Genomic DNA, 57,274 nt, shown 5'->3' with positions numbered 1-57,274 from the left:
GCCCAGCGCGGGCAGCCGGTCCTGCACAAGGGAGCCGATCCGGTCGCTCTTGAGGAGCTTGCGGATGTCCGAGCGGAAACCCGCCGCCCGCAGACTCATCCGGCCGGCCAGGGCCAGCCCCTGGGCGATGGCCACCTCGGGCTCCAGTCCGATCAGCACCCGGTCCGCGCCGAACACCTCACGCGTCTGCTCCTGCACGAAGTGCATACGGGAGGCGCCACCAGTCAGGAGCACCGCGTCCGGCCGTTCAGGCAGGCGTTCGGAGACATCGTCCAGTGCGGCCCGGAACGCCTGCCGCCAGGAACGGCCCTGGAGGCTGGGCTGGGGAGTGTCCAGCACGGCGTCCATTTCCGTGGCGTTCAACTCGATCTCCAGGAAGAACGCCCTCTTGCCGATGTGGACCTTCTCGTACCCGCCGACCGTGGCATCCGGGTCGTCGGCGAACCTTCCCGGGTCGGTGCGGAAGAACCTTTCCTTCGCCTCCCGGCACCGCAGTTCCAGCCGCAGTCGCAACTGCCGGTCGTGGTGCAGCAGTTCCTCCAGGGCCTCGCTTTCCGGGTGCCCCCGCAGCTGGCGTTCGAGAATGGTCCGGTCGATGAGTCCGGCGCCGAGCTGAAGGCCGGAGTCGATGGGCGGTCCCGCGTGCCGCCTGAGGACATGGGTGAAGTCGGTGGTGGACGAACCCATGTCGACGACGAGCATGCTTCCCGCCAACTGGTCCCGGCTGACGGTCACTTTGTCGGACTCCCGGGCGTACAGCATGGCGGCCCGGGACTCCGAGACCACGTCCACATGCCGAAGCCCGGCGGACTTCAGCAGGGTCGTGTAGGCGCGGCGCAGCTCAGCGCTCCAGCCCGAAGGGGCACCGAACACCCACCGCACGGGGTACCTTCCGTCGAGTTCGCTGTCCCGGGCGATCGCGTCCGCGCTGACCTTGGCGACGAACGCGAGAATCGGGCGGCGCACCTCCTCCCGGTCGACCTCGGGCGACTTGAAGCCGAGATCGAACCACGTGACGCCGCGGGCGTCCGCTGCTTCTCGGCCCACCAGCACACCACGGGTGGGGTGCTCCGCCACCGCGGTGACGTGCTGCCGACCGCCTCCGGTGGAGCCGATGTCCATGACTTCGGGTTGTTTCGTGTTGTTGGTACGGGTCTTGGACAGGGCACTCTCTCCGTGCCCCAGATCGAAGCCCACCACCACAGTGGCGGTCCGGTCAGCCATCGTCGCTCCCCTTGCTCTCTTCGTCCGGTTCCCCGACAGCGTGCGGCGATGGCTTCGCGGCGGGCTCCCGGACCTCCCCTCGTTGCAGGACCCGGCCGTCCGCCGCCACCAGCGCTGGTCGCAGCGTCACCACGCGTTGCTCGTCCGGGTCCTGGTGGATGCCGAAGCTGAACAGCCCCTCGTTCGTGCCGTCGTAGTCCACGACCTTGATGCCGTGCAGCAGCGTGAGGTTCTTGCGCAGCCGGTCGATGTGGCGCAGCGCGAGCTCTCCGTCCCATTCGGCGTGAGCCGCCATCAAGTCCCGTATGAGAGCCAGGAGTTCGGAGTCCCTGTCCCAGGGACGGACGACCTCCTCGGGAGGCAGTGGCCGTGCATCCTCCAGCAGCCGGTCCGCGGCCTCCACAGCGGCCTGGACGTGGTCGAGCAACGAGAGGGTGTGGGCGGTGGGGCGCGGCGGAGTACGCCGTCGTCGTTCCTCCCGTGCCCGCCGCACCGCCTCCCGCTCGTCCTCCTCGTCCCTGCCGAACCCGAGGAACGACGTGAGCGACGGCAAGGAGCGGCGGTCGGGTGGCGGGCGATACGTGGGCGGCGGGACCACCGGGGCCCGTACGGCGGACAGCGCGCCGACGACGGCGGCCCGCAGCAGGTCGATGGCGGCGACGAGCTGCCTCTGTCCGGTGTCCTGAGGTGCGTGACCGGCGTTCTGGCCGGACGTGCGGCGCGCGGCCCCGCGGGCCTCCGCCTCGAGGCGTTCCAGTACGTCGCGCAGGGCGGCGGTCGCGGTGTCCATGCCGATGTGGTCTTCGAGGCGCATTTCGAGCCGGGGCCGCTGGCGCCGGAAGGCCGAGGTCAGAAATCCTTCACTCACGGCGCCCTCCTTTCGGGCTGGACGAGTGGGGGGGCGGGTGCGGCGCGGGTCAGGTTCCCGGCGACAGTGGCCAGGCCCGTACGAGACCGTCGCCGTCCGCGCTGAGCAGTTCGCCGAGCGTGTTGAAGGCCAGGCTCCGCACCGGGCGGGGGTGCACGCCGACGGCCCGGTCCCGGGACTCACCGCTCGCGGCGTCACGCACCCGGATGTGCCCGGTGTCGTCGGCGGCGGCCAGGGTCCCGCCCGGCCCGAAGGACAGCGCCCGCAACGGGCTCCCGCGGCCGGTCCACCGAAACAGGGCGGCGCGCTCGCGCAGGTCGTGTACGTGGATGCCGCCGTCCGCGCAGCCGATGGCCAGCAGCCGGTCGCCGACATCCAGTGCGAGCGCCGTGACGGCGCAGCCGGTGGCCACCGAGTCGACCTGGCCACCGGTCCACGCGTCCCACACGGTGGCCCTGTCGGAGCCGCCGGCCACGAGAGTCCTCGCATCGGACGTGACCGCCAGCCGAGCGGCGGCCGACCAGGTGACGCGCAGCGGGAACACGGTGGGCGCGGCTCTGCCGCCGGGTTCGCCGAACGGTGCGGATCTGCGGATCTGCCCGTCGTCGCCGAGGCTGAACACGAGGTTCGCCCTGATCCGTACGTCATCGACCCACCCTTGATGCCAGGTCAGCACCCGCTCCCGGCCCGACCCGCCGAACGACCAGAACCGAACGGCCCCGTCCTTGCCCCCGGTCACCACCGACCTGCCGTCGTCGGCGAGGTCGACAGCCGTCACCCGGCCCTGGTGCAGGGACTGGGCGGCGACCGGCTCGGGGGACCACAGCCGCCACACACGGACCGAGCCGTCGGAACCACCGCCCGCGAGCCGCACGGTGTCACCGTCGTGATGCCAGCCCGCGGCGGTGCACCCGTGGGGAAGCCGCAGCGTGCCCGGCGGTCCTGCTCCGCCCGGCAACCGTACGGACGGGGCTTCGGGCAGCCGCTCTTCCAGCAGGGCGACCAGGCGTTCGGGCTCCGTCCAGCCGGGCAGGCGGTTCACGAGAATGATCCGTCCCGCCGCGCCCTCGACTTCGACGGGTGGCACGAGCTGCGCCGCCGGGCGTCCGCCACCGCCTGCGAGCAGGAACAGCGCGGCGTTCCGGTCCTCGGGGAGTGCCGGCAGCAGTTCGTTCCAGCTCCAGACGCGGATCTCGGCCCGCTCGACGGGCGTGCCGTGCTCGCCCCGGCAGAACGTGGTGGCGGTGAGCCCCTCCGCCGTGATCTCGGCGACGACGGCCTCGGGCCCGCGGTCGAGGGTTCTGCCGACCAGCTCCTGGAGTCCGGGCAGAGGACTCTCGAACGCCCTCTGCTCCTCCTCCAGTTGCCGTAACACCTGGTCCCGCTCTCCGGGCCGCGGCGGCCCTTCCCGTACGAGAACCTGTAGCCGGGCAAGACGTTCGAGGTCGGTGTGGAGCGGCGCGCCGCAGGCGCGAGCGGCTGCCGTGAGGTCGATGCGGCGACGGGCCGCCGAGAGCTGCTCGTCGAAGGCGCGGCGTACGGTCGGGGTGAGGCGGCCGAGTCGGGGGGCGCCGCTCAGCGGCCAGCGGCAGTTGCGGCACTCGGCCGTGTCGCCGATCACGGCCGCGCAGACGGGACAGCCGTCCTCGACCGGGTGCGCGGCGCCGAAGTCAGTCGTCGTCATCGGGCACGTCCTTCGGGGCGAGGGAGAGCGGGCCCGAACCGGCCCCTTCCTCACCGTCGAGCCGACGGGCGAGGCGTGCCTCCATGCGGTCCAGCAGGACGCGCACGGTACGTCCGTTGCCGAAGTCCTTCGGGTGCGCGCGGCGTTGGCGTTCGAGCCAGAGCTGTGCCCGCAGGGCGGTGGGCGCCGGAAGGGCGTACCCCTGTTCCTGGGCCATCCGGCGCAGGATCTCGACCAGTTCGGGGCCGGAGTAGTGCGGGAACACGATCCGTACGGTGAACCGGGAGCGCAGTCCTTCGTTCTCGGCCAGGAAGCCGTCCATCGGTCCGGCGTAGCCGGCGGCGATGACGACCAGCCGCCCGTGCAGCTCCTCCATCTCGCGGTTCAGGGTGTTGATGGCCTCCTTGCCGAAATCCTGTCCGTTCCCGTCCGTGGAGAGGCTGTACGCCTCGTCGATGAACAGCACTCCGCCGAGAGCGGACCGTACCGCCTTCTGCGTCTTCGACGCCGTCTGCCCGACGTATCCCGCGACGAGTTCGGCCCGGGTCACCTCGACCATGTGCCCCCGCGTCAGCAGCCCCAGCTCCTTGAAGAGGCCACCGATGAGCCGCGCCACCGTGGTCTTCCCTGTCCCCGGCGGCCCGACGAACAGCAGATGGGGCGGCGCGAAGGACCCGGCGCCACGGCGTTGCCGCAGCCTCAGCCGCCCCACCAGGTCCCGGATGAGCCTCTTCACCGGGTCGAGCCCCACCAGGGCGTCCAGTGCGACGAGAAGCTCGTCGGCCCGGGGCACCGGCCCGCGCAGGTGCGCCCGGTATCCGTCGGGCAGGTCCACGGGCTCGACGGGTTCGCTGACCACGGCCCGTACGCGCCGCGCCCACCGTGTCTTCAGCTCGTCCGCGAGGTCCCGCATCGCACGACCGTTGCCGAAGCCCGTGTCGCGGGTGGCGTACAGGCCGTGCGTCACTTCACGGAGCTGTTCCTCCAGCTCCTCGGACCAGCGCAGACCCAGGGCACGCAGCCGCCCGAGCAGGATGGCGTGCAGTTCGTCCGGCTCGTAGTCGGGAAAGTGGATGACGTTGGCGCGGGGAACACGGCTGCGCAGCCCGGGGTTGGAGTCCAGGAACTCCTCCATCTTGTCGGGGTATCCGGCGAAGACGAGCAGGAATCGGCCGCGGTCGTTCTCCATCCGGCTGAGCAGGGTGTCGATGGCTTCCTGGCCGAATCCGCGGCCGCCCTGGTCGCTGAGCCGGTATGCCTCGTCGACCAGCAGGACCCCGTCGAGGGCACGGTCCACGGTGTCGTTGGTCCTGATCGCGGTCTGGCCGACCACCCCGGCCACCAGATCGGGCACCTCGGCTTCGACCAGGTGACCGCGGGCCAGCAGGCCCAAGTCCCGGTAGATCTCGCCGACCAGGCGCGCGACCGTGGTCTTGCCCGTGCCGGGGTTGCCCGTGAAGATCAGATGCGGTGAGCCTTCCTCGGCCGCGACGCCGAGCCCCTGGGCCCGCAGCGCGGTGTCCGTGGTCGCCCGCCAGCGCAGGTTCTCCAGGTGCTCCTTGACCGGGGTGAGCCCGACCATCCGGTCGATGCGGTCCGCGATGCTTCCGTCGTCCTCAGCGTTGCCACCGACCCACTGGCGACGCCGCAGTTCCGCCAGGTCGAGCGGCCGCTTCTCCTTGGCCAGGTGCCGTAGCCGGGCCTCCCAGTTCGAGGCCGGCAACGGCTCGGCGGCCATGGCCCGGGTGGTGCGCGCCAGCCCGCGCCAATCACCCACGCCCAGCCCTGCCTTGATCCGCACCAGATCGACGAGCCGTTCCAGCTCCGCCGCGTGCGGATGACCGACTGCCGCGGTCGCGCGCCCACTGGAACGCTGACTCTGGTCGTGCAGATAGCTCTCCAGCCGGGGGACGCAGCGCAGTTCGGCGACGAACCGCCGCACCTCCTCAAGGGTGTCCTTGCGGAAGATGAGGACGCAGAGGTTCCGGTCGTGGCCGTGCTCGGTCCATCGGGCGAGCGACGCGGCGAGGGTGCGCTCGGCCCGGTCGTAGCGCAACGACTCCTCGGCGTGGGTGAGGACGACCGCGGTGCGGTGCTCGGTCTGCCGCATGAAGTGGTCGAGCATCATCACCCGGTGCTGGTCGGTCAGCGTGGGGGGTGAGGGCACGGGCCCGGGGGCAGGGCTTCCCGCGGACCCCTCGGGCGTGGGGGCGGCCGCCGCCCCCGACAGGATTCTCCGCCCCAGCGGCCCGCTGAACTCGGGGCGCATCACCTTGCGGTCGGTGGTGCGTACCGGCATGCGGCGTCGGGAGAGGTCCCGTGACCGGGTGTCCCTGAAGTACAGCGGCCGGGAGAGCGTCGAGAAGACCACGCGCGCGAAGCCGGCCTCGTGCAGCACCTCCCACAGGAGTTCCTCGATGCCCCGGCCTCGGTAGTCACGACCGATGAAGACATCGTCCACGCCTCGGCCGTGCACGATGAACAGCGGGTCACCGATGGGCAGTCGAAACCCTTCGAGACGCTCGACGAGGGAGCGGGTGCCGCCGTACGAGGACATGGCAGGGGCCTTCCCGCTCAGCTCTCCGCGACGGCGTCCGGCAGCGCCTGGCCCTGGGCCTGCTGCCGGGTCTGCGCCTGCCCGAGGACTTCGAAATCGCGGTACGCCGGGTCGGGCTCCCCTTCTTCGGCCTGCGGTTCGCAGACCGGGACACCCTCCGCCCGCATCGCCCGGTAGATCACCCGGCCCCGGTCGTCGAGTTCGTCGCGGGCCGCGGTGTCGTAGTCGTACGAGAACACGCGCAGCACGCAGACCCCGGAGTCGTCGGCGGCGGGAGCGATCTCGATGACGATCTCGTTCTGGTTGCTGTGGACCAGCTTGGCGAAGTACGCCTCGCGCGCGTCACGGCCCAGATAGGTGACCTCGTCCAGCTCGTAGGCGGTCGCGTCCTCCAGGGTCCGCACGACGGATTCAGCCAGGTTGACCCGCTGTTGGGAGGAGACCAGTCGTTGGTTGGCCCGGCTGACGAGCTGGGACAGCCGCTGTTCGAAGGCGGGGGCCCTGTTCTCCAGGATGTCCCGGAGCTCATCGGCCTCCAGGGGGCGCTCCGTGTCCCGGATCCGCTCTTCGAGGGCGGCCGTCTCCGTCTGCAGTGCCGTCAGTTCGCCGTGCGTCCAGTAGTCGACATCGAGCTCCGCGCCGTCGAGCAACTCGCCCTCGGCACCGCGCACTTGCTGGCAGGCGTTGTCCCTGATCAGCAGCTGCACGATGCGGATCTGTTCATGGGCTCGCACCTGGAGGTACGACCACTCGCGGGCGCGATGCTCGAGCTCGACGCGGAGTTCGCCCAGTTCCCGATAGGCGGACTGGGCAGTGGCCAGGGCCGCGTCGAACCGGCCCTGCGCGATGTTGTCCTCGGCGCGATCGAGTTGCTGTTCAAGGCTCGCGAGACGTCCGTCGACCTGCTGGTCGTGGGGCAGTGACTCCCGCACCAACCCGTGCATGAGGCGCGCGTCGGACAGGACGTCACGGGCGAGCGCGGCAGCGTGTTCGCGGTCCTGGACCAGTTCGTCGAGCTCGGTGGAGAGGCGCCGTACGTCTTCCCGACGCTGCCGCCGCTCGTCCGCGATCTCGCACTGCAGTCTGCGCTCCTGCTCGGCGATCTCCTCGCGGGTCTCCTTGCGCAACTCCCCCGCGGTCGCCCTGAGTTCCTCGGACATGCGCAGCGCCTGTGCCCGCAGGCGCCGCTGCGTCTCGGTCTCCAGACGGCGCGTCTGCTCGCTGAACCCCTCCACCGCCTGTTCCACCGAGCGCTGCCGGTCCTCGATGACACCGAATACGCGCTCCAGGTCACCGTGCGTCTGCCGGCGGACCTCCTCGATCAGACGAGGCAGGTTCCGCTGGACGTCCTTGAGCCGGGAGGCCTGCCGCTGCAGGCGGTACCACTCCGTCTCCTCGACCTGGATGCGCTTGCGGCCGCTCATGGGCTTCCCCCAGCGGGATGGTGGTGTGATGCCTGCCGTGTCCGGTCGACAGCCGCATCGAAGACGGCGAGCAGCGCCGGTGGCGGTACGCCGACGAGCAGTGCGGCGGGGCCGTCGATCACGATCTCGGCGGTTCGGTGGCGGCCGGTGAAGTCGTAACCGCAGCCGCCGAGTTGTCCGGTGAGGTGATGCACTCTCTGGTTCGTACTGCCGCGCAGTCCGCGTCCGTCGTCGCGTGCCGCGACGTACAACCCGTCGACGAGCACATCCACTTCGGCGAGGAGCTCGGCCGTCCCGGGCGAGGGTGGCCGGGCGCGCAGCTGTTCCAGCCGGTATCCGGTGAAGCAGATCAGGTCCACGTCACGGATGTGGCGGGCGCACCTGGCCAGTTCCGCGAGGCCGGCCGCCTGCCGCATGGGCTCGCCACCGGAGAAGGTCAACCCGCCGACCTGGGGATCGGCCAGCAGCTCCGCGGCCAGCTCGGCCGGCGCAGCCGTGCGCGCGGGCGTCTCGGGAATCCAGTCCGGGGACATGCAGCCGGGGCAGCTGAAGGGGCAGCCCTGCACCCATACGACGGATCGCACTCCGGGGCCGAGCGCGGTGGTGCCCACACGGGTCTCGGCGACATTCAACGAGAAGTTCAGCACCACGCGTCCCCCTACCCACGAGTGCCGACCTCATCGTGATCCGGCGGCCTCATCGAGCTCACTCAGAATCCTCCGCTCCCGAAGTCGGGTCAAGGGGAGCGAAACGGAGCCAGGGCAGCGCTCAATTCACGATTCGAGCCGAGATGATTCGCGGCGACCGGCGACCTCTACGCCTGCGCGGGAAGGAGGAGGCACGAGGGGCATGTGTTGCACGGCATTCGGCACCGCCGTTCGCAGTGGCGGGAGGGAATTGAGGGAACCACCTTGTGCCGGTACCGGAAGCCATCGCATCCAAGCTCCCACGCCACGGCCGGCACTATCTCACACCCTGGCTCTGGCCGGACTCAGGGATCTCGCGCCGCAAAAGGGGCGCGTAGCCTCATGGGCCCTCACGCGGAGGACTCCGCGGTGGAAAGGGGGAATTCCGTGACGTGGTTGGGGTGGAAAAGCCTGGGAGGAACTCTGACGAACGGGCCTGCGGTCTCGTCCTGGGCTTCGGGTCGGCTGGACACGTTCGTACGGGGTACGGACTCCGCGTCATCGGAGAGGAACCCCATCCGATCGGCTCAGCAAGGGAACGATCCTCCGGGTGAACGCACCGCCGTTCGCCGCGGTGGTCCGGCTCAGGGCTGCCATCCTCAGGCCGACGCCCGACCCACGTCGATCCGACCCTTACAAGGAGTCCCCCATGCGTGTCCGACGCCTGACGACCCGTGCCCTTGCCTCCGCCGCCCTCGCCGTCACCTGCCTGGGCATGGTGACCACCACCGCGACGCCCGCGGCCGCCGACCCCTGCGGCTTCTACGAGACCGGCGCCGACGCCTTCTACAACCACTGCACGTCGGACGGCTCCAACGTCGTCATCAAGGTAGAGGTCGCGATGCAGGCCGACTATGAGAACTGCGTCGGCCCCGGCAGGACCTGGCTGGGCTCCGCGAGCAAGATCCAGGGCGCGCACTACACCGGCCGCACCTGCTGAGGACCGCGCCTCAGCAGGAACGAGGACCTTGGGGTGAGCTAACCTGCCCGCATGCGCGGACAGTTCACCGGCTGGCCGGAGCAGGCCATGGACGTGTTGTGGCAGCTCCAGGGCGAACCGACCCACGCGACCCGCGAGCGCTGTCGCGCGGACCGCGAACGCCTGGTCCGGCAGCCGATGATCGCCCTGCTCAACGCGATCGCGGACACCGACCCCCGGTACGAGGACTTCTCCGTCTGGCACTACCGCACCGACTCCTGGTGGTGGCAGCACCAGAGCGCGGTGATCCGGCTCGGCCGCAAGATCGAGATCGGTCTCCGATTCTCCCTGGACGGCCTGCGGATCCAGGGCGCCTGGTGGTACCCGGACCCCGGCCAGGTGAACATGTTCCGCAGAGCCGTGGCCTCCGAGGGGAGCGGCCGCGAACTGTCCGCCATCGTCGAGGACGTACGGAAGAAGGGGTACGACGTCTCCGGGGACGTGATGAAACGTCCCCCACGCGGCTATCCGGCGAACCACTCCCGTACGAACCTGCTGCGCCACCGTTCGCTGATCGCCGCCCGCCCCCTGGGCTGCGAGGAGTGGCTGCACACCCCCGAGGCGGTCGACCGGGTTCTCTCGGCCGCCGCCGACCTGGACGCCCTGCTGATGTGGCTGGTCCGCCACGTGAAGCGCGCCGCCTGACATCCCGCCGCCCCGGCAGCCCTTTTCACCCGAGGTCGTTCGCCGCCAGGTACGGGGCCAGGGTGGCCGCGGTCCCCGCGCAGCGCAGGTAGTTCTTGGCGTGGTGGAAGCCGAACAGCGGGTGCACCGTGTCGGTCAGGTCGAGGTCCACTCCGTCGAACGCCCGGGCGAGCCCGGGCGGCACGGCCACCGGATCGCCGGGGTCCGCGATGTTCACCCACCGGGCGGCGCCGGGCGGGCGGACGCCGTGGGGCGGCGGGACCGCTCCCGCGGGAGCCGGGTCCAGCCGCTCGAACACCACTTTGGGCAAGGCCAGCGGTGACCCCAGCGTCAGGAGGAGGTCGACGCCCGCGTCCGGGGTCAGATGCAGGGCCTCGTAGGCGACGACCGAGCCGAGCGAGTGGGCCACGACCACGCGCGGTCGGTGGCGCGTGATGCGTGCCGCCACTTCCGCGCGTGCCGCTATGCGCTCCTTGGCGTCCACCGCCCGGAGGTAGGTGGTCACTTCGGCGAAGAGAAGCCGTACGTAGATCCGCAGTCGCCCCTCGTCGAGGTCGAACCGGCGGGCCAGCCAGGCCGCCAACTGGCGTACGGGGAGCGTCAGATGCCCCTGGGCCGGCAGCCGGGTCATGCCCAGCGTGTCGGCCCATGCCTCCATCAGCTCCTGGGCCAGCGGGTCGGTGAGAGGGCCCGCGTCGTCCGTGCCCTGGGGCGGAGGGCCGGCCTTGGTGTCGAGCTTGTCCGCGTAGTAGGCGAAGTCGAGGTCCAGGCGCTCCGCGTCGACCCCGAGTCCTTCGGCGAGGTGGCGCGCCCAGGCGGCGGCCTGAAGTCGTCGGCTCTGCTCCATGCGTTCGTCGGACAGGCCGCGCCCGAAGCTGTTGCCGACACCGTGCACGGCCACGACGGGCAGGACGGGCAGAGCTGGGGTGATGGTGCCATCACTCGTCATCGAGGCCTCCGTAGCAGAGGGGACAGGTCCAGGACCGTGACCTCTCGGCCCATCCCGAGCAGAACCGTGCCGTCCGCGCGGACGGCGAGCGCCCTCGCCGTGTCCGGCAGTGCGTACGTGGTGAGGAGGGCCCCGCTCGCCGGGTCCCACACCTTCAGCGACCTGTCGTCGCCGCTGGACACGAGCAGAGGCCTGTCACCGGCGTGAACGACGGCCAGGGCGCGCACTCGTGCGCCGTGCCCGAGCAGGTGACGCACCTGGGCGCCGGTCTCCGGATCCCACACCTGGACCGTGCCGTCCCCGGCGCCGACGGCCACGAGCGGGCGTCCCCGCAACTGCAGGGCGGCGAGAGAACGGGGCCAGCCTCGGACCGGAAACCCGCTGACGAGACCCGGGTCCCCGGCGGTCAGCGGATGCACCCGTACCAGTCCGTCGAGGTGCGCGCTGACGACGACCGTCCGGGTGCCGCTGCCGAGGACGGCCAAGTCCCAGACGGCGCTGGCGCCGGGTTCCAGGGTGAGACGCGAGGTGCCTGCCGTGAGGTCCCAGACCCGGACCGTGCCGTCCGCGCACCCGACGACGGCGCTCGGCCGCCCCTTCACCTCGGCGGTGACGACCCGGCGCACGCCCCCGGTGCCCTCCGCCAACACCCGTACGACAACACCGTCGTCGATGTCCCACAGCCGCAGCGTCCCGTCGTCTCCCCCGCTGACCGCGAGAGGCCGCCCGTCGAGACGCGTGACCGCCACGGACCGGATCCAGTCGGTGTGCCCCCTCAGGTCAGCCGTCGGTGTGCCGGTGGCGAGGTCCCACACCCGCACCGTGCGGTCGTCGCCGCCGCTCACCGCGTGGACGCCGCCGGGATCCACCGCCACCGCCCGCACACGTCCGGTGTGTCCGGAGGAAGCCACCGTCCAGACGCCGGGGGTCTCCAGGTCCCACAGACGCAGCGTGCCACCGTCTCCACCGGTGACCAGGTGCTCCCTGTCGCCCACCCGCAGCGCCGCGATGCTCCGCACCGACGAAGTGTGGCCGTTCAGCACGTTCTTGAGCGCGCCGGACGCGACGTCCCAGACGCGCACCCGGCCGTCCGCCGCCCCCGCGACAGCGAGCAGCTGCCCCCGCACGTTCGGTGCGGCGAGGACACGGGTGCCGCCATCGGTTCCCGGCAGCTCACGCAGCCGTCGGCCCTCGAAGGGGTCCCAGAGCGCCACTGATCCGTCGGCCGAGCCGACGAGGGCGAGCGACCGCGCCGCGCCGGGCACTTCCGCGACCGTGCGGATCGCGCCGCGACCGCTGCGCGCCACCCTCTGGATTTCGCCGGTGTGCAGGTCCTGGACGGTCATCACACCGTCGAGGGTGCACGTCATCACATGGCGACGGTCATGATCGCGGAGCAGGGCGAGGGCGCCGAGTCGGTGGGCCTTGCCGGTCAGTTGCCAGGCGGCACCGCCGCTCGCCGGCTGCTGGACGAGGACCGTGCCGTCGGCCCCGACGGAGACGATGTGGCCCGTCCTCCCCCATGGGGCCACGGCGATGTGGGTGACCTCGCTCTCATGGCCGTGGAGCCTGACCGGACGCCCGTCGCGATGTACGTCCCAGCGCCAGAGCCCGCCGTCCGCGGTGCCGATCACCGTCTGGCCGACGCCGTGGAAGTCGGCCGCGGCGAGCGCGGTGGCATCGTCGTTGCGGCCGGGGCGCTCCTTCAACGGGGCACCGGTCGACAGATCCCACACTGTCACCGAGCGGTCCGCGCCGAGCGCGACAGCCACGGGGCGCCCGTCCGGCCCTGCCGGTGCGGCCACCGTCCGAACGCGCTGTCGCCCCAGGGGGACGGAGCGGATCAGGGCGGTCGAGACCTGTTGCCCGGTCGCCCAGCGCACGGTCCAGTCCTGGTCGTCGGGGAGTTCACCGCGCAGTCGGCGGTGGCCGAGCCGTTCAGCGGCCAGGGCCAGCAACTGGCCGCGCTCCCGCCCGTCCGGCGATCCGCGCAGGGTGGCGGAGTGCCGGAAGACCGCCGCGCTCAGCCTGGCCTCTTCCGAACGGGCCTCGTGCAGGACCGCGCCGATGGCCGCGGGGTCGGCGTGCAGCAGGAACCCGGCCTCGGCGAGGAGCGAGTCGAGGTCGCCGGCGTCGACGGCGTGGCGGGCCAGATGGCGCAGGAGATAGGGGTCGGCGAGGTGCCAGAGCGGATGACCGCCCCCGTCCTCGGGAACGACGTGCCGCAGCCGCTGGTACAGGCGACCGGCCGGAGTCACGGTGACACCTCCTCATGCAGCGCCCGTAGCTGGTCGGCGAGCCCTTCGTGGAACAGGCGGTACAGGGTGGTGCCGTCGGTGTCGATGTCGCGCCGGAGATAGAACCGGGCCGCGCCGTCGAGCAGCGTGTTCAGTTCCCGGGGCGGCAGGGCGGCCGTGGCATCGGGGTCCGACGTGAACGCCTGCGCCGCGTGTGCCAGGACGCGCTCCGGCATGCCGCGCCCTTGTGCGTAGGCGAGTGCGGTCAGTACGGGCAGCAGATGCCGCTGTCCCGAGTGGCGTCGCAGGTCCAGCTGGAGCAGCTCCAGCAGACTGCGCGGTGCCTGCTGTCCGAGCCGACGGGCCGCGGGCACGTCCCGGTCCGCGGGGCTCAGCCCGGCCGTGGCCAGCAGATAGTGCACGTACAGCCCCGCGGTGAGGAACTCGCCCCACTCAAGACCGCCACCGGCGCCGCTCCCTGGCTCGTCGCAGGTCAGCCGGTCCGCCATGCCGTCCGCGAGAGCGTGCCGTACCTCACGCAGGGCGCTGCCCGCGTACGGGGTGTCGTGCTCCAGGAGGTTCCGGACGTAGTCACGCACCCCGAGTCGCACCTGCGGGGCGGGCACCGCGTCGAGGTCGGTGACCTGTCCGCGCAGGGCGGCCAGCCGGAAGAGCCCGCGCAGCCCGTCCTCCCTCCGGGCACCGACCGCGATACGCAGCAGGCCCGGTTCCGCCAGGGCCTTGCGGGCCAGGGGCACGAGCAGGACGGAGGCGATGTCCTGCGGCTCCTCGGCCTCGTCGAGAGCGTCGACCACGACCGTGACCGGGTGCTCGTTGCCCGGTGCGTCGAGCAGCCCTGCGAGGTGAGCGGCGGGCCCCACGCCCTCAGCGGAGGCATCGTGAGGACCCGTCACCGGACAGACGGCGCCGATCTGCTGTTCCAGGGAGCGGACCACCTGCTCCAGGGTGAGCCGGCGGGCGTGCACCACGACCAGGCGGTCGTTCTGGCCGGGGCGGCTGCGCAGGTGGCCCCAGATCCCACGGGTGGCCTTGCGCAGTGCGGGGTGCGCGGCGCACACCAGCACCCCGAGCAGCGCCGACTTCCCTGCCCCCGGCTTCCCGGTGACCACCCGCAGTGCGGGGGTGCCCCCGTCCAGCCAGGCCGCCAGTTCCTCGACCTCGGCCTCGCGACCCGAGAAGTAGCCGTACTCCCCCTCCCTGGCCACCGGGTGGCCACCCGATGCCCGGCGCCGGAAGTGTTCCGGGTCACCGGCCCACTCCGTGAGCCGTGCGATCTCGGGCAGCACGTCATCGGGCAGTTCGATCGTCGGGCCAAGGGCCGTGTGCTCCCCGTAGGAAGGGTTGGGGAAGAACGGGAGGTCGAGGTCCACATGGCCGGGGACGAGGCTGGTGAGGATGTGCTGCACCGGCCCGCGGTCGGTGTCGACCAGCCCCCTCACGACCCGCTCGATCTCCTGGTAGACGGTCTTCGCCGGGATGTACGGGAGGGACTGGTCGATGCGCAACTCGCCGTCCCGGTAACGGTGCAGCACCTGTGTGGCGGCCTGGCTCAGCCGGTAGCCGAACGCCTGCTGCTGCGCTCCGGCGGCGGCCAGTACCCAGGCCCGGCGCCCGGTCACCTCCTGGCGCGTGTGCCAGGACTCCACCGCGACCTGGCCGGCGTAGCAGACATCGAGGATGAACAAGGTGTGGGGCCGGTGGCGTCCGGGGTGGTCCTCGATCAGGTGGATCCAGTGCGTGACGGGGACCGTGAGACGTTCGCCGTGGGGGTCGAGGACGTACAACTTTCCGCTGCTGCTCTCGGCGAGTTCACCGTGCCCGACGATGTGGACGACCAGGACGTCGATGTCGCGGGCGGTCACTGCCTCCTCGATCGCGACGCTGTGGTCCAGGGGCTCCCTGACGTCCTTCGACCGCAGCAGCGTGTACCGGAAGTCACCGAACGCCTCGGCCACCCGCCGTGCGTGCAGGGGCGCCTCGTTCAGCACGTCGAGCTCCGCACGGGGCGGCATGCCGTCTTCGTCCGGGGAGAGGGATATCCCCAGAGCGAGTACGGCGTAACGCCGGTCGCGCGACGGATATGTCGTGTCCTCGAGAGGCCGGGCCGTTTCATCGAGCACGGCTGTCGCTGCCCTCCCCACCATCCCGTACCGCAGGCTGATCCGACCATAGGTGAACGGGCGGAGGTCTCACCGGTCGAACGGGAAAAAGGCTGGGCCGGGTAGGTCGGGTCTGCGACGCTCACCCGCCCGCCCGGGCGGGCAGGCGGGCGGGCAGGCAGGCAGGCAGGCAGAACAGCGAATTGCGCCGGCGGTCGACGGTGGCGTCCGCCGGTAGGTCTCGGTGATCCGCGGTCCGTGGCACGGGCGTGCCGGCGCGAGAAGGGGTGCCGGGAGATCACCGGGCATCCCTTTCCAGGGGCGTCAGGGCGGCGAATTCCCGCGGGGAAGCCCGCGGAATTGGCGGAAAAGGACCACCAGCCGACGGCGCCCACGCGTCAAGGACGCGTTACGCGAAGGCCGGTGAACAGCGCTGTCCCCTGCTGTGCACGGTGCCGGAGCCGGGCCTGGGCCGGGAGATCACCACATCGGGCACGGGGAACGAATTGAGTCAGTCGGGCGTTGGCAGCATGACTCTCTCTTGATCGTCTTCATAAGTCCGGAGAGAATCACGTCAGTCTCGTACACCTTCGTCGGCCATACCTGAGGTGCGCCCTTCTCCCTTCCTGTCCCCCCCCACATTGCCTGTTGGTTCACCGACGGTTTGCCCGACCGGAAAATCCTTGCCGCATCGGTTCTTCCCATGCCACCCCACGGCGCGGGACCTGTCAGAAAACCTGTGTCAGTGAAACGCATTCCCGTAACCGTCCACACGTCCGATCCGCTGAGCGAAACCGGAATTCTCAGTTTCTTACGCGACGACCCCACCCTTGAGGTCCTCGACCGGGAGGAGTCCCGCACCGGTGGGGTCGCGGTCGTTCACACCGGCCGCCTGCACGAGTTGGCGGCGACCAAGCTGCGCAGGCTCTCCCGCGGCAGCGACCAGGCCATCGTGCTGATCGCCGACCGCTTGCGGGAGCCGGAGATGATGGCCGTCGTCGACTGCGGTGTACGGGTGGTCCTGTGGCGTCAACAGGCCACCCCCGGACAGCTGGTGGAGGCGATCCACTCCGCCGCGCGCGGCGAGAGCCGGCTCCCGCCGGACCTGCTGAGCCGTCTGCTGACGCAGACCAGCCTCCTGTACCGGCACACCCAGAGCGACGGCGACCAGCGGCCGACGCTGGGGCTCTCGCTCCGGGAGGTGGATGTCATCAAACTCGTCGCGGAAGGGCTGGGCACCCGTGAGATCGCGGACAAGCTCGCCTATTCGGAGCGGACGGTCAAGAACGTCCTGCACGCGATGATGACCCGCATGCAGTTGCGCAACCGGGCCCACGCGGTCGCCTACGCCCTGCGGGAAGGCCACATCTGACCCGCCTGTAGCGTACGGCCTGCGCCCGGGAGGCGGCCGGGGTCCGTGGAAACAGGTGGCCACGCCCCGGGCCTTCGGGGCCAGGGCCACCGACGTACCGATCAGGCCGGTGCCGACCTCGTCGACGCTACGCATCGGTGTCCCTTCCGCGGGCGTCCTCGTCCGGGGGCCACATGGCCGACCGCTGGTCGCCGGGGGCGGGGGTACGCAGCCATACGGCGGTGTCGGACGGCACGTGGAGGTCGCGCAGGGGACCGCTGGTGAGGAGGACGGCGTGCTCGGGCGGCAGGGCGACGGGCCGCTCGCCGAAGTTGACCACGCAGACCAGGTCGCCGCGTCGGAAGGCGAGGACTTCCGGGCCGCTGGGCAGCCACCGCATCGGGGTGTCGGCCGCGGCACCGACCGAGCGGCGCAGCCTCAGTGCCGTGCGGTACAGCTCCAGCATCGAACCGGGGGTGCCGTCCTGGGCCTCGACGGTGAGTTCGGCCCACTGCTCGGGCTGGGGCAGCCACGGTTCGGCGCCGCCCTGGGTGAAGCCGAACGGCGGGGCGGTGCCGGACCAGGGAAGGGGGACACGGCAGCCGTCGCGGCCCGGGTCGGTGCCACCGGAGCGGAAGTGGATCGGGTCGCGCAGCCGCTCCGGGGGGATGTCCTCGGCTTCGGGCAGGCCGAGTTCCTCGCCCTGGTAGAGGTAGACCGCGCCGGGCAGGGCAAGGGTGAGCAGGGCGGCGGCCCGGGCGCGGCGGGTGCCCAGGGCGAGGTCGGTGGGGGTGCCGAAAGTCTTGGCAGCGAGGTCGAAGGAGGTGTCGGCCCGGCCGTAGCGGGTGACGGTGCGGGTCACGTCGTGGTTGCACAGCACCCAGGTGGCGGAGGCACCGACAGCCACGTGGGCGGCGAGGGTGGCGTCGATACGGGCGCGTAGCGGCCCGGCGTCCCAAGGGCTGCCCAGGAGGTCGAAGTTGAAGGCGGTGTGCAGTTCGTCCGGGCGCAGGTAGCGGGCGAAGCGTTCGGGGGCGTCGGGGAGCCAGATCTCGCCGACCAGGACGCGGGGGTCGGGGTAGGAGTCGGCGATCTTCCGCCAGGAGCGGTAGATGTCGTGGAGTTCGTCGCGGTCGATGTAGGGGTGTGGCCGGGGGTGTTCGGCCAGGTCGGGCAGGGCGGGGTCCTTCGCCGAGGCGATCGCGGTGTCGATGCGCACCCCGGCGGCGCCACGGTCGAACCAGAAGCGGAGCACGGCCTCGTACTCGGCCCTGACCTGCGGGTGGCTCCAGTTGAGGTCGGGCTGATCGGGCGTGAACAGGTGCAGGTACCACTCGCCGGGGGTGCCGTCCGGGGCGGTGGTGCGGGTCCAGGCGGGGCCGCCGAACTCGGAGGTCCAGTTGTTGGGCGGCTCCTGGCCTCCGGGGCCCCGGCCGGGGCGGAAGTGGAACAGGGCGCGTGCGGGGCTGCCCGGGGGCGCGGCGAGGGCCGCGCGGAACCACGGGTGGGCGCTGGAGAGGTGGTTGGGCACGATGTCGACGAGGGTGCGCAGCCCCAGGTCGCGCGCCGCGGCGATCAGCCGCTCGGCCTCGTCGAGGGTGCCGAGGTCGGGGTGGATGCCTCGGTAGTCCGCCACGTCGTAGCCACCGTCGGCCAGCGGGGAGGGGTACCACGGGGTGAACCACAGGGCGTCGACGCCGAGTTGGGCCAGGTACGGCAGCCGGGCGCGGACACCCGCCAGGTCGCCGGTGCCGTCGCCGTTCCCGTCGGCGAAGCTGCGCGGATAGATCTGGTAGATGACGGCGCCGCGCCACCAGTCGGCTGCGGTGCCCTGCCCGGTCGCGGAGGGTTCCCGGGCCGTCGTCGTGGCCGCCGTCGCCGCCGTCGTAGCCGTTGGTGCTGTCGTAGCCGTTGGCGCTGTCGTCGTCCGGGCCGGGGCCCCGGGGCTCGTCGGGTGGTTCACGGCGTGCCCGCCGACGGGGCCGGCCGTCCCAGGTCCACCGCCCACAGTCCGGGCAGGACGTGGTCGGCCGCGGAGTAGTCCAGGGAGCGGGTCAGCTCGGTGGGGACCGCGGTCACGGTGATCCCGGCGGCCTTCGCCGCGGCGACGCCGGTCAGCGAGTCCTCGAAGGCGACGCAGCGGGACGCCGGCACACCGAGCCGGGCCGACGCCTCCAGATAGACGGCGGGGTCGGGCTTTCTGCGGGGCACCTCGTCGCCGCCCACCACGGTGTCGAAGAACTCCTCGATGCCGAAGTGGCCCAGCCAGCGCCGCACCCACTGCGTGTCGGCCGCCGACGCCACCGCCACGGGCAGACCGGCGGCGCGCAACTGCTCCAGCAGGTCCCGTACGCCCGGCAGCAGCCGGATGTGCTCGGGGGTCATGAAACGCTCCCACAGCTGGGACAGCCGCTCCTTGAGAGCGGCATGCGCGCGGGGATCGCCGTCGCCGGGGCCCGGGGAGGAGACGGGCCCCCGGGAGTCCGGTGTGCCCGGCGGGGCAGGGGAGTTCGCGGTGTCCAGGAGGATGTCGAACAGGCGCGGGTAGCCGTCGGGTCGGCCGCACACCTCCTGGGCCCATATCCGTGCGGGCAGGGTCGCGCCGTGCTCCTCGAACAGGGCGGAACAGGCGAGGAAGTCGGGGCGTATGGAGTCGACCAGGATGCCGTCGTGGTCGAAGATGACCGCCTCGACCACGGGGGCCGTGGACGCGTGCGGGACGGCGGGGGCGGGGGCGGCGATGGCGTCGGTCATGGCGGTCACAGCTCGCGGATGACGCGGGCGGGGTTGCCTGCCGCGAGTACCTTCGGCGGCAGGTCCTTGGTGACGACGCTCCCGGCGCCCACCACGGTCTCCGTACCGATCGTCACCCCCGGCAGGACGGTCACACCGCCGCCGAGCCAGACTCGGTCCTCCAAGGTGATGGGCTTGGCGTACTCCCACATGCTGGTGCGCAGGTCGGGCTCGAAGGGGTGGTTGGCGGTGAAGAGCTGGCACCGGGGCGCGACGAAGACGTCCGCGCCGAGAGTGATGGGGGCGCAGTCCAGCATCATCACATCGAAGTTGACCTTCGTCCTGGGGCCGAACTCGATGAAGAACCCGAACTCGCACAGGAAGCGGGGCATCACCCAGCCCCCCGGTTCGATCCGGCCCAGGAGGTCGCCCAGGAGGCTCTCGCGGGTCTTGAAGTCGCTCAGCGCGGTGCTGTTGACCTTGTCCAGCAGGTCCATGCAGCGCTGGCGGTACGGGCGCAGGGCGGGGTCGGTGGCCGAGTACAGCTCACCGCTGGCGAGCCGGGCCTTGATCCGGGTCAGCTCGGCCGGTTCGAAGGCGGCCGTGGGCCCGGCCGAGGGCGGCGCCTCGGGGGACGTCGCCGCGGCGGGTTCGGGGTGTGCGGACGAGGTGGCGGAGTTCGTCGGGTTCATCGGGTGCGGGAGGTGCCTTTCTGCGTGCTGTCGGCCCGGCCGCTCAGCGGCGGTGGAGCCGGAGGGTGATCGGCCGGTGGTCGGAGGCCGCGGGCCGCGGGCCGTGCGGGTACAGCCGGGGGTCGTCCACGGGCCGGTACGCGGCCAGGTCCCCGGCGAGCCCGGGGGTCAGCAGGAACACGTCGATGCGCCGTGCCGCTTCGCCGGGCGGGTGGAAGCCGAAGGTGGGCGACCGGTCGCCGGTCCGGGCGCCCGCGTCGAGGAACAGCGGTTCCGGCGCGGCGCCGAGCAGCCGGTCCAGCGGTGCCCGGTCGGCGTGGTCCTCGCCGGGCACCGTGTGGTCGGCACGGCGGTGGCGGGGCACGGTGGACCAGTCCGGTTCCGCGTCGCCCGGCGGCACGGTGTTGGCGTCCATCGCCAGCAGCGTGGGGTGGGGCGCGTCGGGGTCGGCGTACCGGCGCAGGTGATCGGACTCGATGCGCCGGTTGGTCGCGCTGTACGGGTCCAGGTGGGCCACGACGAACCGCAGCGGGGCCGAGCGGCCCGGCAGCCGCAAGGTGGCGCTGCCGTGGCCGTGCCACTGGGCGAGGTCGGGCGTCGACTGCTCGACGTCGACCACCTCGATGTCCCGCTGCCAGAACACGGCCAGGTTGCAGCCGGTCTTGGCGGGGAAGAGCACCCCGTCCATGCCGAAGGCGGCCTTGGCGTCCTCGAAGAAGGCGCGGTCGTCGAGGTCCCAGCCCCACCCCTCGGTGGTCATCAGTACCCGGGGCCGGTGGTCCAGGACCAGGTCCCGCTGGAGGTGCCAGCGCTCGTCACGGCCGTAGTAGCGGTCGACGCCCGCCTCGTAGAGGTTCCAGAACATCACCAGGTCGCTCGTGCCGGTCCCGTCACCGTCGGCGCCGGGGCTCGCCCCGGGTGCACCGGTGGGAGGCAAGGGCCTTTCGGGCAGGGTCACTTGATGCCCACGACCATGGACTCGGGGCCGTCCAGGTGCTCGACATAGGTCTGCGAGAAGCCCGCCTCGCGCAGCCACTCCTGGCAGTCGGCGCCGGTGTAGTCGAAGCCGCCGGGGACCTCGGCGTGCATGATGAGGCTGAGGATCAGCCCGACGGCGTTGCTGGACCGGTCGTCGTCGATCAGCGTCTCGTAGACCAGGACGGCTCCCCCGTCCGGCAGCGCCTGGTGGGCGGCGCGCAGCAGCCGCAGTTTCTCCTCCCTCCCCCAGTTGTGCAGGACGTGTCCGAGGACCAGGACGTCGGCGGCCGGGAGCGGGTCGCGGAAGAAGTCGCCCTCCTGGAAGGTGACGCGGTCGGCGACGCCGAGGCGCGCGGTGTACTCCGCGAAGCCCTCCCGGGCCGGGGGCAGGTCGAATCCGATGGCGCTCAGGTGGGGGTGGCTGGCCAGGACGTGGCCGGGCAGCGCGCCCTCGGCGCAGCCGATGTCGGCCAGCGAACGGTAGCGCTCCCAGGGGAACTTCTCCGCGATGGCCTTGGCCGGGCCCATGCTCAGCGCGGTCATGTCCTTCTGGAAGGCGCGCACCGAGTCGGACGCGGCGTACATGGCGGCGTAGAAGTCCCGGCCGTCCTGGGCCTGGCGCGCCGCCTGCCCGGTGCGCAGCACCTGCGTCAGGTCGTCGGCCAGCCCGGCGCACTGGGTGACGAAGCTGCCGCCGAGGTAGGTCGTGGGGCGGTTCGCGTCCAAGTACTCCGCTGCCTCCGGGGAGTTGGCGTACCGGCCGTCGGTGCGCACCAGCAGCCCGAGGGCGACCAGGGCGTCGAAGAAGTCGGCGGCGGGCCGGGGGTGCAGGCCCAGGCGGTCACGCAGTTCGGTGGCCGGCAGCGGGTTCTCGGCCAGTTCGGTGAAGACGCCGAGCTCGACGGCGCTGAGCATGGTCTTGGTCTTCCAGTGGGCCCACATCAGGTCGGTGACGGGCTGCGGTGAGGTCATGGTGAGGTCTCCAGTTCGTGGTGGGGTGCCGGTCGCGGCAGGGCTGCGGGCCGGTGGGCCAGCCGGGCGGCGACGGCGATGGCCAGGCCGCACAGCAGCGTCAGACCGGTCAGGGACAGGGGGATCGCGGCCCAGCGGCCGGGGGCCGCGAGGCCGATCAGGTAGGGCAGGGCCGCGCTGCCGACGAGATTGGCCACCAGCAGCGCGGAGTTGACCCGCTCGGGCGCGGGCAGCAGGGCGTTCGCCCAGGCGAGCGCGGTGGGGAAGACCGCGGCCAGCGCCAGCCCCGCCAGGCCGTACGCCACCGGAGCCACGGCCGCGACCAGGGTGGCTGCCAGTGCTCCGGCGGCGGCCAGCAGACACGCTCCGATCACCTGGGGGTGGCTCAGCCGCCGGGCCGCCCACGGCACCACCAGACGGCCGACGGTGAGCCCGGCCCAGAACAGCGCGGTGAACCGTGCCGCGTCGGCCGGGTCGTGCCCCAGAGCGGTCAGATGGGTCGACTCCAGCGCGCCGATCCCGGCCTCGACGCCCGCGTAGGCCAGCGCCATCAGGGCGAAGACGGCCAGCAGCGGCCCGGACGGGCGCCGGGAGGCGGTCTCGCCGGTGCCCTGTGCGCTCTCCCCGGCGGCCGTGGCCCGTACCAGCAGCAGCGACAGGGCACCGGTCACCAGCAGCAGCCAGGACACCCCGCCCCACTGGCCCACCAGCAGCGGGCCCAGCGTGGCTCCCGCGCCGAAGCAGGCGTGCAGCACGTTGAGCAGCAACGCCGGGCGCGGCAGCGAGGGTTGGGCGAAGAAGGTGTTCAGCTGCAGGATCAGCCCGCCGTACCCGACCCCGGCGACCAGGGCGAAGGCGCACAGCAGCCACCAGTGCGGCGCCAGGGCCATCCCCACGGTGCTGCCCGCGAAGGCCGTCAGCAGTACGGTCATCAGCGCCCGGCCCGGCAGGTGCCGGGTGGCCAGTCCGCAGCCGGCGATGGCCAGCAGGGCGCCGAGGTTGTAGAGCACGACCAGTTCCGCGCCGCCGCCGTCCCCGAGCCCGTAGGCCGTCCGCAGCAGCGGCAGCGCCGCGCCCAGCGCCCCGGTGACCACACCGAGGAGCAGGGACAGCGCCAGCGCCGCCGCGATCAGCGGGCCGGGTCCGGCTGCCGGTGTGCGCCCGGTCACCGGCGGTCGCTCAGGGGGGCGGGGCTCAGGCGCAGCGGGGCGAAGCGGGCCGCGGCGGACGGGGAGAAGGGTGCCTGGACGAACGCGCCGAGCTGGAGCTGTGCTGCCGTGAAGCCGAGGAAGGTACGGACGAACCGCCAGTCCTCCTGCGGCTGTTGGCGGTAGAAGACCGCGTGCCGGCGGCCTTCGCGGGTCAGCAGCAGGTCGGCGGCGGGGCCGTCCAGCGCGGGGCCCATCGCCTCGTCGGACGCGGGGCGGGACAGGACGGTGACCACCGCCCAGCCCCCGGCCCTGGTCCGCTCCACGCACACCTTCAGCCAGCCGTCCTCGCCGTGCAGGGCCAGGCCCGCCGCGTCACCGAACGCCGAGCCCTCGACGGTGACCCGCGTCCAGGCGGTGAAGTCTCCCTCGACGGGCCGCCGCAGCAGCGGCAGGGAGTCGGCCTCGTACGAGCCGGGCAGGTTGTACAGGTCCGCTCCCCCCGGCGCTTCGATCCGCAGCGAGTCCCCGGCGCGGGACCAGGACTGCGGTTGGCCCAGCCACCGCCAGGGGGTGTGGGTGTCGGCTCCGTCGCCGGGCCACGGCGCGTCGGCACATCGCGTCACGGGGCCGTCATCCCGCCGTCGACGCTGATGGCCTGCCCGGTGACCTTGGTCGCCGCGGCCAGGTAGACCACCAGCTCCGCGATGTCCTTGGGGGTCTGGAACTCGCGCTGGGGGATCATCGAGCGCATCCGCTCCCAGCACTCGTCCTCGCTCTCGCCGGGGCGGACGAACTCCGAGAGCAGGTAGCGCCACATGTTGGAGCGGACGATGCCGGGGCAGACGGCGTTGACGCGGATGCCGTCGCGGGCCACTTCCTGGGCGAGCGCGGCGGTGAAGCCGACCACGCCGAACTTGGCGGCGCAGTAGTGCGCGACCTTGGCGAAGCCGGAACGGCCCGACACCGAGGAGAAGTTGACGATGGCGCCGCCACCGGAGGCGCGCAGCAGAGGCAGGGCGTTCTTGGAGGACAGGAAGACCCCGTCGAGGTTGCCGGCCACCACGTGCTGGAACTCGGTCAGTTCCATCTTCTCCACCGGGCAGACGTGGGTGACGCCGAAGGCGTTGACCACCACGTCCAGGCGCCCGGCGTCCTCGGCCAGGTCCGCGTAGAGCGTGCGCACCTGCTCCTCGTCGGTGGCGTCGGCCTGGGCCGCGCCGACCTCGAGCCCTTCCTCGGTCAGCCGGGCGGCGAGCTTCTGGGCGTCGGCGAATCCGGTGACCTGGGTGGACTGGTAGTGGTTGAACTGCGAGGGCAGCTTGTCGGTGTCGGCCACCACGACGCGTGCGCCGCGCCGGGCGAGCTCTTCCACCACGGCGGAGCCGATGCCCCGGCCGCCGCCGACGACCAGCGCCACCTTGTCGGCGAAACCTGTTGCGAAGTCCATGTCTCTCATTCCTTTCCGGCGCCCGCGCCCACCGGTCGGGGCGCGAGGCGATAGGTCAGCGGCGGCAGTACCAGGGCGTCCAAGAGCCGGGGAAAGGCCCGGTAGTCGGCGAGGTTGCGGCCGGGCCGGTCCACCAGGTCGTGCAGCGCGGCCCGTTCCGCGGCGTCCTGGTCTCCGCGGCCGGTCTGCGTGTCTCCGTGGCCGGTCTGCGCGCCTCCGTGGCCGGTCTGCGTGGCGCCGGCGTCCAGGGCGCGGTGCACGGCCTGGTCGCGGCCGCCGAAGAAGTCGGTGAACAGCCGCTCGGCCCGCTCCAGGGTCCGCTGCGGGTCGAAGCCGGTGCGGGCGGGCACGCGCAGGGCCTGGGGCAGCGTGGTGTCGTAGGCCAGGGCGTGCTCGTCCACGTCGCCGGACAGGGCGCGCAGGAACGCTTCGTCCCGGAAGGGCGCCGCACTGCGCAGGGCGGCCGGGGCGTAGTCGCGGTCGAGCAGCTTGGCCGCCAGTACGTCCTCGTCGACCCGGCCCAGCGGCCCGACGCGGCTCATGGTGAACTCGCCGACGGTGTCGAGTTCGGTGGGCACCAGGTTGCGGGCGGGCAGCAGTTCCACGGCGGGGCCGATGTCGGCGGCCAGCACGGGAACGCCGTGGGCCAGCGCCTCCAGCACCACCCGTCCCAAGGTCTCCCGGGAGGCCGTGCTGGGGAACAGCAGCACGTCGACACGGGCGAAGAAGTCGGCGAGCTGGTGCTGGCCGAGGATGCCGAGCAGTTCGACGGCGCCGGGCTCAACGCCCTGCTCCCCCAGGGCCGCCCGCACCGCGTCCGCCTCCCATCGGGGGTGGTTGGGCTTGCCCGCGCACACCAGGCGCGCCCGGCCGCCGCTGTCGCGATGGCAGCGGGCGAACACGTTCAGCACCTGGTCGAAGTTCTTGGCCAGCGAGAGCGCACCGAGGTAGCCGATGCGCAGGGGCTGCCCCGGCCCGGGGGCGGGGGCGGGCTCCCTGCGGGGCAGCCGGTCCAGCATCGGGTAGGCCACCGCCGCGTTCTCCTCGGTGACGGAGGCGAAGTGGCGGATGTACAGGCGGCGGGTGTACTCGGTGGGAAAGAGCGCCAGGTCGCCGGGGCGGACCAGCGGCGCGCACAGCTCTTCCTGCGCCCAGTAGCCCGACCACAGCGCGGTGTGCACCTCGCGGACGATCCGGAACCGGCCGCCGGTGCGCTGCCGCCAGAGGTGGTAGAGGAAGGCGTACGGCCCCGACCCGGCGTAGACCACGTCGCCCGGCCCTGCGGAGGCGACGCTGTCCGGCCCCTGGGTGAGGTCGTGCCAGGTCACGGGCTGGCGGCGGGTCAGCAGCTCGGCCATCTCACGGTGCATCAGGATGGCGCCGTCGACGATGCCGTCGGTGTCCGGGGCGCGGTAGTCATGCGTGTGCAGTCGCATGCGCGCCCTCCTCGATGCCGTCGGCCGCGGTGGGTTCGGCGCTGTCGGGCCACTCCCCCAGGCCGCGCAGCAGCTCGCCGAGCTGCTCGGGGCTCATGCCGTGCAGCCGCAGCTGCCGGTCGTGCACGCGGTTGGCGATGTCCTGGCGTACGCCGTGCACCTGGGCGGGGAGCAGGTACTTGGTGCGCAGCCGCTCGCCGAAGCCGCCGTGGGCGCCGTTGTACTCGACCGTCAGCAGGCGTTGGCAGCCCCCGAGTCGGGCCAGGGTGGCGCTGTCCAGGTCGGGGTCGAGCGCGGCGCAGTGCAGATGCGGGATGCCCAGCTCGCGGTTGGCCTCGGCGACGAGGACCCCGGCGTAGCCGAAGGTGACCACGGCCGCCTGCGGCTGCTCGTCGCCGGGCGGGGTGAGCCAGGTGCCGCCGTCCACGTCGGCGGCACAGTCGGCCGCGGGCGGGTCGAACTTGGCGTCGACGGCGCTGATCACATGGGTGGTGTCCGGGTGCTGGTGCAGGCGGTCCAGGCAGGCGGCGAACTCGGCCGCGGTGACCGGCTCGTAGACCCGGGTGTTCAGCAACTGGCCCAGCAGGTTGGTGGCGTTGTGGGCGCCGCCCCACGCTCCCCAGCTCCGCCCGGCCAGCACCAGCAGGTTGCGGACGCCGGTGGTGGCCTCGGTGAGCATGCTCAGGGAGTCCATGTAGTACATCGCGTCGGTGGCGACGACCTTGACGGTCTCCTCGGGCAGGGCCAGGGTCAGCCCCAGGCTGAGGGTCTCGGCGAGCCCGGTGTTGGTGTACGGGACCTTGCCGCGCAGCCCGAAGCGTGCCGCCATGTCGGCGGTGAACACGGCCAGTTCGCGGCCGGTGCGCTCCTGATGGGCGGCCAGGGCCGCCCCTGAGGTACTGGCGAAGGACACCTTCGCCGGAGAGCTGGTGGCCGGTGCGGCGGAGGCGGCGGGCTTGAAGCTGTGATCACCCTTGCGGGTACGGCACACCAGCGCGGCGGAGGTCGGCCCGGCCAGCAGTTCGCTCAGGGAGCCGCGGACGGTGGCGCTGTCGAGGCCGTCGACTTCCTCGACCCGGCCGAGGTAGCTGGCCAGGTAGCCACGGCTGAGCGGCTTCAGCAGCGGCTCGATGCCCTTGTCGTTGGTGTCGACGACGAGGATCAGATTGTGCAGGTCCGCCTCGTGGGCGAAGCGCAGGCACTCGAAGACCACGCCTTCTTGCAGCTCGCCGTCGCCGGCCAGGCAGACCACCTTGCGGTCCTCGCCACGGCGGGCGAGGTCCCACGCCAGGCTGACGGCCTGGGCCACGCCGACCCCCAGGCTGTAGCGCATGGTGTTGGTGAAGCCGAGGTCCTGGTGGACGACGCCGGTCAGGCCGCCTTGGTGGAGGGTGGCCAGCGGCGCGAACGGCAAGTCGCCGCGGACGTAGCGCTCGGCGTAGAAGGCGGGGGCGATGTGCCCGCGCCCGACGACGAGTTCGGCCGGGGCGGTTCCGTCCTCGGGCACCAGGCCCAGCTCGAAGCAGGCCCGCACGATCGGCAGGGAGGACAGGTTGCTCTGGTAGTTGCCGGACCCTGCTATCTCGTGCATCCGCAGCAGCACCCGCGCGCTGTCGCCGTAGAGTCTCTCGGGTACGGCGGCGGCCAGTTTGCGCATGCTCTCCAGCAGCGGGCCGCTGTAGGCGCCCGCCTCGAGCTCGGCGAGCTCGCGGCGTACCACGGCGCTCTCCTGCTCGGTCAGACGGGGCAGCGCGGCGGTGGCCGGCCCCTCGACGAGGGTGCGCAGCGTGCTCATCGGGCCGCCCCGCAGACCTCGTCCAGGGCTTCGCCGAGAATCCGCAGCGTTTCGTCCGCCTCGGCCTCGGTGGTCACGAACGCGGGGGCCAGCGTGACCCAGTCGTCCTGGCCGCGCAGGATCAGGCCCCGCCTGAGGCAGGCCCGGGCGACCTCCTCACCGATCGGGCCCTGCCCGCTGCCGCCGTCGGGGCCGGTGAGCTTGGCGCCGTACAGCAGGCCGATGGCGCGCAGGGTGCCGCGCCCCTCGACCAGTCGTCGCAGCCGGGGCTCGATGTACTGGGACAGGTTCCGCACCTTGGTGAGGTAGTCGCCGTCGTTGAACAGAGTCACCGCGGCCAGGCCCGCCGCCGAGGCCATGGGGTTGGCGGCGTAGGTGTGGGAGGGCGCGAAGGAGCGCGGCCCGTCGGCGTCGCCGAGGATGGCGGCGACGTGCTCGCCGATCAGGACGGCGGCCAGCGGCGCGTAGCCGCCGGAGATGCCCTTGCCGACGCACATCAGGTCCGGGGTGACGCCGAAGGTCTGAGCGGCGAAGGGGTGGCCGGTGCGGCCGAAGCCGGTGACGATCTCGTCGAAGACGAGCAGGACGTTGTGCCGGTCGCAGATCTCGCGGAGGCGGGTGAGGTACTCGGCCGAGGGGATGGCCATGCCCCGCAGGTGGATCACCGGTTCGATGACCAGGGCGGCCACCGAGTCGGGTCCCTCGGCTTCGATGGTCCGCTCGATCATCTCGGCGGCCAGCGCGGCGGACCGGTCGGCCTCCACGCCCCAGAACTCCTCCAGGCAGTCCGGCGGCCAGACGTGGACGACGCCGGGCAGGCCGGGGCCGAAGCGGCTGACGTCCGGGCGGCCGGTGAGGGTCAGCGAGCCGAAAGTGGCGCCGTGGTAGCCGTGGTAGTGGCTGAGCACCTTGACCTTGTCGGGGTTGCCGTGCGAGCGGTGGTACAGCCGGGCCAGCCGGATGGCGGCCTCGACGCTCTCCGAGCCGCCGTTGACCAGCTTGGCGGCGGTGATGCCGTCGGGCGCCAGGTCCACCAGGGCCTGGGCGAGGTCGAGCGCGGCTTGGTTGGCGCCGTGCAGCGGGGGGTTGAACGGCAGGGTGTGCAGCTGCTGTTGGACGGCCTGGGCGATGGGCCCGCAGTCGTAGCCGAAGCAGGTCACGAACACACCCGACATGGCGTCCAGGTAGCTGCGGCCGTCCGCGGCGGTCAGGCGGACGCCCTTGGCGGAGGTGAAGAGGAGGGAGTCCTCGGAGTGGGGGACCTCGAAGCAGTAGGCGGACAGGTCGGTCGGCCACGGCGACGCCGCGGTCTCCTTTGCGGTCATGCGGGAACTCTCTCTGTGCGGGAGGGAATGATCAACGAAGGTTGTTACACAGGTGATTGAAGAAGGTGACGAGTCGTCAGATCCCGTACGGGGGCGAGCCGGACGTCCTCACGACGCGGGCGCCGAGGCGTCGTCCGGAGCGGTGAGCAGGTGGTGGATCTCCAGCCTGCGCGCCGGTGACAGGAGGTCGAAGTAGCCCAGCCACACGGGGCTGAGGATGTTCCGTTCCAGGATGTCCTTGGCGATGTCGACGATCACGGGGAGCGCGTGGGCCATGAGCAGCGGCATCAACAGCCGTTCCTCACCCGGCCGCAGGAGGCCACGCGCCGTCGCGGCACTCCGGAAGGCGGCGAGCGAGCGGCGCCGCCGGTCGGGGTCGGCCACCCGTCCGGCCGCCTCGGCCAGCCACGCCAGGTCCAGGAGCCGGTCGCCGAGGTGGACGTTGTCGAAGTCGAGGACTCCTTGGACGCGCGGCTCACCGGTGGGGCCGTCGTCGGTGAGCAGGAAGTGGTGATAATGCAGGTCGCTGTGGACGACCGCGGGCCTGGCGACGGGCTCCCCGACGGCGGGGACACCGGTGTGACGCAGCAGGTGCCCGCCCGCGACCGTCTCGCGCAGCGCCGTGGCCGCCGCACGGCGCCAGTCGTCCTCGCCCTGCTCGGCCAGCGGGAGCAGCCGTTCCTCGGCGTCCTTGAGGGCCGTCGGCCAGTGCTCCTCGTCGACCAGCCGGGGCAGCGGAATCCGCGCCAGCTCCCGTGCCACCGGTGACGGCAACCGGTCAAGGGCGGTACGCAGATCCAGCCCGGCGCGTACCACCTGCTGGGCCTGGGCGGCGGTGAACCACACGGCGGAGGAGCCGTCCAGGCGGGGGTTGAGCTCGCAGACCAGGCCCTGGCACCACACGCTGGTGGCGCCGTTCAGCGCGGGCACGGCCTCCGGGACGGGCACGCCCAGGTTCCGGCAGTGCGCCGCGATCCGCTCTTTGAGCGGGTAGAAGCGGCGCTGCCGGGCGGCGTCGGGGTTCAACTGCACCTTGAGGACATGGCCGTTGCCGGGCAGGTCCACGTGCCACAGGCCGGCGGTGTGGGTGAGCGGCGCGGCCCCGTCGGCCGAGAACGGGCGGACGGGCAACCCCGCCCAGGGCTCGCCCCAGCCCGCCGCCAGCACCCGGCGCACCCATGGCGCGCTGCCGGGCAGCGCGTCACCCGGCGCCGGGAGGTCGTCCCGGTCCTGCTCAGGCCGTTCGTGACTGTGCATGTCGTCCCTGTTCGCGAGGTGGTTACGGCCACCACTCCACCCCACGCGTCGGACCGTCGACCAGATCCAGAAGGTCTCTTCCACGGGGCAGCTGCCGCTGCCCCACCGACGGCGCTCGCCCGCCGACCGCCCCGTAAAAAATGCCCCCGCGCCGGGAGCCGGCGCCTGCCCGTCCTACGCCACCTGCCTCCCTCCGACACTGCCGGCGAGGGCCCGTACACGGGCTGTGGCGGCCGCCTGTCGGCTGGGCGGCGGCCCTTCCTCCCTTCGACCAGGGGCCGGAAAACGAGGAGCGTTGCCCCAACGGCCATGGCCCGGGGTGCCCGATCGCCGCCCCGGGCCATGGCTCGACGGCCGGTTCACCTCCGCTCGAGCACAGGTGAACCGCCGGTCTCCGTGCGTCCGCAGGAGGTGCCCGGGGATCGAGGAGTCGCACATGAGGATCCGTACGCCGCCGATGTCGTGACCCTCGTTGACGGGTGCGGACTCGGCGGCGCCGCCGAGCAGCACTTCACGGAACTCCGGTCGGGAGTCGTGGTTTCCGGGGCACAGCAGGACGGGGAAACGGGCCTGAAGCTCCCGCCGATCGCCGCCCGTGTGAGCAGAGGTGGCGGCGGTGAAGGCCTGACGGTCCTTTGTTGCCGGGTTCGAGCCGGGGGCGTGCGGCAGGGGCGACCAGGAGTACGCGGCGGACAGTCAGGCGTCGGCCCCGCGGACGCATGAGGTAAGAAGACTTCCGTGACCGAACCGCCCCAGCCCGCCACCCAGCACGCGTTCATCGCCCTCGCGCCGCCCGACCCTGCGAAGAACGAGCTGGCGCACGCGCTGAGCCCGGCCTACGCCGCCTGTCCCGACCTGCGCTGGAACCGCATCGAGGACTGGCACATCACCCTGGCCTTCCTGGGCGAGCTGCCGGTGCCGACCGTCCAGCGGCTTCGTGCGCCCCTCGCCGACCTGGCGGCTGCCCGCCCCGCTCTCGAACTGCTGCTCATCGGTGGCGGACACTTCGACGAGCGAGTGCTGTGGAGCGGCGTCGAGGGCGATCTCGACGGACTGCACGAGCTGGCCGAGGCGGTACGGGCGCGGGTCAGGGACTGCGACGTCGCCTTCGCCGAACGTCCCCTGCGTCCCCACCTCACGCTGGCCCGCGCCCGCCGCTACGCCAACGCCTCCGTGACGGCGGCGGCCGCCTGCCTCGACGGCTTCACCGGACGCCCTTGGCGGACCGAGCGCCTCCACCTGGTCGGCAGCACGGTAAGAGGCCACCCAGGCCCGCGGCGCTATCAGGACGTCGACGCATGGAGCCTCGCCGCAGGCCGAGGACGTCCCAATGCGCAACCGCCACGGACTGCCGCGCATGAGCACCAGGACGGCTCGGGCCCCGCGATGACGCCGGCTCAGCCCCACACGCCCTGAACCCGGTCGGACCTGTCACCCGTCGGTCCCTTCTCCCCAGGACCCCCGCGGCACAGGGCCCCACCGCGTCGGCGACGGGGTCCTGCGTCGTTCGTGGTCGCCGCGGTCAGCTCTTCGCGCGCCAGACGGTGCCCCGGCGTTCGTACTCCAGGATCATCTCGGCGAGCAGCGCGGTCTGCGGGCCGTAGAGGCGTTCGGCGAGCCAGAGGGCCAGGTCGAGGCCCGAGGTGACGCCGCCGCAGGTGATCAGGTCCCCGTCGTCCACCACGCGCCCGTACGTGAGCTTTCCGCCCTGCTCGGCGAGGTCGTCGCGGGCCGCGAAGTGCGTCGTGCACGGGCGGCCGCGGGTGATCTTCGCCGCCGACAGGACCATGACGCCGGTGCAGATCCCGCCCATGATCAGGCCGGGCCGCTCGGCCTCGGCCAGTGCGCGCGGCAGTACGCCGCGCTTGATCTCGTCGTCGACCCCGGACCCCTTCCCGTAACCCCCGCCCGGCACCAGCAGGACGTCCGCGCCCTCCGGGGCCCAGGGGTCGCGTACGTCGATGTACATGCCGGCCGAGGTCCGTACCGTGCGGGGGCCGTCGGCGGTGACGAAGCTCTGCTTGATCCGGCGCTTGCCGGCGTCCGCGACGATGCCGAGCACCTCGATGGGGCCCGCGAAGTCCTGCTCCTCGACGTCGTCGAACAGGACCGTGTGCACGCGCAGTTCGCGAGTGCGTTCGCGCCGCGGCTCGGCGGCGGGGGTGGCTGCGGAGGCAGCGGAGGTGCCGAGGCCCAGCGCGGCCGTGGCCGTGGCCACGGCGCCCGTGCGGAGAAGGTGTCGGCGCTGCATGTCGTGTGCTCCTCGGGTCGGTCGGGGTCCATCAGGAGTGCGCCGGTTCCGATTCGTGGAACGCGGGCCAGATGACTGTCCCCTCGGTCCTGAGGCGCCTGGAAGGGGATGTCCGGATGTGTGGGCTGCTCGTCCTTGAAGACCTGTCGGCCGGGCGCCGAGACTGAGGATCATGAAGACCGAGGGCGATGTGGTCGTGGTCGTCGGCGACGGCGTGGTGCTGCTCGATGTGGCCGGTCCGGTGCAGGTGCTGCACGGGACCGGCTACCGGGTCCGGCTCGCCTCGCCCCGCGGGCGAACGGTGGTGAGCGACACGGGGATACCGCTGGGGGTCGAACTGGCGGTGGAGGACGTTCCCGGGACCGTGGACACGGTGATGGTGCCGGGCTATCCGACGGTGAACGGCCATGGACATCCAACGGAGTTGATCGCGCACGTACGGCGCCTCGGCGCGGGCGCGCGGCGTACGACGTCCGCCTGCACCGGCGCGTATCTCCTCGCGGAGGCCGGGCTGCTCGACGGCAGGCGGGCCACGACGCACTGGGCCGAGTGCGAAACGCTGGCGCGGCGCTTCCCGCGGGTGCGGGTGGAGCCCGACGCCATCTACGTACGTGACGGGTCCGTCATCACCTCCGCCGGGGTGACGGCGGGCATCGACCTGGCGCTCGCGCTGGTCGAGGAGGACCACGGACCCGAGGTGGCGCGTACCGCGGCCAAGCATCTCGTCGTCTTCCTCCAGCGCCCCGGCGGCCAGTCGCAGTTCAGCGTGCGCAGCGCGGTGACCCCGCCCCGCAACGCCGGGCTGCGGCGCGTGCTGGACGCCGTGGTGGCCGACCCCGGCGGGAACCACACCCTCGCCGCCATGGCCGAGCGGCTCGCCGTCAGTGAACGCCACCTCACCCGGCTCTTCCGCCGCGAAGTCGGCGGCACCCCGGGGCAGTACGTGGAACGCGTCCGCGTGGAGGCGGCGCAGGCGATGCTCGAATCCTGTGACGCCGGTGTGAGCCCCATCGCCCGCGCCTGCGGGTTCGGCACGGCCGAGACGATGCGAAGGGTGTTCCTGCGCGTGCTCGGGGCACCGCCCGCGGTGTACCGCGCGCGCTTTCGCGCGACCGCCTCCGCCTAGCGGGTCCGGTGAACGGATCCGGTGAGCGGGGCGGCTCTCCAGAGCCGGCAGGAAGGCCGTCAGGAAGCTTCGGTGCCGGGCGGCTTCGAGGCGACCACGGGAAAGCCGCGGCGCCGAAGGGCGCTCGCTGGCGCAGAAGCCGATCCCCAGGCGCGCCTCCCCGGACATCGCCAACGACCGATTCGTCATCGTCGCCCGGCAGGTCATCGACGCACTCGCATCCACCCTCGGGAAACTTCGGGAAACCTCGGGAAACGCCATGACGCACAGCGGATCGCGGTGACGGACGGGCGCGTTGCCCCCAAGGTCGAGCCGCTGCTTCGTGACCAGAAATCTTCATGCCCACCAGCACTCAGGACCGCGCAGGGCCGCGCTGGGCAGCGCCCTCACCGAGGCGAATCGCCACAGCGGACGACCAACTCCGCACCGTGCAGGGCGTGTTGACGAGGCGGCCCGCGTTCATGACGTGTTCGCATTGCGTATGTCGACCATCACTCAACGGACTACATCCGGCCAACATCCAGCCAAAATGCTGACATGTACCTGGTTGAAATGACACTCTTCCCCGCAACACGCTGCACGTACGGCACCACGCCGCACACCCGCATCGCGTCCTTTTTCTGCTCCGGGCGGCCCTCCATGCCTCCCGGACCCCCACAGATGGAGCCCGCGTGACCTCTGACATATCCCGTAAGCGTTCCACGCTCGCGATCGCCACCGCTGTCGCCGCCGGAGCGCTGCTCACCGCCGGACTGACCACCGGCGCCTCCGCCCAGCCGGACAAGGACAACGCGCCGTCCGGCTCTCCCGTCGCCCTCTCGGTGTCGGCCCGTGCGGACCTCCTCCAGGACGCGAGTGCCGAGAGATCGGCGACCGCCGAGCGCATCGGCCTCGGCGCCAAGGAGAAGCTGATTGTCCGTGACGTCGTCAAGGACGCCGACGGCACCACGCACACCCGCTACGAGCGCACCTACGAAGGTCTGCCCGTCCTCGGCGGCGACCTCGTCGTGCACACCGCCAGGAGCGGTGAACTGAAGGGCGTCACCAAGGCGACCGAGGCCACGGTGAAGGTCGCCTCCACCGACGCGAAGCTCGGCAAGTCCTCCGTCGCCAAGTCGGCCGAGTCGACCGCCGCCAAGGCGAAGACCGCCAAGGCCGACGCGCAGGCTCCGCGCAAGGTGATCTGGGCCGCCTCCGGCAAGCCCGTCCTCGCGTACGAGACGGTCGTCACCGGTGTGCAGAAGGACGGCACGCCCAGCAGGCTCCACGTCATCACGGACGCCGCGACCGGGAAGAAGCTGTACCAGTACCAGGCCATCGAGAACGGCACGGGCAACAGCCAGTACAGCGGCAAGGTCACGGTCGGCTCCAAGAAGGGCACGAGCGGCTACGAGTTGACCGACAAGGCCCGCGGCGGCCACCGCACCTTCGACATGAAGCACGCGGAGAGCGGCTCCGGCAAGCTGTTCAAGGACGCCAACGACATCTGGGGCAACGGCAAGCCGACGAACGTGCAGACCGCCGCCGTCGACGCCGCCTACGGTGCCCAGCTCACCTGGGACTACTACAAGTCGGTGCACGGCCGCAGCGGGATCAACGGTGACGGCAAGGGTGCGACCTCGCGGGTCCACTTCAGCAACAACTACGTCAACGCCTTCTGGGACGACAGCTGCTTCTGCATGACGTACGGCGACGGTGAGGGCAACAAGAAGCCCCTCACCTCCATCGACGTCGCGGCCCACGAGATGACGCACGGCGTCACCTCGGCCACCGGCAACATGGAGTACAGCGGCGAGTCCGGCGGCCTCAACGAGGCCACCTCGGACATCTTCGCCGCCGCCGTGGAGTTCAAGGCCAAGAACCCGAAGGACGTCGGCGACTACCTCGTCGGCGAGAAGATCGACATCAACGGCGACGGCACCCCGCTGCGCTACATGGACAAGCCCTCCAAGGACGGCGCCTCCCTGGACAAGTGGACCGCCAACGCCGGCAACGTCGACGTCCACTACTCCTCGGGCATCGCCAACCACTTCTTCTACCTGCTGTCCGAGGGCAGCGGCAAGAAGCGGATCAACGGCGTCGACTACAACTCGCCGACCGCCGACGGTTCCAAGGTCCTTGGCATCGGACGCGGCAAGGCCGAGAAGATCTGGTTCAAGGCCCTGACGACGTACTTCACGTCGACCACCGACTACAAGGCGGCCCGCAAGGGCACGCTGAGCGCCGCGAAGGACCTGTACGGCGCGAATTCCACCGAGTACAAGCGCGTGGCCGCCGCCTGGACCGGCGTCAACGTCAAGTAGCCCCCCGGTCGGTCAATTGAGGGGCGGCGTCCGCATCGGACGCCGCCCCTGTCACGTTCACCGCCCCGGCTGAAGCCGCCGAGTCGCTGACGCGCGCAGGGACGGCTGCCGGCGCGCAGGCGGCCTGGGGGACTTGGATCTCTCCGGCATCGGCGTGGGGTGATCGATTGGCGGAGAGCCTGCGTGCGCAACGGGTGAAGCCTGGTCGAGGGCGTGCTGGCCGCCGATGGTCTCCCGGGTGTGCACCGGGGCGCGGGGAGGCGGGCGGGTGTAGTTCTGGCTGCTGTCACCGGCGTTGAGGACCCAGCGGCCGACCGGCGCCATCGCGGCCCCGCGGTTGACGATCTCGGCGTACTCGTCGTCCTGCGCGCGCCCGGTGCGGGCCGGTTTCCTGTTCGAAGCCGACGACTGCCACCGCGTACTCCACGCCGTCGACTGTGATGCTTCCCTGGCCCAGCCACGGGAAGCTCAGCACGTCCGGATCGCTGCCCGCCTGGTCGCCCATGAGCTGGAGGCAGCACTCGAACACGATCTCCGTCGTGGGACCGTTGTCCACCGCCAGCTGCACCCGCAGTTCCAGGGTGGTGCTGTAGAAGTAGCGTTGCTTGAGGTCTCCCAACAGGTAGTTGTCGTACGTGACGGTGCCGAGCGTGAACTCGAATCCGTCCAGGGATACCTCGCCCGTATTGCCTGCGAAGGTGATGCCGGTTTCCCTGCCCTGACCGTCGGGGTTCCCCCAGGAGAAGCGTCCGGTGCCGCCGCCCCGGTGATCGGGGTAGGCCCGAGTGAACGCCCCGCCGTAGTTCTCCTTCACGTTCCACGTGCCGGCTGTTTCCACAGTTGCCATCGGTGTTTCCCCTTCCGAGAAGCGGATGGGGACGTGAGGCGTCCTCAACGTAGCCACGCCAGCAAGACAGTTGCGGGGCTGGACGGTGCATTGGCGCATGTCGACGGGCAGGCCGCCGAAGACCGTGCAGCCGAGCCTCGGCGAATGGGCCGTGGCCTGGGGGCCGTTGAGGCGATGCAGAGGCAGCTCCACCCTGGCGCAACGCACCGGCATGAGTACGTTGAGTGGGCTTCCTCGTGCGCATCCTTGGCATTTTGCGCACCCTTGACACTTAGGGGAGGGGAAATTGATGGTCGCTGTGACAACCTCCGCGACGTGGAAGCCGCTGGGCGATGCACCCTCAGGGATGCAGGGCGCGGGCATCCTCCAGACCCCGCTGGAGCTGACCGTCCGTTTAGCAGTCCAGGACGGTCAGCAGGCGGACTTCCGTCTCCGCCTCGACGGCACCCCTACACCCTGGTGCTCTGCGGCTTCCCGGCCGAAGACGACGAGCCGCCCAACGTGCTCTTCCGCCCCGAGGGCCGGACCACCACGGGCGAGCTGCGCGCCATGCTCGTACGCAAGGACCGGCGCGATGTCGCCATCCGCACCGTCCGCCACCAGGGCGAGGCCGCCCGCACCCAGGCGGACGAGTACATCGAGATCGTCAACCGGTCCGCCGTCCCGGTCCGGCTGGAGGGCTGGAGCATCAACGCGGGCGATGCCGACCAGGACCTCGCCTTCCCCCGCCGTGGCGGCCTGGGGCCCGGACAGTGAACCCGCGTCTACACCGACCAGGCCCGCCCCGCATGGAACCAGTTCTCCTTCAACAGCAGGCGCGCCATCTGGAACGACAAGGGCGATGTCGCCGAACTGCGCGACAAGGGTTCCATCAGTGCGACCGTATCGAGCACTTCCGACAGTCGGCTCAAGTAACCGCGGGCTTTCGCATCAGTGATCGCCTCCGGCGCGATCCCTTCGAGGTGCACGCAGGCCGAGTGCGTGTGCACCGGCGTCAAGGCGTAGACCGTTGTACAAGACATTGTCCTTGGCGACCAGTGGGCAACGCCCCCTCGATCAGGGCAGGCCGGGAGCCGACCACAGAGCCGGCGCGCTCGCTGCCGCCGCGGAGTATCCGCAACACCCGCTCCGGCGCCGGGCACACCCCCAGGCTCGCCGCGACCGGGCACACACCCCTCGACGGCGCACGGGAGTTGACGTGCACTCTGTATCGGAGAGATGCCGACATCGACGCCGACCTGGTTATCGCAAGCCCGCCCCCGGCCGGGCCGAGGGCCACCGCTGGTGTCATCTACGGGCAGGGGCCGGTTCACTCCGAAGCGGCGGATGACTTCCCCGTAATCCCGCTCGGCGAGGACCCGAAAGCCTCGCTGTCCGAAAGCGAGAGCCTCCTGCGCCGTGGGCCGACCGTGGTAGCGACGGCGCGTGGCGTCCTGCCGCCGTGACGGGAGCCTGCCCCTCCTGGCCAGGCCCGGCAGCACCTGCAGGAACAGCTCGGCACCCAGCACGTACAGGGGCGGCAAGTGCCAGAACAGCGAGCGTGCCGGATCCGCCGGAAAGTCGTCGCTCGCGGCCACCGGGCCGGTGTTGATGCTGTCGATCTCATGGAACGGAATGCCGAGCCTGCGGGACGGACGGGCCCAGGCAAACGTCATCAGCTCCCCCGGTGGGCTGTCCAAGTGGTCCACCGCCGGGAAGATCCCGTTCTCGGGCAAGTCCCCGCAAGAACCAGTCAAGCCGATCCAGCGGACTCCCCGATGCCACGTCGACGGGGGGATATCGCAGGAGTGTGACGGCCACGGTGTGATTCTCGAGCGCGGGCAGCAGACGGTTCAATGCCACACAGGCCACGAGGTCGCTCTCTGAACACACCAGGAACCGCACAGGACTTACCTCCGGTCGACGTAGAGACGAACCTTGACGGCCACCGCCCCGAGTGTTCCCGATCCCCTCCGCGCCGGGCACCCCGCCTCCGCGGCACACGGCCCTTTCTGGTCGGCTTCCCAGCCACCGGGCAACTCCAACGAAGCGCACCCCAGAAGCACCACACCGGTTGGAGATCTGCCAGTAGCGTGAGACTGATCTGAGCGGCCGGGCGGCGAGACAGAGAGAGCCGACCGAGGTCAGCACTGCGCCACAGGCCGACGCCCCGGATCCCACATCAGCTGTAGGGTCTCGCGCTCCACTTCATGATCTCAGCGCCTGCTTCATATCGGCTGCACTTATGAAACGGCCCTGAGACGCCACAGGTCACGGCGCCACTGCTCACGACATGTCGGCCGGGAGCGGAACCATCCACTCCAGGATGGTGCCGGTGGGCTGATTCGGTGTCAGGGCGAAGGTTCCACCAAGACGTTCGGCGCGAGCGCGGATGTTGTCCAGGCCACTGCGGCGAGTGGTGTCCGGAGCGACGCCGCGGCCATTGTCGGCCACGTGCAGGCGCAGAAGGGAACCGGTGGCCTCGACCGTGAGTTCCAGGGCGGTGGCATGGGCGTGGCGGGCGACGTTGGACAGGGCCTCGCGCACCACGGCGAGCAGCTGCTCGCCATGGTCGTCGGGCACATGGGTGTCCAGCAGGCCACTCATGCGCAAGGCCGGAGGGAAACGGAGCGTCTCCGCCGCCTGACCCGCCTCGGCAACGAGTCGGGCGCGCAGGCCGGTGGCATCTGATCGGTCGCGCTCCCTCAGGGAGTAGATGGTGGAGCGAACGACCTTGATCGTGTCGTCCAGGTCGTCCACCACTCGCTGGACGCGCTGGGCCACTTCAGGCCGGTCCGACAGGCGGTTGAGGACCGACTGCAGGCTGAGCCCGCTGGCGAACAGCCGCTGGATGGCCAGGTCGTGCAGATCGCGGGCGATGCGGTCGCGGTCGTTGAGGACGAGTTGCTGTTCTGCGTCGCGGCGATGCTCGGCGATCTCCAGGGCGAGTGCGGCATGGTCGGAGAATCCGGAGATCATCTCGACGGTGGCCTCGGGAAAGGGGACGTGGCCCTGATGGTTGGCGACTTGGAGGACACCGCGGACGCGGTCGTGTGTGCCCAGCGGGATCAGGAACGCTGGTCCCAGGTCCGGCCCCGAGGCGTTCTCCGCCGCTGCCCGCGAATCCTGACCGAGACACGTGCTGACGATCGTCTCCCCCGAGTCGAACACCTTCGCCGCAAGGCTGGTGCCTTCCGGCAGGGCCAGTCCCCGGACCTGATCCGCGCCGTGTCCGGCCGCGGTCTCGATGACCAGGCTTCCGGCGTTGCTGACGGGTACCGCCAGGGTGACCAGGTCCGCGGCAGCCAGCTCGCGGACCGTGGCGGTGAAGGAGTGCAGTACCTCTGCGGGATCGGTGCCCGACAGCAGGGTGCGGGTCAACTCGCTGCTCGCCGCCAGCCACCTCTCGCGGCGGCGGGCGTCGTCGTAGAGCCGGGCGTTGTCGATCGCCACACCGGCCGCGGCCCCGAGCGTGCGCAGCACGGCTTCGTCCTCGGCGTCGAACGGCCGCCCGTCCCGCTTCTCGGTCAGGTACAGATTGCCGAAGATCCGGTCGCGGACCTGTACCGGGGTGCCGAGGAACGTCGTCATCGGGGGATGCCCGGGCGGGAAACCGACGGAGTCCGGATGATCGCTCAGGACCTCCAGCCGCAGCGGGTGGGGCTCGCGGATGAGCAGACCCAGGATGCCCTCGCCCAGCGGATAGTGGCCGATGCGGGCGATGGTCTCCTCGTCCACGCCGACGGTGATGAACTGCTTGATGCCGCCTTCGTCACCGACCACTCCGAGTGCGCCGTATTGGCAGTCGACCAACTGCACCGCGGATCTCACGATCTGACGCAGCACCACGTCAAGGTCCAGATCGCTGCCGATGGCCAGGACCGCGTCGAGGAGCGTGTGCATCCGGTTCTGGGTGTCACGTACCCGCCTCACATGCTCCTGCAGTTCCTCCAGCAGCGTGTCCAGGCGCATCCGGGTGGGAGCGGAGACCGATGGATCCTGCGGGTCACGTGCGCTCGGCTCCATGCTCTGCTCCCCTCACCCCGCTGCGCCGTCGGATACATGATGCAGGAACGATCTCGCTCGTAGCCGCACGGATGTACTGGACCGGCCTGATATCGACCCCGGGGCGAGGCGTACCGAGGCAGAGCGCAGCCATGGAGGTCCAGCTTCCTGCACGGCACCCGGCCCCGGAACTCCGCGCCGGCATGGCGCGTACCATGCCGTGAGCCGACCCCGAACTACTCGCCGCCGTCCACCTCAACGACCCTGTCCAAGGCGAAGCATCCGGCGAACTGGTGGAGTTGTATCCGGCATCTCGGCAACGGCGCACCAGCCGCCGGCCGTTCGCCGTTCGCCGTTCGCCGTTCGCCGTTCGCCGAAACCGACATACCCGAACCTGTACGGACTGCTCTCGTGGACGCCGCCCGGCAGAAGGAGGTAGCGCACTGGACGCGTCTCGGAGCCGAGGCGGACACGGCCACCGAGGGCGTGCACGAGTACGCCTTCGGACCTCGGAAACGGGAAGGTGCCGCGCAGGTACGGGACTTCGCGGGTCGCAGGACGGTGGCCGGTCGCGATACCACCGCCTTCGAGCGGAACCCGCACCTGGCCTTGCCGGGGACGGAGGAGGACCGGCCGCGGGACTGGCTGCACGCGGGGCAGGCGATGCAACGTGTGCTGCTCCGGGCCACCCTCGTGAAGATGGTGCTGCGCCTCGGGTACGGCCCGCAGCGTCCGACGACCCGGCTCCGCCCCGTCAGCGATGTCCTGGACGTCGCCCAGCGCCGCCCAACAGCCGACCGGTCCCGCGGGACCGTCGCGCGCACTACCGGTGACGCATGGTTCCCAGGGCACTCAGCAGCACATGGGGATCATGGTGGCCTTTGAAGACCGCGGGCGGCTGCTTGCGGAGTCCGAGGAGTTGGGCCACAGCGGTCCAGGCCGTACGCACGGAGTACTCGACGGTGAAGGCGACGTCGTCGGGCACCTCCGCGAACTGCCCGATGAAGGCGAGGTTCACCGATCCTTCGGGCACGACATCGGGGCGGTCGCCCCGGCGTCGGACCAGGAACTGACTGGTGGCGTACGGCATGAGGCAAGGCACGACAGTGGAGGTCTCAAGGACGCGACTCCTCGTCGGCACGTCGAGCCGCAGGTGGTGCAGGACCTCCTGGAGGATCTCCCGACCGGAGCACATCGTCATCGGCTTCACGGTGGTGTTGCCCGCTCTGCCGGGAAACAGGCCGTAGCCCCACCAGACCGAGACCCCCTTGGGCTGGTCGGGGTAGACGGGCTGGCGGTCCGCGGCGATGGTGAGCAGCCAGTTGGATTCGGTGAAGGTCATCAGTCCGCCCCTGCCGGTCTCCTGTCCGCTGAACGCCCGGAGCGCGTCGAGGAATCCCGGGTCCTCGGTGGTGACGGTGAACGACTCCCACCGTGACTCGCTGACGTGCCGGTCGAAGGTGGCCGGATCACCGAAGTCGGTACGCCCCGCGGCGAGTCGGTGCCAGAGCAGCCAGGCGTCCGAGCGCCCGCGGGAGGGGCGCGGCGCGGCAGTGTGCGAGCCGAAGCTGGTGCCGTCGGTCATGGAGCCGTTGGTCACCAGGACCAGGTCCTGCGGCGTCACCTCGATGTGCTCCTCGCGGCCGCCGCGGTACAGGTGGATGCGGTCGACGATGGTGGATCGGTGCCCGGGCGCGAACCCGAGGTCGCTGACATGGCAGCCGGTGTGGACGGTCACGCCCTGTGCATGGAGCCAGGCGGTCAGCGGTCGCACGATGGAGTCGTGCTGGTTGTAACGGGTTCGGTGGATGCCCGACAGGGTCGAGAGGCCGGAGAAGAGGTGCAGGAAGCGCCTGAGGCAGCGGTGGAACTCGCTCGCGCTGTGCCAGGGCCGGAAGCCGAACGTGGTGCACCACATGAACCAGAAGTTCGTGGTGAAGAAGTGGTGGCCGAAGCAGTCGGTGATCCGCCTGTCGTCCCAGTGCCGCTCGGGGGCCGTGAGACAGCGGACGAGTTCCAGGTGGTCCCGTTCGGAGAACCCCATCGAGCTCGTGTCGACGATCCTTCCCTTCCCGTCGACCAGACGCGAGACGTCGTCCCAGGCGAACTCCTCGTGTTCGGCGAGGATTTCCCGCGTGACCGAGACCGAAGAGTCGTCGAGCGAGGGAATACCGGACAGCAGGTCGTACGTGCAGCGGTACTCCGCATCGAACATCAGCCCGGCCCGCATGTGGTAGCCGGCCCGTGCCGTACCGCCCGCATCGAGACTTCCGCCGATCTTCCTCTGCTGTTCGAAGAGTTGGATGTCCGATCCCACGAAACCGCCGTCTCGGATCAGGAACGCGGCGGCCGCCAATGCCGCGATGCCGCTGCCCACGAGATGCGCCTTCGCCATCACACGTCTCCGCGGTCGCGTTCGCGGGCGGGCGGGCGTCGCTCCGCTGTGGGCGGGCTGCCGGCGCGCCACGGCGGGGCCGTCGCCCGGTGGCCGTGGTCCCGGGCGTGTACCGCCTGGTCCGTCCTGCGGCGCAGCCGGTCCTGGAGCTGGTCGACGACTTCCCGGCCGGTGGCCGCTTCGGCGTGGACGACCACCCGGCGGTGGCCGACGTGCACTTCGGCCACTGCGGACCACGGGCGATCCGTGTGCCGGGCGGCCGCCTTCGTGACCCGCACCTCCCCAATGAGGTACGGGAGTTCGGCTCGGCCCACGACCGCGTCGATCTTCGCGCGTGCGTACGCCAGGGTCTCCTCGTCCACCGCGCCGACGGAGCGCAGTCGTACCGAGAAGGGCTCCTGGGCCTGGGACTTGTCGCTGGTCATGATGGTTCCTTCCGTCGAACGTCGGGACACGTGAGGTGGTTCAGGCAGCCGCTCCCGGCAGCCACAGGTCCGGTCCGAAGACCTCGTACCGGATCTGGCGCGCCGGAACCCCGGCTTTCAGCAGCTGTCCGCGCACCTCGCGCATGAACGGCAGCGGTCCACACAGGAACACCATTGGTCCTGCGGGCAGTTCGACTTCGGCGAGGTCCATCAGGCCGACGCGGGCGCAGGGTTCCTGGGCGCCGGGCCGTTCGTACCAGAAGAGGGCGCGGGCGCCCGGCAGTTGTTCGACCAGGTCGCGCGTCTCGGCGCGCAGGGCGTGCCCGGCGGGCGAGCGGTCGGCGTGCAGGACCAGGACGGGGCGGGTCGAACCGGTCGCGGCCAGCTGGGCCAGCATGCCCGTCATGGGGGTGCAGCCGATGCCCGCCGAGACCAGCACGACCGGGGTGGTGGCGTCGGCCGGGGCATCGAGGACCACATCGCCGAAGGGCGCGGAGAGCGTCAGCTCGTCGCCCGCGCACACCTGGTCGTGCAGCAGGTTCGACACCTCGCCGTCCGGCCGTCCGGCCTCGCCCGTGACCCGCTTGACGGTGATGCGGCGCAGCTCCCCGCCCGGATCCGAGGACAGGCTGTACTGGCGCAACTGGCGTACGCCGTCCGGCATGTCGACGAGCACGCTCACGTACTGTCCCGCCCGCGCCCGCGGCGCAGGGGCGTCGTCGGCGGGGCGGAGCAGGAACGACACAGTGTCCGGGGTCTCGGTGCGGCGCTCGGTGACCGTCCACCGCCGCCAGGTCCGGCCGGGACGTACGCCCGCTTCCTGGTAGAGGCGGGCCTCTCTCGCGATGAGCGCGCCGGCCATCAGCCAGTACACCTCGTCCCAGGCTGCGGCCACCTCGGGGGTGACGGCGTCGCCGAGGACCTCGGATACCGCGCCGAACAGGTACTTGTGCACGATCACGTACTGCTCGTCGGTGACACCGACAGCGGCGTGCTTGTGGGCGATGCGGCTCAGCAGGGAGTCGGGGCGGACGTCCGGCTCCGCCAGCAGTGCGGTGGCGAACGCGGCGATCGAGCCTGCCAGGGCGCGGCGCTGGGCCCCGCTGGCCTGGTTGCCGCGGTTGAACATCCCGTCGAGCAGTTCGGGGCGGTCGCGGAACATCGCGCCGTAGAAAGAGGCGGTGATGTCGTCGAGCGACGCGGCCACCACGGGGAGTGTGGCCCGCACTACGGCAGTGGACTCTGCGGACAGCATGAAGCCTCCCGGCAACGGGGGTGAGAGGAGAAGAGGGCACCGCGTCGAACGGGCGGCGGTCTTCTGTGTAGCAGGCGCCGGACCATGATTCGACGGCGTTCGGCCCTGGTGGGCGAAGAAGGGCCGAACGGCCCCGGCAGCTCGCGCACATCGGCCCGGAGGTCCCGCTCGGGCCAGGGCCGGACGGCGCCGCTGAGGCCCTCGACGGCCCTGTCGGTCTCGGTGAACGGCAGAACCCCGCGCTGCTCCTACGGTTGTCCGGGTACCGGTGACCGGCGGTGTGGGCGCCCGCCGGGTGGAGGCCCCCGCGGCGCGGCTCTGGTGGTCGTCGGCCGCAGGGACCACCGCACTCCGCCCGGCAGCCACATCGGCTCGGTGGTCCGGGCGGTGCCGCAGCACGCCGACGCGCCGGTCGCCGTGATCCCGTACGACCGACCTCACGCCGTGCCCGACGCGTACGGCAGACGGGCTCAGTAGAGGGAGCCGGGCCAGGCGGACGCCACCGCGACGATGACGCCCACGTCCAGCAGCACGCCGACGCTGAGCCACGGATCGAACCAGATCGCCTTCAGGGCGAGCCCACTCGATGCCGCGACGAGAGCCGCCGTGGCCCACCAGCCACTGCCCGCGAACACCCCGGCCCCCGCGACGCCGTAGGCCAAGGCCGTGTACCAGGCGAGCGCGAGGGCCGTGGCCCTTGCCGGTGCGACGGGGACATGGGCCGCGGCCAGGGCCCATGAGTGTCCGGGGTCGAACGGGCCCGCCTTGCCCGGTTGCCGGGGTGCCGTCCAGACACCGGGGTGCAGCAGCCCGTGGACGATCAGGAACGCGGCCGTCAGTGCGGCAGTCATGACAACTCCCCGGCATCGCCCTCGTCGGTGGCGCCCTGGTCCGCGTCCGTGAGCAGAATGCCGGTGACCAGGTCGGGGCGGATGCGGACCACCTGGTCCATGGTCTGCCGCACCCAGGGGTTCAACATCCCCCGGTAGCGGGCCAGTTCGCGCGGATCGGTCACCAACTCGGCGTACCCTGTGGCCACGATGCTCCAGCCGAGGTGGGTGTCCGGCGCGATGGAGTCGGCCTCGTACGCCACGACGACACCGGCGGGGCCGCTCGGCCTCGTGTGCGCGGTGAGTGCCGCGCCCTCGTGGGTGCGGATGATGATGTCGCCGCCGTCGAGGACGTGGTTGACCGGGCGTACGGCGGGCAGCGCGTGCCGGGTGAAGACGATTCTCCCCAGTGACACGCTGCCGAGCAGCCGCAGGGCTTCGGCGCTGTCGAGCTCGACGCTCCGTCGTGACTCCGGGGAGGTCGCCCGGGCGCTCTCCATCTCGATGATCAACTTCCGTGCCGGTTCGTCGTTCACTTCATGCCTCCGCCCACGACGTCCTGATGTCCCTCTGGAGGACTCGCCCACCGGGCCATGCGCGGGCCCCTGGCTCCGATCAAACGGCGGCGCAGCCTGGCACCGCTAGGGCCGGTCGGCCCACATCGCCCTCTCGTCGGTCGAGGCCACCGGGCACGCCGACCGGCCCGTAGTACGCCGCGCGCATCAGCTCCTGCATGTCGTCGAGCATGGGCATGCGGGGGTTGGCCGGCGCGCACTGGTCCTCGTAGGCGTTGAGGGCCTGTTGGGGCAGGGCGTCCAGGTAGGAGTGCTCGTCCACCCCGAGCGCCTGGAAGGACGGCTCGATGCCGACGGCGTCGCGCAGACGTTCCACCGCGGTGGCGAGGGACTCGACTCCCTCGGCCGGGGTGGCGGCGGGCAGCCCCAGGGTGCGGGCGATGTCCTGGAAGCGTTCGGGAGCCCGGTAGTACTCGTATTTGGGCCAGCCGGTGAGCTTCGTCGGGACGGTGCCGTTGTACCGGATGACGTGCGGCAGCAGGACCGCGTTGGTGCGGCCGTGCGCGATGTGGAAGGTGGCGCCGAGCGTGTGTGACATGGCGTGGACGATGCCGAGGAAGGCGTTGCCGAAGGCCATGCCCGCGATCGTGCCCGCGTTGTGCATCTTCTCGCGGGCCTCGGCCTGCTGGGCACGGTCGTTCACGGCCGCTTCGAGGTGGTCGAAGACGAGCCTGATGGCGTGCAGGGCGGGGCCGTCGGTGAAGTCGTTGGCGTAGACCGAGACGTACGCCTCGATGGCGTGGGTGAGGGCGTCGAAGCCGCTGTCGGCGGCCAGGGCCGGCGGCAGGTCGGCGGTGAGCAGCGGGTCGACGATGGCGACACTGGGGGTGAGCGCGTAGTCGGCCAGCGGATACTTCTTGCCGGTCGCGGGATCGGAGATGACGGCGAACGGCGTGACTTCGGCACCGGTGCCCGACGTGGTGGGGATGCACACGAGGCGGGCGAGCTCACCGAGCACCGGGAAGCGGAAGGCTCGTTTGCGGATGTCGGAGAACTTCTGCCGCATGTCGGCGAAGTCCATCTCCCGCCCGGCGGCCTGCTGTTCGTACAGCAGCCACATCACCTTGGCGGCGTCCATGGGAGATCCGCCGCCCAGCGCGATGATGGTGTCCGGGCGGAAGTCCCGCATGAGACGGGCACCGTCCCGTACGGAGTCGATGCTCGGCTCGGGCTCGACGGTGTCGATGATCTGGACCGTCACGGCCTCGGCACGGCTCTGCAGCACCCGGACGACGCGGTCCACGAAGCCGAGGCGGGTCATGGTCGCGTCGGTGACGACGGTGACGCGGTGCACGTCCGGCATGGCGGACAGATAGCGGATGGCCTGCGGCTCGAAGTAGATCTTCGGCGGGACCTTGAACCACTGCAGGTTGTTGTGGCGGGTGCTGACGCGCTTGATGTTCAGGAGGTTCGCGGCCGAGACGTTGTTGGAGACCGACGTACTGCCCCACGAACCGCAGCCCAGGGTGAGCGAGGGCAGCAGGCTGTTGTAGATACCGCCGATCGCCCCTTGGGAGGAAGGGGCGTTGACGATGACCCGCACCGTCTTCATGTGCTTGCCGTAGGCCTCGACGAGCGCCGGGTCCTCGCTGTGGATGACGGCGCTGTGGCCCTGCCCGTGGAAGGCGACCATGTCGGCTGCCAGACCGAACCCGTGTCGCCAGGAGTCGGCACGCAGCACGGTCAGCACCGGGCAGAGCTTCTCGCGGGTCAGCGGCTCCTCAGGGCCCACCCGGTCGGCCTCGACCAGGATGATCGAGGTGTCGGCGGGCACGGTGAAGCCGGCCTGCTCGGCGATCCACACCGGACTCCGGCCCACCACCGCGGAGTTGACCTTGGGCTCGCAGCCACTGCCCGCGGCCTTGCCGGCCGGGAAGAGCAGGGCCTCCAGTTTCGCCTTCTCCTCCGCGGTGGCCAGATGGGCGTGCAGAGTACGGAATTCGGTCAGGGCCGCGTCGTAGATCTCGGTGTCCAGGATGACGGCCTGTTCGGAGGCGCAGATCATGCCGTTGTCGAAGGACTTGGACAGGACGAGGTCGTTGACGGTCCGGCGCAGCTCGGCGCTCCTGTGCACGTACGCGGGTACGTTCCCGGCGCCGACGCCCAGCGCGGGCTTGCCGACCGAGTAGGCGGCCTTGACCATGGCGTTGCCGCCGGTGGCGAGGATCAGGGAGACGTCCGGGTGGCGCATCAGCGCACCGGTCGCCTCGATCGAAGGAGCTTCGATCCACTGCACGCACTGCTCCGGTGCGCCCGCCTCGACCGCGGCGTCCCGCACCACGCGGGCCGCCTGTGCACTGCAGTGCTGCGCGGAGGGGTGGAAGGCGAAGATGATCGGGTTGCGGGTCTTGAGCGCGATGAGCGCCTTGAAGAGGGTGGTCGAGGTCGGGTTGGTGACGGGAGTGACCGCGCAGACGACGCCGACCGGTTCGGCGATCTCGATCATGTCGTCGATGTCGTCGCGGGCGATGACACCGACCGTCCTCATGCCGCCCATGCTGTGCGTGACGTGTTCGCACGCGAACATGTTCTTGGCCGCCTTGTCCTCGAAGACCCCACGTCCGGTCTCCTCCACCGCCAGGCGGGCCAGCCTGGTGTGCTGGTCCAGGGCGGCGACCGAGGCCTTCTTGACGATGTGGTCGATCTGCTCCTGGGTCAGGCCCTCGTAGTCGGCGAGTGCTTTCAGCCCCTGGGCGACCAACTCGTCCACGGCGGTGGTGACGTCGGACGGCGAACCGGGGAGAGGAGTGCTCCGGGAGTGGTCGTCGTGGTGGGTCATGGGGTGTGCCTCCGTGGTCGAGCGCCGAAGCCGAGCGGTCGGCGGCATCCGAGGGGAGCGGTGTGAGGAGTCGACATGTCCGCCACCCACAGCGTCTCTTGGACCCGGCCCCCTCCCCCAGGCCCGGTGGTCCTGTGCCGGGGACCGAATGGCCCCGTTGCGCCGGGTCCCGGCAGGTCCTGCCGACCGCCCGGTCCGGTCGGAGCGCGGCAGCCGGGGACCGGGGCCAGCGCGCGGACGTCCACCGGTGCGTGATCCGTACCAACGCGTGCTACTGCGCCGGGCGGGTGTCGTCGACGCGGAACGTCAGGCTGCTCACGACACCCGCCACACCATCGATCCGCCACGTCAGCAGGACGACCTGGGGGATGTCGCTGCGGTGACGCAGCTCTCCTTCCAGAGTGACCGTGCCGTCCCGGACGGAGACGCTCACGGCAGGGGACGGCTGTCCCAGCATGCGGGCCAGGACATCGTCGGCCACCTCCCGGCGGATCTCCTCGTCCGTCCGGAGGAAGACGCGGAGCAGGTCGCGCCGCGTGGCGATGCCGACCAGGCGGTCCTCCTCGTCCACCACGGGAAGCCGTTCGACGTGGTGGCGTTCCATCACGCGTGCGGCGTCCGCCACGCGTTGTTCGGGGTGCACGGTGACGGCGGGCGTCGACATCAGCTCCGCTGCTGTCGTGCCCCGGGGCGAGGCGGCCGCGCGACGAGTGGAGCGCCGTCGGGGGGGCCGGTACGTGCGGGCCAGGTTCACGGCAGGGTGCGGAGAGGGCCGGCCGGCGGTGCATCAGATCGCTCTCGGAGATCACGCCCAGGACCTTGTCGTCGTGGTCCACCACCGGCAGCCCGCTGATCCGATGGTGGTTCAGCAGCAGCGCGACGTCTGTGACCGAGGTGTCCCGATGTACTTCGACCACCTCAGTGGTCATCACTTCGCCGATGCAGCGGGGCATCACGTCAACTCCCTTCCGGTCCACCGTCGGCAAGGGGCGCACGACGGCCCTGGCGGCCGTTGCCGTCCCTCGGGCCCCTCCCCTCCCCGGGAGCCGGCCTGCGATGCCCTTCAAGCCTCGCTCTCCACCGCCCGCCGGTCACCTGCTGTCGCTGGTCCGCGTCCCGGAGAGCGTGGCGCGCCCGGCCTCGAGACGGGCGACGGGGACGCGGAACGGTGAGCAGGAGACGTAGTCCAGTCCGGCGGTGTGGAAGAAGTGGATCGACTCCGGATCGCCGCCGTGTTCACCACAGACACCGATCTTCAGGTCCGGCCGCGCGGCGCGGCCCTCGGCGACCGCGATCTCGACCAGGCGCCCCACGCCCTCGCGGTCGATGGTCTCGAAAGGAGAGACCTTGAAGACTCCCTTGTCCAGATAGGCGGAGAAGAACGCCGCCTCCACGTCGTCCCGGGAGAAGCCCCAGGTGGTCTGGGTGAGGTCGTTGGTGCCGAAGGAGAAGAACTGTGCCTCTCGGGCGATCCGGCCCGCCGTGAGCGCGGCCCGGGGCAGTTCGATCATCGTGCCCACGGGGCAGTCGACGGGAACGCCCGAGTCCCTGGAGACCTCGGCGAGTACCTGCTCCACTTCCTCACGCATGAGCCGCAGTTCTTCGACCGTGTCGATCAGCGGCACCATGATCTCCGCCTGCGGATCGCCGCCCGCGCGTGTGCGTTCCACGACCGCCTCGGCAAGGGCCCGCACCTGCATGGCGACCAGACCCGGTACGACGAGGCCCAGGCGCACGCCGCGCAGGCCGAGCATCGGGTTCTCCTCGTGCATGCGGTTCACGGCGTCGAGGAGTTCTGTCTGGTGTGCGTCCGGCGGGTTCCCGCGTGCCTCCTCCTTCGCGATGCGCACGGCGAGGTCCGTACGGTCGGGGAGGAACTCGTGCAGGGGCGGATCGAGGAGGCGGATGGTGACCGGCAGGCCGTCCATCGCCTCCAGAATGCCCACGAAGTCCTGCCGCTGGAGGGGCAGTAGCGCGTCCATGGCCCGTGTGCGGTCGGCGTCGGTGGTGGCCAGGATCATCGCCTCGACCAGGTGCCGCCGTTCACCGAGGAACATGTGCTCGGTGCGGCACAGGCCGATGCCCTGGGCGCCGAACCTGCGGGCCCGGGCCGCGTCTTCGGGGGTGTCCGCGTTCGCCCGCACTCCAAGACGCCGTACGCCGTCGGCGTGTCGCATGGCGCGGTCCACGGCGTCGACGAGCCCGCCGGAACGTTCGCCGCTCTCGAAGTAGCGCATCACCGGGGAGTCGACGAGCGGGGCCGGACCGAGGTGGACGGTGCCTTCGGTGCCGTCCACGGAGATGACCGTGCCCTCCTCGACGGTGGTGCCGCCAACGGTGAACCGGCGTCCCGGCACGTCGACGACGAGTTGCTCGGCACCGCATACGCAGACCCTGCCCATGCCGCGGGCGACCACCGCCGCATGGCTGGTCCTGCCGCCGTGGCTGGTCAGCACGGCCGCGGCGGCGACCATGCCCGGGAGGTCGTCAGGGGTGGTCTCCTGCCGGACGAGGACGACTTGGTCCCCGGAGGCGGTACGACGGACCGCCTCGGCGGAGTCGAACACCACGGCGCCGACGGCGGCGCCCGGCGAGGCCGGGATGCCACGCGTGAGAGCCGCGCCGACGGCCGAGGCGTCGAACCGGGGGAACATCAGCCGGGCGAGCCCGTCGCCGTCCAGCCGGCCCAGGCCCTCGTCGCGGGTGATCAGGCCCTCGTCGGCCAGCTCGGCGGCGAGGGTGAACGCGGCCTCGGCGGTGCGCTTGCCGATCCGGGTCTGCAGCATCCAGAGCGTGCCGCGCTCGATGGTGAACTCGATGTCGCACAGGTCCCGGTAGTGGGCCTCCAGTTTCCGCAGGTGATCGAGCAGCTGAGCGTACGACCGCGGATCCAGGCGCTCCAGCCGCGTCAGCGGGACGGTGTTGCGGATGCCCGCGACGACGTCCTCGCCCTGCGCGTTGGGCAGGTAGTCGCCGTACAGGCCGCGCCGGCCGGTTGCCGGGTCACGGGTGAAAGCGACGCCGCTGCCGGAGTCGGCGCCGAGGTTGCCGAAGACCATGCGCTGTACGTTGACCGCCGTGCCCAGGCCGTCGGGGATGTGCTCGCGACGGCGGTAGAGCCGGGCGCGCGCACCGTTCCAGGACTCGAAGACGGCTCGGATCGCCCGCTGGAGCTGTTCGGCCGGATCCTGTGGGAAGGCCTCGCCGGTCTCGGACCGGATCAGCCCCTGGTAGGTCTCGACCAGTTCGGCGAGGTCGGCCGCGTCCAAGTCCAGGTCGTCCTGCGTGCCCCGGGACTCCTTGAGGCGGGAGAGCGCGTTCTCGAAGAGTGCGGCGTCGAGACCCATCACGGTGCTGCCGAACATCTGCACGAGGCGGCGGTAGGAGTCCCAGGCGAAGCGCTCGTTCCCCGAGACCTTGGCCAGTCCTTGTACCGAGGCGTCGTTGAGCCCGATGTCGAGGATCGTCTCCATCATGCCCGGCATGGAGAAGCGAGCTCCGGAACGGACACTGAGCAGCAGCGGATCGTCCGGTTGCCCCAGTTCCCGACCGGCAGACCGCTCCATGGCGGCCAGGTGCTCACCGACCTCCTGAGCCAGGCCGGGGGGTTCGTCTCCCGTGGTGAGAAAGGCCCGGCAGGCCTCGGTGGTGACGGTGAAGCCGGGCGGCACGGGCAGACCCATCCGGGTCATCTCGGCAAGGTTGGCGCCCTTGCCGCCGAGCAGGTCGGCCCTGTCACGGCCGCCCTCGGTGAACGCGTACACGTACTGGACCATGGAGTGCCCTTCCTTCCGGCTTGCGGGGGGCTGCAGAGGGGGACGCCGCCGTGGTGGTCGGTCGGCGTATCACGTGGGGTGAACGGTGATGGCGACCGGGCCGCTCGGCTTCGGCCCGCGCGGCCGGCGAGCCGAGCGGAATGCGGTCTCAGGCGTGCGGAACGACCGCGACAGGGGCGGCCGCGTGATGCAGTACGGCGTGGGCGACCGGCCCGATGCGCATACCGAGCGCGGGCCGGTGCTCCTTGCGGCCGACCACCACCAGCGCGGCCCGAGCGGCGGCGTCCAGGAGCACTGTGGACGCGCGGGCCAGATCGACCGTGTGGTTGACCGGCACTCGCGGGTACTTCTCGCACCACGGCTTGAGCGCATCGGACAGCGCCTTCTTGGCCTGTCCCGTGATACCGCCCTCCTGGGCGGCAAGTCGCCCCACGGCGGGGCCGGATCCGTACAGGGGCGGCAGGTTCGGCACGTGTACGACGCGCAGCACGGCCCCACGGGCGGCAGCCGAGCCGAAGGCGAAGTCCAGCAGCGGTCCTGCCGGTTCGCCCGGGTCCTGAAGCCCGACCACGACCTCCCCACCGGAACGCTCGGCGGCGGCGCGTTCGCTCGCCCGCACCAGGACCACCGGACACCGGGCCCGGGCGAGTACCTGCTGTCCGATCGACCCGAGCAGGAAGCCGACGACTGCGCCGCGGCCGCTGGAGCCCAGGATCAGCATCTCGGCCTTCTCCGCCTGATCCAGCAGTACCTCGGTGGCGGAGCCGGACGCCTGTTCGCTGCTGACCGTCAGTTCCGGATACCGCTCGCGCACCTCCTGCTCGGCCTCCCGCAGGATGCGCAGGGCCCATGGCTTCTGCGCCTCGACGTCCGGCGAGCCGGGCACCTCGGGCGACGGCCGGAGCCAGGCCTGTACCAGACGGACGGGGACGGAGCGGCGCTGTGCCTCACGCGCGGCCCAGGCGGCGGCAGCCAGGCTCTCGGAGGACCCGTCCAGGCCGACAGTGATGGGGCGAATCATGGAAAGAGACCTCCGCGTCCGATACGGGACCAGCGGGCCGTGGCCGATTGCGCCGGCCCTCACCCTGATCCTCATGACAGGGCGAGCGCGCCACCAGGGGCCGATGGTCCCCCCCCCTCCTGGCCGCCCGGCCCCACTGGCGATGTCCCTCCGGTCCGCGCCACGTCCGGACAGCGGTCGGCTCAGGACGGACGACGGGACGGATACCCCCGTGGAAGCCGGGAACGCGGACGGCAAGTGCCCGACAGGCCCTGGCCGTTCGACCCGGAACCACGCAAGATCTGCGACAGGGAAGGCCGGTACCGCCGACCGGGCGGATGCCGGTGCCGGAAACGGACGACGTAGGACAGGAGCCGTCGATGACGGACAACGAGCAGCACGCTCCCAAGACCCCGATCCGGGTCGTTCTGCTGGACGACCACGAGGTCGTACGGCGCGGTGTGCACGACCTGCTGGACGACCAGCCGGACATCACCGTGGTCGGTGAGGCCGCCACCGTCGAGCAAGCCCTGATACGCATTCCCGCCCTGCGCCCGCACGTCGCCGTTCTCGATGTGCGCCTGCCCGACGGCGACGGCGTGACCGTCTGCAGGGAACTGCGCTCGCGCATGCCCGACCTCGCCTGCCTGATGCTCACCTCCTTCGACGACGAGGAGGCGCTGCTCGACTCGATCATGGCTGGTGCGGCAGGTTACGTCCTGAAGCAGATCCAGGGTTCGGACCTGGTGGCGGCGGTACGGACGGTCGCGGCCGGCCAGTCGTTGCTGGATCCCAGCGCCACCACCAAGCTGATGACACGCCTCCGCAACGAGCAGGACAAGGAAGCGGCACCGGACGGCCTGCCCGATCTGACGGAGCGCGAGCGCGAGATCCTCGCCCTGATCGGCGAAGGGCTGACCAACCGGCAGATCGGGCGGCGTCTCTACCTCGCGGAGAAGACCGTCAAGAACCACGTCTCCCGCTTGCTGGCGAAGCTTGGAGTGGAACGGCGCATCCAGGCCGCGGTCGTCGCCACCCAGGCACAGGAGCGACTGAAGCAGGACGGAAGCTGACCCCTGATGACGGAGGCTGCCCTCCTGATGAGGGGGACGACGGGTGCCGACGTGCCCCATCGGGCCGGGATGTAGGGCCGATCGGCCCTCCGCGAAGGGGCGCCGGACCGTCAATGCTGAGGAGAGAGGGGCGGTCGAGGCGGCCGCGCCCGTCGCATCGTATGGAGGCAGCTCTCATGGCCCGCGGTATCGCAGTAGGCGTGGACGGATCCGAAGAAGCTCTGACGGCGGCCGAGTGGGCGGCGCGTGAAGCCACCCTTCGCGGACTGCCGTTGCACATCGTGCATGCCTGGCTCTGGCAGCCGTTGGACGTGCCGGTCGTCCAGGACGAGGACGCGCAGGCCAACTCCGCCCACGCCGTCCTGCGTGCAGCGGAGACGAGGGTGGCCGGGAAACACCCGAACCTTCACGTCACCGCCGAGGTGGTGCGGGACACGCCGGTGGCCGCGTTGCTCAGCGAGGCGAAGCGGCGCGACATGCTGGTGCTCGGCTCACGAGGACACGGCGCTCTGCTCGGCTTCCTCCTCGGCTCGTACGGCCAGCAGGTGATCGCCGCCTCGACAGGGCCCGTGGTGTCCGTGCGCGCCCGCGACGGCCAGGCCCAGCCGCCGGAATCCGGGGAAGTCGTGGTGGGGCAGCAGGGCACGCCGGAGGAGAGCGAGGAAGTACTCCGGTTCGCCTTCGAGGCCGCGGCCGTACGAGGTGCCGCTGTGCGTGCCGTACGGGCCTGGAGCCTGCCGCCCCTTTACGCCTACAGTCCCGGCTCGTTGTACCTGGCGGACGAAGCGGGTGGGCTGGAGCCGTACGAGAGGAAGGCCCTGGACGAAGCACTCGCTCCCTGGCGACGCCGGTTCCCCGACGTGCCGGTGGTCGAACACGTCGAGATCGGGAGTGGGGGCCAGGTCCTGCTGTCAGCCGCTTCGAGCGCGGAGTTGCTCGTGGTGGGCCGCCGTGTTCGCCGTGCCCCCGTCGGCACCCGCATCGGCTCGGTCGCCCACGCCGCGCTGCACCACGCCGCCTGCCCGGTCGCGGTCGTGCCGCACGCCTGAGGTGACGACATGGCACGCAGCCCGCAGGCCACCTCCGGGAGGTCGCCGTAGGTGTCCCGGTGGCGGTCCGACGGCGTCAACCGCATCTTCGACGCGATGGCCTCCTGCCCGAAATACCAGGTCGTCTCGGGCAGCACCGCCATCGACATGACCACTCAGGCGAGCACCTCTTCCAAGCTCGGCGAGGAGCAGTGGAGCCAGCTGCTCACCTTCTCTGTCGGCGGGCAGCGCAGCGTCGTCAAGCAGACGGCGATCCGTAGCGGCAGCGTCCTGCTGATCGTCTCCGGCTCGCCGGGACTCGTGGACACGCATCTCAACGAGGCGTTCACCAAGGCCCAGGCCACCTCCTAGGCCATAGTCGTACCCGCAGCCCCGCAAGCGCGTCTCGCTCGCGGGGCTGCGTGCTGCCCAGACGAAACTTGATGTGCAGCTGCGGGCGCGCGGCCGGTGCCGGGTTCAGTACGTGGGTGGGTGCCAGCGGGTACCTGGTGATCATCTCGCCGCTTCGGCGGGCGCTCCTCGAAGTGCAGTCCGAGCAGTACCTGTGCCACACGATCGGGCCTCGGGCACACACGCGCCCCGGAGCAATGACGGAGCGTGAAGCTGCCCCACTAGAAGTCTTCGCCCTTGTTACGGTGCGGGCGGGCGCCGGCTTCGGGCGTCTGGGGACAGAGCTGGGCCCAGACGCCCACAGACTGAGGGAACCGTCATGCTGCGCCGCGATACCGGCGACGTTCGGTTCATACTCCTGATCGCCCTCGCGATCGGGGGCGTTCTCGCCGGTTGGTTCCTGCCCGAACCGGCCTCGACTGCAGGCGTGATGATGGCGGCGATCTGTATCGCGGGGATGGCGGTACTCCGCGGGGATCTGCTCGACAAGATCAAGCAGGAACGCCGGAAACAGGTCAGTCGTGAACTGTGCGGACGTTCCCGCCGTGGCCCAGGAGCCTGACGATCTCAGTGGCCGGCCATGGAAGTTGAACGCCGAGCGCAGAGGCCATTGAGCGGTGTGCATCGTGAAGTGGCTGGTCACGGATCTGGCGTGACGTTGTTCCGAGGTGCTCGTGCTGGTCGCGCGTGGCAGTCTGAGGTGTAG

Annotated in this window: 45 protein-coding genes and 3 pseudogenes (1 of these 48 cut by a window edge); 12 read left to right on the top strand and 36 right to left on the bottom strand. The window is 71.1% G+C overall.

Annotated features, from left to right (window positions below; all coding sequences use genetic code 11):
* The 6 genes in view from ACZ4D5_RS38715 to ACZ4D5_RS38690 are tightly spaced (at most 49 nt apart) and all read right to left on the bottom strand, a layout consistent with a single transcriptional unit that may run on beyond the window.
* On the bottom strand, positions 1-1,224 hold the 5' portion of the coding sequence (locus tag ACZ4D5_RS38715; RefSeq protein ID WP_467777176.1) for an Hsp70 family protein. The gene continues 729 nt to the left of window position 1, outside the view; only the first 1,224 of its 1,953 coding nucleotides appear in the window; it begins with the start codon at positions 1,222-1,224; its stop codon lies beyond the left edge, outside the window.
* Entirely contained in the window at positions 1,217-2,092 is an 876-nt protein-coding gene (locus tag ACZ4D5_RS38710) for a hypothetical protein (RefSeq protein WP_467777175.1), read from the bottom strand. Before ACZ4D5_RS38710 ends, ACZ4D5_RS38715 begins: the two co-directional genes overlap by 8 nt.
* A 49-nt stretch (positions 2,093-2,141) precedes the next feature.
* Positions 2,142-3,776: a WD40 repeat domain-containing protein gene (locus tag ACZ4D5_RS38705; RefSeq protein ID WP_467777174.1), complete on the bottom strand. Its 1,635-nt coding sequence runs from the start codon at positions 3,774-3,776 to the stop codon at positions 2,142-2,144.
* Positions 3,763-6,333 (bottom strand): AAA family ATPase, encoded by a 2,571-nt coding sequence (locus ACZ4D5_RS38700; RefSeq protein ID WP_467777173.1) that lies wholly within the window; start codon positions 6,331-6,333, stop codon positions 3,763-3,765. The genes ACZ4D5_RS38705 and ACZ4D5_RS38700 overlap by 14 nt, the downstream gene beginning before the upstream one ends.
* Before the next feature lie 17 nt (positions 6,334-6,350).
* The gene (locus ACZ4D5_RS38695; protein ID WP_467777172.1) at positions 6,351-7,757 is read right to left on the bottom strand and encodes a coiled-coil domain-containing protein; all 1,407 of its coding nucleotides are present in this window, start codon (positions 7,755-7,757) and stop codon (positions 6,351-6,353) included.
* On the bottom strand, positions 7,754-8,407 hold the full coding sequence (locus tag ACZ4D5_RS38690; RefSeq protein ID WP_467777171.1) for a 4Fe-4S single cluster domain-containing protein: 654 nt from the start codon (positions 8,405-8,407) through the stop codon (positions 7,754-7,756). Before ACZ4D5_RS38690 ends, ACZ4D5_RS38695 begins: the two co-directional genes overlap by 4 nt.
* Before the next feature lie 378 nt (positions 8,408-8,785).
* On the opposite strand from ACZ4D5_RS38690, the pseudogene ACZ4D5_RS38685 reads away from it, so the two are divergent.
* The 3 genes and pseudogenes from ACZ4D5_RS38685 to ACZ4D5_RS38675 form a co-directional block, all read left to right on the top strand.
* Positions 8,786-8,929, top strand: a pseudogene (locus ACZ4D5_RS38685) (DUF8189 domain-containing protein); the annotation flags it as partial.
* 163 nt (positions 8,930-9,092) lie between these two features.
* Positions 9,093-9,383, top strand: a complete 291-nt coding sequence (locus ACZ4D5_RS38680; RefSeq protein ID WP_467777170.1) for a DUF6355 family natural product biosynthesis protein — start codon at positions 9,093-9,095, stop codon at positions 9,381-9,383.
* A 51-nt stretch (positions 9,384-9,434) separates the two neighbouring features.
* Positions 9,435-10,067: a DUF2461 family protein gene (locus ACZ4D5_RS38675; protein ID WP_467777169.1), complete on the top strand. Its 633-nt coding sequence runs from the start codon at positions 9,435-9,437 to the stop codon at positions 10,065-10,067.
* 25 nt (positions 10,068-10,092) lie between these two features.
* Here ACZ4D5_RS38675 and ACZ4D5_RS38670 read toward each other — a convergent pair whose 3' ends face one another.
* Genes ACZ4D5_RS38670 through ACZ4D5_RS38660 form a run of 3 tightly spaced genes read right to left on the bottom strand, consistent with a single transcriptional unit; the run spans position 10,093 to position 15,286 of the window.
* The gene (locus tag ACZ4D5_RS38670; RefSeq protein ID WP_467777168.1) at positions 10,093-11,016 is read right to left on the bottom strand and encodes a hypothetical protein; all 924 of its coding nucleotides are present in this window, start codon (positions 11,014-11,016) and stop codon (positions 10,093-10,095) included.
* Positions 11,013-13,274 carry a WD40 repeat domain-containing protein gene (locus ACZ4D5_RS38665; protein WP_467777167.1) on the bottom strand — a complete coding sequence of 754 codons (2,262 nt, stop codon included), beginning with the start codon at positions 13,272-13,274 and terminating at the stop codon, positions 11,013-11,015. The genes ACZ4D5_RS38670 and ACZ4D5_RS38665 overlap by 4 nt, the downstream gene beginning before the upstream one ends.
* Positions 13,271-15,286, bottom strand: a complete 2,016-nt coding sequence (locus ACZ4D5_RS38660; protein WP_467777166.1) for an ATP-binding protein — start codon at positions 15,284-15,286, stop codon at positions 13,271-13,273. Before ACZ4D5_RS38660 ends, ACZ4D5_RS38665 begins: the two co-directional genes overlap by 4 nt.
* Before the next feature lie 832 nt (positions 15,287-16,118).
* Here ACZ4D5_RS38660 and ACZ4D5_RS38655 point away from each other — a divergent pair.
* A complete protein-coding gene (locus ACZ4D5_RS38655) occupies positions 16,119-16,745 on the top strand; it encodes a helix-turn-helix transcriptional regulator (RefSeq protein WP_467777165.1) in 627 nt (208 codons plus the stop codon).
* Positions 16,746-16,872: 127 nt separating this feature from the next.
* Here ACZ4D5_RS38655 and ACZ4D5_RS38650 read toward each other — a convergent pair whose 3' ends face one another.
* The 13 genes and pseudogenes from ACZ4D5_RS38650 to ACZ4D5_RS38590 form a co-directional block, all read right to left on the bottom strand.
* A complete protein-coding gene (locus ACZ4D5_RS38650) occupies positions 16,873-18,522 on the bottom strand; it encodes a glycoside hydrolase family 13 protein (RefSeq protein ID WP_467777279.1) in 1,650 nt (549 codons plus the stop codon).
* A 161-nt stretch (positions 18,523-18,683) separates the two neighbouring features.
* Positions 18,684-19,478: an HAD family hydrolase gene (locus ACZ4D5_RS38645; protein ID WP_467777164.1), complete on the bottom strand. Its 795-nt coding sequence runs from the start codon at positions 19,476-19,478 to the stop codon at positions 18,684-18,686.
* 5 nt (positions 19,479-19,483) lie between these two features.
* Positions 19,484-20,149 (bottom strand): sugar O-acetyltransferase, encoded by a 666-nt coding sequence (locus tag ACZ4D5_RS38640; RefSeq protein WP_467777163.1) that lies wholly within the window; start codon positions 20,147-20,149, stop codon positions 19,484-19,486.
* A gap of 43 nt (positions 20,150-20,192) precedes the next feature.
* The gene (locus ACZ4D5_RS38635; protein ID WP_467777162.1) at positions 20,193-21,086 is read right to left on the bottom strand and encodes an endonuclease/exonuclease/phosphatase family protein; all 894 of its coding nucleotides are present in this window, start codon (positions 21,084-21,086) and stop codon (positions 20,193-20,195) included.
* A gap of 17 nt (positions 21,087-21,103) precedes the next feature.
* On the bottom strand, positions 21,104-22,099 hold the full coding sequence (locus ACZ4D5_RS38630) for a methyltransferase (protein WP_467777161.1): 996 nt from the start codon (positions 22,097-22,099) through the stop codon (positions 21,104-21,106).
* A complete protein-coding gene (locus ACZ4D5_RS38625) occupies positions 22,096-23,268 on the bottom strand; it encodes an MFS transporter (protein WP_467777160.1) in 1,173 nt (390 codons plus the stop codon). The genes ACZ4D5_RS38630 and ACZ4D5_RS38625 overlap by 4 nt, the downstream gene beginning before the upstream one ends.
* Positions 23,265-23,873, bottom strand: coding sequence for a DUF1349 domain-containing protein (locus tag ACZ4D5_RS38620; protein WP_467777159.1), 609 nt, complete (start codon positions 23,871-23,873; stop codon positions 23,265-23,267). Before ACZ4D5_RS38620 ends, ACZ4D5_RS38625 begins: the two co-directional genes overlap by 4 nt.
* Positions 23,870-24,697, bottom strand: coding sequence for an SDR family NAD(P)-dependent oxidoreductase (locus tag ACZ4D5_RS38615; protein WP_467777158.1), 828 nt, complete (start codon positions 24,695-24,697; stop codon positions 23,870-23,872). The genes ACZ4D5_RS38620 and ACZ4D5_RS38615 overlap by 4 nt, the downstream gene beginning before the upstream one ends.
* A 5-nt stretch (positions 24,698-24,702) precedes the next feature.
* Positions 24,703-26,133 (bottom strand): glycosyltransferase, encoded by a 1,431-nt coding sequence (locus ACZ4D5_RS38610; RefSeq protein ID WP_467777157.1) that lies wholly within the window; start codon positions 26,131-26,133, stop codon positions 24,703-24,705.
* Positions 26,114-27,928, bottom strand: a complete 1,815-nt coding sequence (locus ACZ4D5_RS38605; RefSeq protein WP_467777156.1) for a 1-deoxy-D-xylulose-5-phosphate synthase N-terminal domain-containing protein — start codon at positions 27,926-27,928, stop codon at positions 26,114-26,116. The genes ACZ4D5_RS38610 and ACZ4D5_RS38605 overlap by 20 nt, the downstream gene beginning before the upstream one ends.
* The gene (locus ACZ4D5_RS38600) at positions 27,925-29,253 is read right to left on the bottom strand and encodes an aminotransferase family protein (RefSeq protein ID WP_467777155.1); all 1,329 of its coding nucleotides are present in this window, start codon (positions 29,251-29,253) and stop codon (positions 27,925-27,927) included. The genes ACZ4D5_RS38605 and ACZ4D5_RS38600 overlap by 4 nt, the downstream gene beginning before the upstream one ends.
* A 108-nt stretch (positions 29,254-29,361) precedes the next feature.
* A complete protein-coding gene (locus ACZ4D5_RS38595) occupies positions 29,362-30,510 on the bottom strand; it encodes a phosphotransferase (protein WP_467777154.1) in 1,149 nt (382 codons plus the stop codon).
* A 414-nt stretch (positions 30,511-30,924) separates the two neighbouring features.
* Positions 30,925-31,092: pseudogene (locus ACZ4D5_RS38590) on the bottom strand (phosphodiesterase); the annotation flags it as partial.
* A 156-nt stretch (positions 31,093-31,248) separates the two neighbouring features.
* Between ACZ4D5_RS38590 and thpR the strand changes: the two are divergent.
* On the top strand, positions 31,249-31,926 hold the full coding sequence (thpR, locus tag ACZ4D5_RS38585; protein WP_467777153.1) for an RNA 2',3'-cyclic phosphodiesterase: 678 nt from the start codon (positions 31,249-31,251) through the stop codon (positions 31,924-31,926).
* Between the two features lie 106 nt (positions 31,927-32,032).
* Here thpR and ACZ4D5_RS38580 read toward each other — a convergent pair whose 3' ends face one another.
* Positions 32,033-32,761, bottom strand: coding sequence for a DJ-1/PfpI family protein (locus ACZ4D5_RS38580; RefSeq protein WP_467777152.1), 729 nt, complete (start codon positions 32,759-32,761; stop codon positions 32,033-32,035).
* A gap of 172 nt (positions 32,762-32,933) precedes the next feature.
* On the opposite strand from ACZ4D5_RS38580, the gene ACZ4D5_RS38575 reads away from it, so the two are divergent.
* Both ACZ4D5_RS38575 and ACZ4D5_RS38570 read left to right on the top strand, forming a co-directional pair.
* On the top strand, positions 32,934-33,887 hold the full coding sequence (locus ACZ4D5_RS38575; protein ID WP_467777151.1) for a GlxA family transcriptional regulator: 954 nt from the start codon (positions 32,934-32,936) through the stop codon (positions 33,885-33,887).
* A gap of 671 nt (positions 33,888-34,558) precedes the next feature.
* Complete coding sequence (locus tag ACZ4D5_RS38570) at positions 34,559-36,190, top strand: M4 family metallopeptidase (RefSeq protein WP_467777150.1); 1,632 nt, start codon at positions 34,559-34,561, stop codon at positions 36,188-36,190.
* Positions 36,191-36,476: 286 nt separating this feature from the next.
* On the opposite strand, the gene ACZ4D5_RS38565 is transcribed toward ACZ4D5_RS38570, so the two are convergent.
* Positions 36,477-37,037, bottom strand: a complete 561-nt coding sequence (locus ACZ4D5_RS38565) for a choice-of-anchor K domain-containing protein (RefSeq protein WP_467777149.1) — start codon at positions 37,035-37,037, stop codon at positions 36,477-36,479.
* A gap of 459 nt (positions 37,038-37,496) precedes the next feature.
* Here ACZ4D5_RS38565 and ACZ4D5_RS38560 point away from each other — a divergent pair, with 459 nt between their 5' ends.
* Entirely contained in the window at positions 37,497-37,793 is a 297-nt protein-coding gene (locus ACZ4D5_RS38560; RefSeq protein ID WP_467777148.1) for a hypothetical protein, read from the top strand.
* An 8-nt stretch (positions 37,794-37,801) separates the two neighbouring features.
* Here the strand turns inward: ACZ4D5_RS38560 and ACZ4D5_RS38555 are convergent, their stop codons facing one another.
* The 12 genes and pseudogenes from ACZ4D5_RS38555 to ACZ4D5_RS38500 form a co-directional block, all read right to left on the bottom strand.
* Positions 37,802-38,035, bottom strand: a complete 234-nt coding sequence (locus ACZ4D5_RS38555) for a hypothetical protein (RefSeq protein ID WP_467777147.1) — start codon at positions 38,033-38,035, stop codon at positions 37,802-37,804.
* Positions 38,036-39,302: 1,267 nt separating this feature from the next.
* A complete protein-coding gene (locus ACZ4D5_RS38550) occupies positions 39,303-41,042 on the bottom strand; it encodes a GAF domain-containing sensor histidine kinase (protein ID WP_467777146.1) in 1,740 nt (579 codons plus the stop codon).
* Positions 41,043-41,844: 802 nt separating this feature from the next.
* Positions 41,845-43,416 carry an oleate hydratase gene (locus ACZ4D5_RS38545; protein WP_467777145.1) on the bottom strand — a complete coding sequence of 524 codons (1,572 nt, stop codon included), beginning with the start codon at positions 43,414-43,416 and terminating at the stop codon, positions 41,845-41,847.
* Positions 43,416-43,841 (bottom strand): hypothetical protein, encoded by a 426-nt coding sequence (locus ACZ4D5_RS38540; protein WP_467777144.1) that lies wholly within the window; start codon positions 43,839-43,841, stop codon positions 43,416-43,418. The genes ACZ4D5_RS38545 and ACZ4D5_RS38540 overlap by 1 nt, the downstream gene beginning before the upstream one ends.
* Positions 43,842-43,881: 40 nt before the next feature.
* Entirely contained in the window at positions 43,882-45,096 is a 1,215-nt protein-coding gene (locus ACZ4D5_RS38535; RefSeq protein WP_467777143.1) for a globin domain-containing protein, read from the bottom strand.
* 470 nt (positions 45,097-45,566) lie between these two features.
* Entirely contained in the window at positions 45,567-45,947 is a 381-nt protein-coding gene (locus tag ACZ4D5_RS38530; protein ID WP_467777142.1) for a hypothetical protein, read from the bottom strand.
* Positions 45,944-46,426, bottom strand: coding sequence for a pyridoxamine 5'-phosphate oxidase family protein (locus ACZ4D5_RS38525; RefSeq protein WP_467777278.1), 483 nt, complete (start codon positions 46,424-46,426; stop codon positions 45,944-45,946). The genes ACZ4D5_RS38530 and ACZ4D5_RS38525 overlap by 4 nt, the downstream gene beginning before the upstream one ends.
* Before the next feature lie 115 nt (positions 46,427-46,541).
* Positions 46,542-49,280 (bottom strand): bifunctional acetaldehyde-CoA/alcohol dehydrogenase, encoded by a 2,739-nt coding sequence (gene adhE, locus ACZ4D5_RS38520; protein ID WP_467777141.1) that lies wholly within the window; start codon positions 49,278-49,280, stop codon positions 46,542-46,544.
* Between the two features lie 271 nt (positions 49,281-49,551).
* Positions 49,552-49,944, bottom strand: coding sequence for a CBS domain-containing protein (locus ACZ4D5_RS38515; protein WP_467777140.1), 393 nt, complete (start codon positions 49,942-49,944; stop codon positions 49,552-49,554).
* Between the two features lie 178 nt (positions 49,945-50,122).
* Positions 50,123-50,209: pseudogene (locus tag ACZ4D5_RS38510) on the bottom strand (CBS domain-containing protein); the annotation flags it as partial.
* Between the two features lie 162 nt (positions 50,210-50,371).
* Positions 50,372-53,056, bottom strand: coding sequence for a pyruvate, phosphate dikinase (gene ppdK / locus ACZ4D5_RS38505; RefSeq protein WP_467777139.1), 2,685 nt, complete (start codon positions 53,054-53,056; stop codon positions 50,372-50,374).
* A gap of 148 nt (positions 53,057-53,204) precedes the next feature.
* Positions 53,205-54,077 carry a universal stress protein gene (locus ACZ4D5_RS38500; RefSeq protein WP_467777138.1) on the bottom strand — a complete coding sequence of 291 codons (873 nt, stop codon included), beginning with the start codon at positions 54,075-54,077 and terminating at the stop codon, positions 53,205-53,207.
* A 359-nt stretch (positions 54,078-54,436) separates the two neighbouring features.
* Between ACZ4D5_RS38500 and ACZ4D5_RS38495 the strand changes: the two genes are divergently transcribed.
* The 4 genes from ACZ4D5_RS38495 (at position 54,437) to ACZ4D5_RS38480 (ending at position 57,130) form a co-directional block, all read left to right on the top strand.
* Positions 54,437-55,129 (top strand): response regulator, encoded by a 693-nt coding sequence (locus ACZ4D5_RS38495; protein ID WP_467777137.1) that lies wholly within the window; start codon positions 54,437-54,439, stop codon positions 55,127-55,129.
* Between the two features lie 176 nt (positions 55,130-55,305).
* On the top strand, positions 55,306-56,178 hold the full coding sequence (locus tag ACZ4D5_RS38490) for a universal stress protein (protein WP_467777136.1): 873 nt from the start codon (positions 55,306-55,308) through the stop codon (positions 56,176-56,178).
* 51 nt (positions 56,179-56,229) lie between these two features.
* The gene (locus ACZ4D5_RS38485) at positions 56,230-56,529 is read left to right on the top strand and encodes a hypothetical protein (protein WP_467777135.1); all 300 of its coding nucleotides are present in this window, start codon (positions 56,230-56,232) and stop codon (positions 56,527-56,529) included.
* Between the two features lie 358 nt (positions 56,530-56,887).
* Positions 56,888-57,130, top strand: a complete 243-nt coding sequence (locus tag ACZ4D5_RS38480) for a hypothetical protein (RefSeq protein WP_467777134.1) — start codon at positions 56,888-56,890, stop codon at positions 57,128-57,130.
* Positions 57,131-57,274 lie beyond the last annotated feature (144 nt).

This window comes from Streptomyces sp. NPDC025651 (assembly GCF_055558735.1).
This window is presented reverse-complemented; position numbering and strand designations above follow the sequence as displayed.

Excerpts from the sequence above, each read along its gene's own strand:
- ACZ4D5_RS38595 (WP_467777154.1), bottom strand. The coding sequence starts at position 30,510 with ATGCACAGTCACGAACGGCCTGAGCAGGACCGGGACGACCTCCCGGCG.
- ACZ4D5_RS38640 (WP_467777163.1), bottom strand. The coding sequence starts at position 20,149 with ATGAACCCGACGAACTCCGCCACCTCGTCCGCACACCCCGAACCCGCC.
- ACZ4D5_RS38610 (WP_467777157.1), bottom strand. The coding sequence starts at position 26,133 with ATGCGACTGCACACGCATGACTACCGCGCCCCGGACACCGACGGCATC.
- ACZ4D5_RS38670 (WP_467777168.1), bottom strand. The coding sequence starts at position 11,016 with ATGACGAGTGATGGCACCATCACCCCAGCTCTGCCCGTCCTGCCCGTC.
- ACZ4D5_RS38675 (WP_467777169.1), top strand. The coding sequence starts at position 9,435 with ATGCGCGGACAGTTCACCGGCTGGCCGGAGCAGGCCATGGACGTGTTG.
- adhE (WP_467777141.1), bottom strand. The coding sequence starts at position 49,280 with ATGACCCACCACGACGACCACTCCCGGAGCACTCCTCTCCCCGGTTCG.
- ACZ4D5_RS38580 (WP_467777152.1), bottom strand. The coding sequence starts at position 32,761 with ATGCAGCGCCGACACCTTCTCCGCACGGGCGCCGTGGCCACGGCCACG.
- ACZ4D5_RS38660 (WP_467777166.1), bottom strand. The coding sequence starts at position 15,286 with ATGCCGCCCCGTGCGGAGCTCGACGTGCTGAACGAGGCGCCCCTGCAC.
- ACZ4D5_RS38515 (WP_467777140.1), bottom strand. The coding sequence starts at position 49,944 with ATGTCGACGCCCGCCGTCACCGTGCACCCCGAACAACGCGTGGCGGAC.
- ACZ4D5_RS38705 (WP_467777174.1), bottom strand. The coding sequence starts at position 3,776 with ATGACGACGACTGACTTCGGCGCCGCGCACCCGGTCGAGGACGGCTGT.
- ACZ4D5_RS38500 (WP_467777138.1), bottom strand. The coding sequence starts at position 54,077 with ATGATTCGCCCCATCACTGTCGGCCTGGACGGGTCCTCCGAGAGCCTG.
- ACZ4D5_RS38680 (WP_467777170.1), top strand. The coding sequence starts at position 9,093 with ATGCGTGTCCGACGCCTGACGACCCGTGCCCTTGCCTCCGCCGCCCTC.
- ACZ4D5_RS38525 (WP_467777278.1), bottom strand. The coding sequence starts at position 46,426 with ATGGAGAGCGCCCGGGCGACCTCCCCGGAGTCACGACGGAGCGTCGAG.
- ppdK (WP_467777139.1), bottom strand. The coding sequence starts at position 53,056 with ATGGTCCAGTACGTGTACGCGTTCACCGAGGGCGGCCGTGACAGGGCC.
- ACZ4D5_RS38645 (WP_467777164.1), bottom strand. The coding sequence starts at position 19,478 with ATGACCGACGCCATCGCCGCCCCCGCCCCCGCCGTCCCGCACGCGTCC.
- ACZ4D5_RS38495 (WP_467777137.1), top strand. The coding sequence starts at position 54,437 with ATGACGGACAACGAGCAGCACGCTCCCAAGACCCCGATCCGGGTCGTT.
- ACZ4D5_RS38615 (WP_467777158.1), bottom strand. The coding sequence starts at position 24,697 with ATGGACTTCGCAACAGGTTTCGCCGACAAGGTGGCGCTGGTCGTCGGC.
- ACZ4D5_RS38550 (WP_467777146.1), bottom strand. The coding sequence starts at position 41,042 with ATGGAGCCGAGCGCACGTGACCCGCAGGATCCATCGGTCTCCGCTCCC.
- ACZ4D5_RS38630 (WP_467777161.1), bottom strand. The coding sequence starts at position 22,099 with ATGACCTCACCGCAGCCCGTCACCGACCTGATGTGGGCCCACTGGAAG.
- ACZ4D5_RS38600 (WP_467777155.1), bottom strand. The coding sequence starts at position 29,253 with ATGACCGCAAAGGAGACCGCGGCGTCGCCGTGGCCGACCGACCTGTCC.
- ACZ4D5_RS38565 (WP_467777149.1), bottom strand. The coding sequence starts at position 37,037 with ATGGCAACTGTGGAAACAGCCGGCACGTGGAACGTGAAGGAGAACTAC.
- ACZ4D5_RS38695 (WP_467777172.1), bottom strand. The coding sequence starts at position 7,757 with ATGAGCGGCCGCAAGCGCATCCAGGTCGAGGAGACGGAGTGGTACCGC.
- ACZ4D5_RS38535 (WP_467777143.1), bottom strand. The coding sequence starts at position 45,096 with ATGCTGTCCGCAGAGTCCACTGCCGTAGTGCGGGCCACACTCCCCGTG.
- ACZ4D5_RS38490 (WP_467777136.1), top strand. The coding sequence starts at position 55,306 with ATGGCCCGCGGTATCGCAGTAGGCGTGGACGGATCCGAAGAAGCTCTG.
- ACZ4D5_RS38480 (WP_467777134.1), top strand. The coding sequence starts at position 56,888 with ATGCTGCGCCGCGATACCGGCGACGTTCGGTTCATACTCCTGATCGCC.
- ACZ4D5_RS38575 (WP_467777151.1), top strand. The coding sequence starts at position 32,934 with ATGAAGACCGAGGGCGATGTGGTCGTGGTCGTCGGCGACGGCGTGGTG.
- ACZ4D5_RS38530 (WP_467777142.1), bottom strand. The coding sequence starts at position 45,947 with ATGACTGCCGCACTGACGGCCGCGTTCCTGATCGTCCACGGGCTGCTG.
- ACZ4D5_RS38540 (WP_467777144.1), bottom strand. The coding sequence starts at position 43,841 with ATGACCAGCGACAAGTCCCAGGCCCAGGAGCCCTTCTCGGTACGACTG.
- ACZ4D5_RS38605 (WP_467777156.1), bottom strand. The coding sequence starts at position 27,928 with ATGAGCACGCTGCGCACCCTCGTCGAGGGGCCGGCCACCGCCGCGCTG.
- ACZ4D5_RS38545 (WP_467777145.1), bottom strand. The coding sequence starts at position 43,416 with ATGGCGAAGGCGCATCTCGTGGGCAGCGGCATCGCGGCATTGGCGGCC.
- ACZ4D5_RS38700 (WP_467777173.1), bottom strand. The coding sequence starts at position 6,333 with ATGTCCTCGTACGGCGGCACCCGCTCCCTCGTCGAGCGTCTCGAAGGG.